Source organism: Streptomyces sp. NBC_01669, from assembly GCF_026339735.1.
Lineage (GTDB): Bacteria > Actinomycetota > Actinomycetes > Streptomycetales > Streptomycetaceae > Streptomyces > Streptomyces yanii.
On record NZ_JAPEQG010000001.1, the window covers coordinates 4821022 to 4878692 of the forward strand.

The following is a 57671-nucleotide window of genomic DNA, read 5'->3' on the forward strand; positions in this document are numbered from 1 at the left end:
GCAGTCCACGGCATGGGTGAGTGATCTGCGTGACGGGCCGTCCTGACGGCCCGTCACCCGTTCGGTCGTACAAGCGGGACATGGCTCCCGCACCGTGATCGGGTGGGAGGGTGGATACCCGGAAACCCCTCCTGCCCGACACCGCCCGGCGCACAGCTGCCTGGTGCGCAGTGCTTCTGCTGGTCACCGGCGTTGCCGCGGTCGCCATCTGGCTGTGCATCATCTTCAAGACGGCCGTCACCCCGGTGCTGCTCGCACTGCTCGGTACAGCGCTGCTCGGTCCCGTCCACCGCTGGCTGGCCGCCCGAGGGGTGAACCGGTCGGTGGCCGCCGGGCTCACCTGCGCGCTGCTCGTCGCGATCGGCGGCGGCGCCGGGTACATCGTCGTCACCGCATTCATCGACACCGGCGACCAGATCATCCATTCACTGAAGGACGCCGGGCAGTGGGTCATCGACCACTTCGGGATCGCCCGGAACACCAATGTGAACGACCTCGTCGACAATGCCCGGAAGCTCGTCGAGAAATTCGGCGCGAGCGCCGCGGGCGGAGTGCTCACCGGGATCAGCCTGATCGGCTCACTCATCGCGACCGGCGTTCTCGCCCTGTTGCTGACCTTCTTCTTCCTGCGCGACTCGGACCGGGCCGCGAACCTCGCGCACTCCGTCGCCCCGCGCGGCACCGGTGATCTGGTCGAGGCGATGGGCCGGCGGGCGTTCGAAGCGGTCGAGGGATTCATGCGCGGCACGACGTTCATCGCGCTGATCGATGCCATCTGCATCACCGTGGGTCTGCTGATCCTGCGGGTGCCCGGGGCGGTGGGGCTGGGGGCGCTGGTCTTCGTCGGCGCGTACATCCCGTACCTCGGGGCGTTCATCTCGGGTGCCGTCGCCGTTCTGGTGGCGCTCGCCGACCGGGGGGTCGTGATCGCGCTCTGGGCGCTCGGGGTGGTGCTCGCGGTCCAGGTGCTGGAGGGGCACGTGCTGCAGCCGTTGATCCAGAGCCGTACGGTCCAGATGCACCCGGCCATGATCATGATCGCGCTGACCGCGGGCGCGAGTGTGGCGGGCGTGCTGGGCATGTTGCTGGCGGTACCGGTGTGCGCGGCGGCGTTCGGCGTCCTCGGCGAACTCCGCACGCGCCACACCCCGGACGAACCGCCATCCACCCCACCGAGCCCCTCCGCCCCGCCGAACCCACCCGACAGGCTCTGAGGACGGAACGGCACCCGGCCGCACCCGGAACCCCTATGCCCCGGCCGTCTCCACCGGCTCGGCCTCGTACAACTCGAACCAGATCGACTTCCCGGCGCCCTGCGGATCCACCCCCCACGCGTCGGCCAGCATCTCCATCAGCACCAGCCCCCGTCCACTGGAGGCCATCTCGCCGGGCCGCCGCTTGTGCGGCAGCTCGTCGCTGCCGTCCGCCACATCCACGCGCAGCCGCCGTTTCCCCCGCTCTCCGGTCGCCTCGGCGACCATCAGCGCGTCCCCGTCCGTGTGGAGGAGCACGTTGGTCGCCATCTCGGAGATCATCAGCACCGCCGCATCGACCTGCTCCGGGTCCACCCAGTCGTGCAGCAGCTCCCGCAGCTGCTGCCGGGCCGCCGCGATCCGCTCGGGCTCGGCCTGCGCGATGGTCAGTGCGGTGCGGCGCGGCGCCGCCTGCCGCGGGGCACCCGACTCGCGCCGCAGCAGCAGCACCGCGATGTCGTCCTCGCGGCGGTCGACGAGCGGACCGGTCGTGTAGTGCGAGCCCGGCCCGTGTACCGCCTGCACCAGCGCGTCGGCGAGCTTCTCCAGGTCGCCGGTCTGCTCCTCCAGGACCGGCCGGAGCCGCACCCAGCCGGTCGCCATGTCGTGGCCACCGGTCTCGATCAGCCCGTCCGTGCACAACATGATCGTCTCGCCGGTCTCCAGGACGATCTGGGTCGTCGGATAGTCGGCGTCCGTCTCGACGCCGAGCGGCAGCCCGCCGCCGGTCTGCCGGATCACCGCGGTCCCGTCGGCGCTGATCACCACCGGGTCGGGGTGTCCGGCCCGGGCGATGTCGAGCGTGCCGGTCTCGGGGTCGGCCTCCGCATACAGACACGTCGCGAAGCGTGGCCCGGTCTCCTCCCCGTCGTCGTACGCGTCGGTGAGCCCGGAAAGGAACCGGGAGGCGCGGGAGAGCACCGCGTCCGGGCGGTGCCCTTCGGAGGCGTACGCGCGCAGAGCGATCCGCAACTGCCCCATCAGCCCGGCCGCCCGCACGTCATGGCCCTGGACGTCGCCGATGACCAGGGCGATACGGCCGTTGGGGAGCGGGATCATGTCGTACCAGTCGCCGCCCACCTGGAGCCCGCCGCCGGTCGGTACGTACCGGGCGGCGACCGTCATGCCGGGGATGTCGGGGCCCAGAGACGGCATCATCGACCGCTGGAGCCCCTGCGAGAGCTCCCGCTCGGTCTCGGCCACCTCGGCCCGCGCCAGGGCCTGGGCGAGCATCCTGGCGACGGTCGTCAGCACCGACCGCTCGTCCGGGGAGAACGACACCGGGTGCCGGAACCCCGCCATCCAGGCGCCCATCGTGCGGCCCGACACGATCAGCGGGAGAAAGGCCCAGGAGTGGCGCCCGAAGCGGCTGGCGAGCGGCCAGGTGGCCGGGAAGCGGCGGTTGTACTCCTCCGGTGAGGGGAGATAGATCGCCCGCCCCGTCCGTACGACCTCCGCGGCCGGATAGTCCGTCTCCAGGGTCATGTCGGTGAACGGGTCCTCGTCGCCCATGGTGTGCCCGTGGTGCCCGATGATCGTCAGGCGGTCGCCCGCGACACCGAAGACGGCGAGCCCGTCCGGCGAGAACCCGGGCATGGAGAGCGACGCGGCGACCCGCAGCACCTCGGCGGTCGACCGGGCCTCGGCCAGCGCCCGCCCCGCGTCCAGGAGGAATGCCTCCCGGGAGCGGCGCCAGTCCCCGGTGATGGGGGTGTGCGCGCCGGTGGTGCCCGGCTGCGGCTCGGCGACCTCCTGGAGCGTGCCGACCAGCAGGTAGTCCTCGCTGCCCGCCGGCAGTGGTTTGGAACGGCTGCGTACCGTACGGAGCACCCGCCCGCGGTCGTCCACGATCCGCAGCCGAGCCTCGGCCAGGGTGCCCTCGAGGACCGCGAGGTTCACCACCCCGTAGATCTCGTTCCAGTCGACCGGATGGAAACGCGCGCGCACCGCCGCCTCCCGGAAGACACCGGCTTCGGCGGGCAGCTCCAGCAGCCGGGCCGCCTCCGCATCGAGCGTGACGGTCCCGGCTCCGCTGTCCCAGCGCCACAGGCCGGTCGCCGTCGCGGCCAGGACGTCCTCGGTGCGCATTGCCCTACTTTAGGAAGATGTGCTCGGCTGACGCCACCGAGGACGGCCGCCGGCGGGCTCCCGCGCAGCGCCCGACCACGCCGGATGATCTTGCCTGGGGTTATGGCAATGAAGTGGTGCGGGCTTGGGCGGTAGCCTGGGGAGGCTGAATCCACCCCAACCGCGAAGACTGGATGAACGACGATGCATCGGTACAGGTCCCACACCTGCGGCGAGCTCCGCGCCTCTGACGTCGGCACCGACGTCCGGCTGAGCGGCTGGCTGCACAATCGCCGAGACCTGGGCGGCATCCTCTTCATCGATCTGCGCGACCACTACGGTCTGGTGCAGCTCGTCGCCCGCCCCGGCACGCCCGGCAACGAAGCCCTGTCGAAGCTCACCAAGGAGACCGTCGTCCGGATCGACGGCAAGGTCTCCGCGCGCGGCGCCGACAACGTCAACCCGGAGCTCCCGACCGGCGAGATCGAGATCGAGGTCGCCGAGGTCGAGGTGCTCGGCGAGGCTGCCCCGCTGCCCTTCACGATCAACACCGAGGACGGGGTCAACGAGGAGCGGCGCCTGGAGTACCGCTTCCTCGACCTGCGCCGCGAGCGCATGCACCGCAACATCATGCTGCGCTCCGCCGTCATCGCCTCGATCCGCTCGAAGATGGTGGCCCTCGGCTTCAACGAGATGGCGACCCCGATCCTCACCGCGACCTCCCCCGAGGGCGCCCGTGACTTCGTCGTCCCGTCCCGGCTGAACCCCGGCAAGTTCTACGCGCTGCCGCAGGCCCCGCAGCAGTTCAAGCAGCTGCTGATGATCTCCGGCTTCGACCGCTACTTCCAGATCGCGCCGTGCTTCCGCGACGAGGACGCCCGCGCCGACCGCTCCCCCGGCGAGTTCTACCAGCTCGACGTCGAGATGTCGTTCGTCGAGCAGGAGGACGTCTTCCAGCCGATCGAGAAGCTGATGACCGAGCTCTTCGAGGAGTTCGGCAACGGCCGCCACGTCACGTCGCCGTTCCCGCGGATCCCGTTCCGCGAGTCGATGCTGAAGTACGGCAACGACAAGCCGGACCTGCGCGCCAAGCTGGAGCTCGTCGACATCTCCGACGTCTTCGCGGACTCGGAGTTCAAGGCGTTCGCCGGCAAGCACGTCCGCGCCCTTCCGGTGCCGGACACCGCGGGCCAGTCCCGCAAGTTCTTCGACGGTCTGGGTGAGTACGCCGTCGAGCACGGTGCCAAGGGTCTCGCCTGGGTCCGCGTCGGCGAGGACGGCACCCTCGCCGGTCCGATCGCCAAGTTCCTCACCGAGGCGGACATCAAGACCCTCACCGAGCGCCTGTCGCTCGTTCCGGGCCACGCCGTCTTCTTCGGCGCCGGTGAGTTCGACGAGGTTTCCAAGATCATGTCGGCCGTCCGCGTCGAGGCCGCCAAGCGCGCCGGCCACTTCGAGGAGGGCGTCTTCCGGTTCTGCTGGATCGTCGACTTCCCGATGTACGAGAAGGACGAGGAGACCGGCAAGATCGACTTCTCGCACAACCCGTTCTCCATGCCCCAGGGCGGCCTGGAGGACCTGGAGGCGAAGGACCCGCTGGACATCCTCGCCTGGCAGTACGACATCGTCTGCAACGGCATCGAGCTGTCCTCCGGCGCCATCCGTAACCACGAGCCCGAGCTGATGCTCAAGGCGTTCGAGATCGCCGGTTACGACCGCGAGACCGTCGAGCACGAGTTCGCGGGCATGCTCCGCGCGTTCCGTCTCGGCGCCCCGCCGCACGGTGGCATCGCCCCCGGCGTCGACCGCATCGTGATGCTGCTGGCCGACGAGCCGAACATCCGCGAGACGATCGCCTTCCCGCTCAACGGCAACGCGCAGGACCTGATGATGGGCGCGCCCACCGAGCTGGACGAGGGTCGTCTGCGTGAGCTGAACATCCAGCTGCGCAAGCCGGTCGCGGCGGCGAAGGACAAGACCGAGAAGTAGACCGGTCCCGGACCACCGAGGACCGCTTCCGTTCCACGTGAAACAGCCCCCGGCCACCGGCCGGGGGCTGTTTCACGTTCTGCCCCTGGTGGACCGTCCTGCACAGCAACGCACAGCTCACACACACGCCCCTGCCAGCTCCCCTGCCTAGCCTCACTCTCCATGACAGAGACTCAGGGACCTGCACACAAGAAGGACATGACGCGTCGCCGGGCGGTCCTCGCCGGTGGTGCGGCCATCATCGCCGCCGGTGTCGGGGCGGGCGTCGTCGCCAGCGCCTCGGCCGACGAGACCACGAGCAGCGGCACCGGGAAGAAGTCCGCCGGCGGGCAGGGCGAGGAGTGCTACCGCCTGACCTCGGAGACCACCGAGGGGCCGTACTACATCGACGCCGACAAGATCAGGAAGGACATCACCGAGGACAAGGAGGGCATCCCGATGACCCTCCGTCTCAAGGTGATCGACTCGGACACCTGTAAGCCGCTGAAGCACGCGGCCGTCGACATCTGGCACTGCGATGCGCTGGGCCTCTACTCCGGTTACGAGTCCATGAGCTCGGGCGGCCCCGGCGGGGGCGGCACCCCGCCGAGCGGCGCTCCGACGGATGCCCCGACCGGCGTTCCCACTGACGCCCCGACCGGCACGCCCCCGTCCGGAGGTCCCGGTGGCGGTGGCGGCGGGCACTCGGAGCCCACCGACGACAAGCGCTACCTGCGGGGCACCCAGCTCACCGACAAGCACGGGTACGTGGAGTTCAAGACGATCTTCCCGGGCTGGTACCAGGGCCGCTGTGTGCACATCCACACCAAGGTCCACGTCGGCGGCAAGATGACCGACGCCGGGTACGAGGGCGGGCGCACCTGTCACACCGGTCAGTTCTTCTTCGCGGAGTCCGCGGTGCTCGACTCGGCGAAGGTCGCGCCGTACTCGACCAGCACGACCACGCGTACGACCCTCACCGAGGACACGATCTACGACCAGAGCGGTGTCACGGGCGGGCTGATGAAGCTCTCGTACCGCAAGAACCACATGGCGCGTGGCGTTGTCGGCTCGATCACGATGGGTGTGGACCCGGACGAGACGCACGACGGCACAGACCTCTGACTCTCCGTTCCTCCGCGGAGTGGAAGGACCCGGAACCGGCTCGACAGGGCACGGTTCCGGACCCTTCCGTGCCTGTGCGGCGGCATCTCAACAGCGGGACACGCCCGCGGCGACAGAGACAACCTGATCGGGTGCGGCCGGATGGCCGCTTTGTCTGATTAATCGGGATCGGAGTCGGCAAAGACTGGCTCGGGGACTTTGGCGCGGGGACTCGCCTCCGCCGCCTTCGATACCGCCCCCTAGGAGAGCCCCCGTGCCCGAACGTGTGTCACGTCCACGCAGGTGCAGACGTCCGCCGTACGCCGTCTGCGCCGCACTGTTCCTCGTGTTGACCGGGTGCGGTGCCTCAGGCACCGCACCCGCCGCTGTCTCCAGCGACGGCTCCCGCGCCCCCGCATCCCCCAGTACCTCCGGTGCGGCGGGCCCGGTTGCCGCCGCCCGTGGACCGGCCGCCCCCACGCGTCCTCGCGAGATCCAGTTGCTGGGGCCGGGGATCAGGTCGGCGATTCCGGCCGATTCCCTGCAGGCGCTGGTCGTCACCGGGGACTCACCCGACTCCAGCCTGGCCACCGCCGTCCTCTACACCCGCGAGGACTCCATGGCGGGCTGGCAGCCGGCCCTGGGCCCGTGGCCCGCCCACAACGCCCTGAAGGGCTGGACCGACGAGCACCGGGCGGGTGACCTCCGGACCCCCATCGGGGTCTACGGGCTGACGGCCGCGGGCGGTCTGCTCGCCGCCCCGGGCACCGCGTTCCCGTACGAGCGGAACCCGCTCTTCAACGTCAGCGGAGAAGGGTTCCAGGGGGACTCCCTGGAGGGGTCCTTCGACTACGTCATCGCCATCGACTACAACCGCATTCCCGGCGCCTCCCCGCTGGACCCGACCCGCCCGCTCGGCGAGGAGCGGGGCGGCGGCATCTGGCTCCATGTCGACCACGGCGGACCGACCCAGGGCTGCATCTCGCTCCCCGCTGACCGGATGAGGGAACTGCTGCGCGCCCTCGACCCGGCCAAGGTGCCGGTGGTCGTGATGGGCGACGCTGCGGCCCTGGCCCGCTGATGACCTCAGGCACCCGAGGAGCCCGCATGCGCGAGGGGCCCGCACCGTCACCGGTCCGGGCCCCTCTGCTGCGTCGCGAGACCTACGCGGGCTTCTCCTCCAGGCGCGGGAACAGCACCGCACCCTTCGTCACCGTCGCGCCCGCCGGCAGCCGGCCCCAGTCGCCCGCGTCCTGCACGAGCTGGTCGGGCAGAGCGCCCAGGGACGCCTCGGCGCCGAGGGACTCCCACAGCTTCTGCGAGGTCTCCGGCATCACCGGGTTCAGCAGGACCGCGACACCGCGCAGTGCCTCGGCGGCCGTGTACAGGATCGTCGCGAGGCGGGCCCGGCCCTCGGGGGACTCGTCCTTGGCGACCTTCCACGGCTCCTGCTCCGTGATGTAGCCGTTGACCTGCTTCACGAAGTCGAAGATCGCCAGGATGCCGGCCTGGAAGTCCAGCTCCTCGCCGATCTTCCGGTCGGCCGTGGCGGCGGCCTTCGCGAGGCCCTCCTGGACGGCCTTCTCGGCCTCACCGGCGGCCGTGGCCTCCGGCAGCGCCCCGCCGAAGTACTTGCCGACCATGGCGGCGACGCGCGAGGCGAGGTTGCCGTAGTCGTTGGCGAGCTCGGAGGTGTAGCGGGCGGTGAAGTCCTCCCAGGAGAACGAGCCGTCGCTGCCGAACGCGATCGCCCGCAGGAAGTACCAGCGGTACGCGTCCACACCGAAGTGCGAGGTCAGGTCCTGCGGCTTGATGCCGGTCAGGTTCGACTTCGACATCTTCTCGCCGCCGACCATCAGCCAGCCGTTTGCCGCGACCCTGCCGGGCAGCGGCAGACCCTGCGCCATCAGCATCGCGGGCCAGATGACGGCGTGGAAGCGGAGGATGTCCTTGCCGACCAGGTGCACATTGGCCGGGAACGTCTCGTCGAACTTCTCCTGGTTGGCGCCGTAGCCGACCGCCGTCGCGTAGTTGAGCAGCGCGTCGACCCACACGTAGATGACGTGCTTCTCGTCCCACGGCACCGGGACGCCCCAGTCGAAGGTCGAGCGCGAGATCGACAGGTCCTGCAGGCCCTGCCTGACGAAGTTCACGACCTCGTTGCGGGCGGACTCGGGCTGGATGAAGCCGGGGTTGTTCGCGTAGAACTCCAGCAGCCTCGGACCGTACTCGCTCAGCTTGAAGAAGTAGTTCTCCTCCTTGAGGATCTCCACCGGCTTCTTGTGGACCGCGCACAGTTTCGTGCCGTCCTCCGCCTCGATGAGGTCGCCGGGGAGCTTGTACTCCTCGCAGCCCACGCAGTACGGGCCTTCGTACCCGCCCTTGTAGATCTCGTCCTTGTCGTACAGGTCCTGCACGAACTCCTGCACCCGGTCGGTGTGCCGCTTCTCCGTCGTCCGGATGAAGTCGTCGTTCGCGATGTTCAGGTGCTCCCAGAGGGGCTTCCAGGCCTCCTCGACGAGCTTGTCGCACCATTCCTGCGGGGTGACGTTGTTCGCCTCGGCAGTGCGCATGATCTTCTGACCGTGCTCGTCCGTGCCGGTGAGGTACCACACCTTCTCGCCGCGCTGGCGGTGCCAGCGGGAGAGCACGTCGCCTGCGACGGTCGTGTAGGCGTGGCCCAGGTGAGGAGCGTCGTTGACGTAGTAAATGGGGGTCGAGACGTAGTACGCCGTCGCCCCCTGCTTCTCGGATCCAGTGGCCGCCATGGTCGAAATCCTAACGGCCCGAGGGTGATCCACTCACACCGATAACGGGCGCCCGGTCGGTGGAGACCTTTGCGAAACATGCCTTCCGGTAGCAATGTCCCATCCTGGGAGGGAGTGGACACGCATGTACGAGGCAGGGGACATCACGATGCGGGTACTGGTCGCCGAGGACGAGGAGATCCTTGCGGAACTCGTCGCCACCGGTCTGCGGCGGGCGGGGTTCGCCGTCGACACCGTCTACAGCGGGGACGCGGCCGTCGCCTACCTGGGGCTCCACGACTACGACGTCGTCGTGCTCGACCGTGATCTGCCCCGGGTGCACGGTGACGACGTGGCGCGCGGACTCGTCGCCTCCGGCTCGCGCACCCGGATCCTGATGCTCACCGCTGCCGGTTCCATGGAGGACCGCGTCTCGGGTCTCGACCTCGGCGCGGACGACTATCTGGGCAAGCCCTTCGAGTTCCCGGAGCTGGTGTCGCGGGTACGGGCGCTGCGGCGGCGCAGTGCCCGGTCCGTGCCGCCGCAGCTGCAGCGGCACGGCGTGCGGCTCGATTCCGTACGGCGCACCGCGTCCCGCGACGGCCGGGACCTGGACCTCTCGCCGAAGGAGTTCACCGTGCTGCAGCTGCTGCTGGAGGCGGACGGCGGGACGGTCAGCGCGGAGGAGCTCCTGGAGCGCGCCTGGGACGCCAACGCCGACCCGTTCACCGGCGCCGTCCGCGTCTGCATGAGCAAGCTGCGCGGGAAGCTCGGGGAGCCCGCCCTGATCCGTACGGTGCAGGGCGTGGGGTACGCCCTGTGAAGCGACCGTGGGCCGTCCGGCACGCCACGATCCGGACGCGGATCGCGCTCGTGTACGGCGGGGTGTTCCTGGTCCTCGGGACCGCGCTGCTCGCCACCGTCAACCTTGCCTCCCGCGCCGGTACGGACTCTCAGGCCCGCGCGATCGCCGCCACCGCCGCCGTCATTCAGCCGGGTTACGCGGTGAACGGTCCGCTCATCACCCGGCGGAGCCTCGGCCCGCCCACCGTCTACGACCTCACCGACCATGTCAGCGACGCGGCCGGCCACCAGCTGCTGATCTGGTCCGCGGCCGCGCTGCTCGTGATGACGGCGTGCGCGGTCGGGGTGGGCTGGTGGACCGCGGGGCGGGTGCTGCGGCCCGTCCACGCGATGACCGCGAAGGCGCGCCGCCTCTCCGAGCACACGCTGCACGAACGGATCGCGTCGAGCGGACCCGACGACGAGCTGAAGGAGCTCGGCGACACGCTGGACGCGCTGCTGGCCCGGCTGCAGAAGGCCTTCGACAGCCAGCGGCGGTTCATCGCCAACGCCTCGCACGAGCTGCGGACACCGCTGGCCACCCAGCGGGCCGCGATCCAGATCGGACTGGACGACCCGACCCCTGAGGATCTTGTACGGACCCGGGAGACGCTCCTCGACAACAACCGGCGCAGCGAGCGGCTCATCGAGGGTCTGCTGGTGCTGGCGCGCAGCGAGCGGGGGCTCGCGGCGGGCGAGCGGGACACGGTCGATCTCGCGCAGGTGGTGGCGGAGGAGGCGGCCCGGTATCCGGGTGTGCGGGTCTCCGCGCAGCCGTGCGGGGTACGGGGGAACCGGCTGCTGCTGGCCCAGCTGGTGGCCAACCTGCTGGCCAACGCGGTGACGTACAACGTGCCGGACGGGACGGTGGAGGTGTCCCTCGCGCGGGGCGGGGCCGGTGAGGGGGTCCTGGAGGTGAGCAACACCGGGCCGGTGGTGGCGGAGGCGGACATCCCGGGGTTCTTCGAGCCGTTCCGGCGGGGCGAGGGCCGCGACCGGATGGGGCCGGGCTCCGGACTCGGTCTTTCGATCGTGCGTTCCATAGCGATGGCGCACGACGGTACGGTCACGGCGGCGCCGCGCCCCGGGGGCGGGCTCGCCGTGACCGTACGTCTGCCGGTCGAACTGCCTGGTCAGCCCTTGTCGGCGGCGGTCTCGCGGGCGGCGAGCCAGGCGGGGAGCGCGGCGATCAGCTCCTGGTAGAGCGTGGCGTCCGGCACCTCGCGCGGGGCGGGGCCCGCGTGGAAGAACGCGGCGTTCGGGGCGTCCAGCTTCCGCAGGAAGTCGAAGCCCTTCGCGTCCTCCTCGCCGAACGCGACGAACTGGAAGAACAGCGGCAGCCGCGCGGCCTCGACGAGCGCCTGCTTGGCGGGCTGCTTGGTGTCCGGCGGGCCGTCCGTCTGGAAGATCACCAGGGCGGGGCCGGTGGCCTCCGACTTCTCGTAGTGCGCGACGACCTCCTCGACGGCGCGGTGGTAGCTGGTACGGCCCAGGCGGCCGAGCCCCGCGTGCAGCTCGTCGATCCGGCCCTCGTGAGCGGTGAGATCGACCGTGCCGGTGCCGTCGATGTCGGTCGAGAAGAAGACGACGGGCACGGTCGCGTTCTCGTCCAGGTGCGCGGCGAGTGCGAGCGTGCGGTCGCCCAGGTGCTGGGCGCTGCCGTCCTTGTAGAACGGCCGCATGGAGCCGGAACGGTCGAGCACCAGATAGACGGTGGCGCGGAGGCCGGTCAGCCCGTGCGCCTCCAGCGCGGCCTGGGCAGCCTTGTACGGCTCGGCGAGCGCGGGCGCACTGGACGAGACCCGGGCGAGGGGGAGGGCGGGGGTGGGCTCGTCGGTGGCGGGTGCGGGGGCCTCGGCGGGCGCGTCGGTGACGGGGGCCTCTGCGACCGGTTCCGGTGCGGGCTCGGGGTCGACCGCGGCGGCAACCGGTGCGGGCTCGGGTACGGAGGCGGGAGCGGTCGGCTCGCTCTCGACCGGCGTCTCCGGCTCGGCCACGGCCGCCACGACGACCGTCTCCGGCTCGGCCGAGGTCTCCGGCGCGGTCGGCTCGGGCTCGGCCGAGGTCTCCGGCGCAGCGGCCACGGCGACCGGCTCGGCCTCGGGCTCAGCCTCGGCTGCGGCAGGCTCGGGCTCAACCTGGGCCTCGGGGGCGACCGGCTCGGCCTCGGCGGCGGCCTGGGTGGCCTCGTCCTCGCCCTTGGCAGCGACCGGCTCAGCCTCGGCGGCGACCTGTGCGGCCTCGTCCTCGACTGCGGCAGGCTCGGCCTCAACCTGGGCCTCGACTGCGGCAGGCTCGGCCTCAACCTGGGCCTCGGCGGCGACCGGCTCGACCTTGGCGGCGACCGGCTCGGCCTCGGGCACCGTAGTGACCGCCTCCGCTTCCGGCTCCACCGCAGCCTCGGCAGCAGCCTCCGGCTCAACTTCGGCGGCGACCGGCTCGACCTCTGCGGCGTCCCCCGGCTCGGCCTCGGCGGCGACCGGCTCGGTCACGGTGGCGACCGGCTCGATTTCGACTTCGACCTCGGCGGCGACCGGCTCGGTCACGGTGGCGACCGGCTCGACTTCGGCCTCGGCCTCGGCGGCGACCGGTTCCGCCTCGGCCTCGGGCACCGCAGTGACCGGCTCCGCTTCCGGCTCCGCAGCGATCGCCTCCGCGACCGGCGCCACCGGGGCCGCGGCCGGCTCAGGGGCCGAGCCCTGGGCCGGGACGGTGGGGGTGGACTTCGGGGTGGGGGCCGATGCCTTATCGAAGGCCTCCGCCACCAGGTCCGCCGCCAGTCCGCTCTCGGTCGAGGTGTGCCGGCGCGAGGCGGGAGCGGGCACCGAGGCCTTGGCGGGCGGGGTGGATGCCGCCACCGTCTCGTCCGCCGTCACCGTCACCGCGACGGGCTCCGACTCCGTCGGCCCGGTGCGCTCCGTCTGGGGCGGGACCGTGGCCGTCGTCGGTTCGTCCTGCTCCGCACGGTCGCGGCCGAACACCTTGCGCAGCAAGCTCCGAATGCCCATGGGCGAGGCCTTTCGCATGAGTTGGGTGCGATGAATGTCCGTACTGCGGGAATTTATCCCTGGCCAGGGCGGATACGTAAGGTTAGCGGCCGGATCCGGCCGTTCGTTGGTGCGGCCCGCGCCCGTGTCAAACGGGCAGCGGTGGCCCTGACTTCACTCCCCGTTCATGCGGAGTCCCTCGTACCGCGTGACTGCGTACCTACCGTCACGCGAGACACGCATTTGGAGGGAAATCACGTGGGCAACCTGCTGCCGCTCATCAGCTCGCACCCGGGCGGGCGCTCTGCGCTGACCTGCCGCTACCGCTGTGGCGACGCCTGCTTCCAGGAGATTCCGAACACCAGCGACAACGAATACGTCGGCGATGTCATCGCCGGTGCCCTTTCGCGCCGTTCGATGATGCGTGCCGCAGCCGTGGTGACCGTTGCCGCGGCCGCCGGGACGACCGTTCTGGCCGGCCCGGCCGCGCCGCAGGCCGAGGCAGCCGCGCTCGCGGGCCACGGGCACACGCCGGACAGGCCGACGACTCCCGCCGCCTCAGGCGCCCGTGGCCTGCGCTTCGCGCCCGTCGCGCCGAACAAGGACGACAAGGTCACCGTCCCGGACGGCTACGGCCAGAACGTCGTGATCCGCTGGGGCGATCCGATTCTGCGCGGTGCGCCCGCCTTCGACCCGGACAAGCAGTCCGCGAAGGCGCAGGCGGGCCAGTTCGGTTATAACAACGACTTCCTCTCCCTGCTCCCGCTCCGCGGTGAGCACGGCCGCCAGGTCCTGGTCGCCAACCATGAGTACACGGACGAGAACCTCATGTTCCATGGCTACGATCCGGCCAACCCGACCCGCGAGCAGGTCGAGATCGCCTGGGCCGCGCACGGACTGTCCGTAGTCGTCGTCCAGGACGAGAGCCGCACCGGCAAGCTGGCGCCGGTCAGCCGCCACCCGCTGAACCGCCGCCTCACCGCGACCAGTGAGTTCAAGGTCACCGGCCCGGCCGCGGGCAGCCCCCTGCTCCGTACGTCCGCCGACAGCACCGGCCGCAAGGTGCTCGGCACGCTCAACAACTGTGCGGGCGGCACGACCCCGTGGGGCACCACGCTGCACGGCGAGGAGAACTTCAACCAGTACTTCGCCAACGGCTCCAGCGACACCGACAAGCGGTACGGCATCGCGGCCGGTGCCACCGAGCGCAAGTGGGAGCGTTTCGACAAGCGGTTCGACCTGGCGCAGGAGCCGAACGAGGCGCACCGCTTCGGCTGGGTCGTCGAGCTCGACCCGTACGACCCGGACGCGACGCCGCGCAAGCGCACCGCGCTCGGCCGCTTCAAGCACGAGGCCGCACAGCCCCGCCTGACCGCCGACGGCCGGCCGGTCGTCTACATGGGCGACGACGAACGCTTCGACTACTTCTACAAGTTCGTATCGTCGAAGAAGATGAAGAAGGGGAACTCGCGGGCCGCCCGCGAGCACAACCTCACCCTCCTGGACGAGGGGACTCTGTACGTCGCCAGGCTGACCGGCGACTCCCCGGCCGCCGAGTTCGACGGCACCGGGAAGCTTCCCTCCGACGGTGAGTTCGACGGCAGTGGCGTCTGGATCCCACTGGCGACGGGCAACACCTCCCACGTGCCCGGGATGACCGCCGAGGAGGTGTACGTCTTCACGCGGCTGGCCGGTGACAAGGTCGGCGCCACGAAGATGGACCGCCCCGAGGACGTCGAGCCGTCGCCGCGCACCGGCCGGGTCTATGTCGTGCTGACGAACAACACCGACCGCGGCAAGCCGGGCAAGGCGGGCGCCGACGAGGCGAACCCGCGCAACCTGAACAAGCACGGCCAGATCCTGGAGCTCGCGGAGTACGGGGACGATCCGGCGGGCGACGGGTTCGCCTGGCGGCTGTTCCTCGTCGCGGGTGACCCGAACGACCCGGCGACGTACTTCTCCGGCTTCCCCAAGGAGAAGGTCAGCCCCATCTCCTGCCCGGACAACGTGGCGTTCGACCCGCACGGCAACCTGTGGATCTCCACGGACGGCAATCAGCTCGGCTCGCACGACGGCCTGTTCGGGGTCGCCACCCAGGGCGAGCGGCGTGGTGAGCTCAAGCAGTTCCTGACCGTGCCGAGCGGCGCCGAGACCTGCGGTCCGGTGGTCCAGGACCGCCGCGTGCTCGTCGCGGTGCAGCACCCGGGCGAGATCGACGGCGCGTCCGTCGAGAAGCCGGCGAGCAGCTGGCCGGACGGTCCGGGCAGGATCGTGCGCCCGTCGGTCGTCGCCGTCTGGCGCAAGGACGGCCGCGACATCGGCGTCTGAGCCCCACCGGCGCAAGCGTTCACGCGGTGGCGACCTGGCGGCGCCACCGCGTGAACTGCGCCTCCGCGTCCCCGGTGTAGGACCACGGCACCCGCACCGCCCGGCCGTCCAGCAGCCGGAACGCGTCCGCGGCCTCCGCGGGCCGCCCCGCGTAACAGGCCGCGTGCGCGAGGTAGTTCAGCTCGCCGACCTCCTCCGGGGGCACCGGCCCCGCCGCGCGCGTCCCGAGCCACCGCTCCCAGGTGCGGCGCACCTCGGTCACCGCAAGCTCGTGGTCCCAGTGCTGCTGCCCGGTGCGCGGCGCCACGACGGGCCGCCCGTGCGTGGCATCGGAGACGTACCGGTACTCCTCGACCCTGGCGATCTGTACCAGCACCGGTAGCGACGAACCGGGCGGCGCCGCGCCCGCCGCGTCGCGCGCGAAGTCGTACATGGTGCCGTGGGTGCCGTGCCAGCGCGCCGAGTAGTAGCGCAGCAGCTGTGTGTGCCCCTCCATGTGGTGGGGGTCGCGGCGCAGCAGTTCGTCCCACCACTGCGTGATCCGGCACCGGGCCCCGTCCTCGTACAGCCGCGCCACGGTCAGCAGTGACGCCCACGGCATCGGGTCGGACGGGCAGGCCTCGGCGGCCCGCAGGCAGCACCGGACGACCCGGTCCACCCGGTCCTGGTCGACGGTGATGCCGCGGCCCGCCATGACGGCCCGCCCGAAGAGCCGGACGACGTCGGTCGCCGCCTTCAGCACGTGCGCGTCGGCGTTCTTCGGTTCGGCGGCGAGCCAGGTCTCCACGGTGGAGCTGCCCGCGGCGGCGTGGGCGAGCAGCCGGGTCCGGTGGGTGCGCAGGGCCCACGCGTTGCCGGTGGCCTGCAGCAGATCGCGTACGCCCTGCCAGCGGCCGATGACGATGTCCTGGCGGGCCGCGGTGAGCGACCGGTCGCCGAAATCCGGGTCGAAGCGCACGGGTGGGGGGGTGCGGCGTCGGCGTACAGCCATGTTCGGAGGGTCGTCTCCTCTCGGGGCTGGTGGGGGGAGGGGCCGGGGGTCAGAAGTCGGTGACGATCGTGGCGGAATCGGTGTAACCGGACGAATCCTCGGCCTGCACGGTCCGTGAGGCATCGAGTTTCGCCGGACGGTAGTACGAGCTGCCGCGCCGCCGGTACCAGAGCATCGGGACGACACCCACGGCGAGACCGCCGAGGCCGAGCGCGAGCGCCGTTCTGCTGAAGTCGCCGAGCGCCTCGAAGAAGATCCAGAACATGAAGAGCGAGCCGGTCAGCGGCCAGAGCCCGCCGAGGACGAAGTCCGGGACCGAGCGGAGGAGCAGTTTGCGGTACGCGACGACGGCGGCCAGCCCCGCGAGCCCGTAGTACACGGCGATCTGCAGCCCGATGGCCTGCACGGCCACCCCCAGGATCCGTTGCACGCGGCCGAGGGCGAGCGAGGCGAGGATCAGGACGAGGGCGACCCCGCCCACGGCTGCGACAGCCACCCACGGCGTGTTCCAGCGGCGGTGCACCCGGCCGAACGCGGCGGGCATCGTGCGGTCGCGGCCCATCGCGAACAGGGAGCGCGTGACCTGGATGAGCGTGGTCTGCAGGGTCGCGACGGTGGACAGCATCACCGCCACCACCAGAAGTTTTCCGCCGACGCCGGGCCACACCTTCTCCCCGAGCACGGTCAGTACGTTGGCGCTGTGCCGCTGGATGTCGTCGACGGAGAGGATCACGTTCACCGCGATCGCGAACACTTCGACGAGCGCGAAGACGGTGAGCACGCCGATGATCCCGGCCAGCCCCGCGGTGCGGCGGCTGTCGCGGGTCTCCTCGCTGAGGTTGCCGGTGACGTCCCAGCCCCAGTAGTAGAACGCGGCGATCAGCGCGCCGGAGGCGAAGCCGGAGACCCCGTCGAAGTGCCCGAAGCCGAGCCAGGACCATTCGAAGGCATGTGCGGCACCGGCCCCGGTGCCCGAGGAGCCGCGGACCAGCGCGACGACCGCGAAGAGCAGCAGGATCGCCAGCTCGACCCCGGAGATGAGCAGCTGCGTTCGGGCACTGAGCCGGGCACCGCCGAGCACGACGAGCAGCATCAGCAGGAACCAGCCCGCCCCGATGAGGGTGGCGAGTGTCGTGTTGTCGGCGAAGCGCGAGTCGATGACGGTCAGCGTCATCGTTCCCGCGGGCAGCGATCCGGCGACCATGAACAGGGTCGCCGCGACGACCAGCGCCCAGCCGCTGAGGAAACCGAGGAACGGGTGCAGGGTCCTGCCGACCCAGGAGTAGCCGGCGCCCGCGTTGACGTCGATCCGGCCGAGCTGCCGGTAGGCGAGGGCGATGCCGAGCATCGGTATCGCGCAGTACAGCAGGGCGGCGGGCGCGCCGAGACCGACCGTACCGACGAGCACGGCACTGGTGGCGGCCAGCGAATAGGCGGGGGCGCTGCCCGCGACCGCCATCACGATCGTGTTGAACGTACCGAGGACATTGGGCTGGAGTCCACGGCCGGGCCGGGCGGGCGTGCTGCGCATCGCTGTTCTCAACTGCTTCCGGAGGTATGGCGTGCCCGGCGGAGTCCCCGTACATCCCTCAGCGGCACGACATGTGGCGGCATGTCAGAAACAGATCTCCGAAACTCCGAACGGATGTGGTCGGTCCGTTCGGGAAGATCGTCCGCATCGTAGTCCCGTGGTTACAGCTGTGTCGGCTTGGGCGGTAGGAGTGTTACGTGGCTCCCGTACGAGGTTCACGGCTCGGGCGGAAGGCCTACAGTCGGAGACATGGTTTCGGGTGAGGCACCGCAGGCGGAGGGAAGCGTCCGCGTCGACAGCTGGATCTGGTCGGTACGGCTGACCAAGACCCGCTCGCAGGCCGCTGCCGCCTGCCGCGCGGGGCACGTCAAGGTCAACGGGGACCGTGCCAAGCCGGCGCAGACCCTGCATGTGGGGGACGAGGTACGGCTCCGGCACGCCGGCCGCGACCGGATCGTCGTCGTGTCCAGGATCGTGAAGAAGCGGGTCGGCCCGCCGGTGGCGGCGGAGTGCTTCGTCGACAACAGCCCACCCCCGCCGCCGCGCGAAGCGGTCATCCAGGTGCCGGTCCGCGACCGGGGCACGGGCCGCCCGACCAAGCGCGACCGCCGCGAGATGGAACGCCTGCAGAGCCGCGGCCACGGGGACCGGTCGGCGTGACGCGTTCATCCGAGCCCGCGTCCGCCTGCGTCTACGGCTGCGGTGAGGCGATCGCCCGCGCCGCCGCGACCTCCTGGCGCAGCGGCGCCAGTACCCCCTCCTCGTCGCCCGGCAGCTCGGTCCGTACGCTCACCAGGTCCTCGCTCGCCCGCAGCCCCTCCGCCAATTCGCGGAGCTGCTGCTGGATCTCGGCCACTTCCTCCGGCGCCGGTTCCGGTGCACCGTGGTCGACCCGGACCCGTGCCGCCGTCGCCGCGTCCACGATCCGCTCGACCGCGACGACCAGGGGCCACCAGGCGGCGGCCCGGGTGCCGACCGGGGGCGGTTCCGTCAGGGCGCGCTGGAACTCGGACCGTACGGAGGACAGATCGCGGTAGATGCGGCGCCGTGCCCGTACCCGTTCCGCCTGGTCGACGGGGGAGATCCGCTCGCCCCCGCGACCATCACTGCCCGGGTCGAAGGCGTACGCCACATAGTCGGCGATGTCCGTGACCGCGTTCGCGAGCCGGTGTCCGATCCGGGTGTGCCAGCTCTCCGGCCACAGCAGATAGCCCGCCACGAGCACGATCGCGCAGCCGAGGAGACTGTCCACCAGGCGCGGCTCGACCAGGGCGACGCCCTGGTGGTTCAGCACGTCGGACAGCAGCAGGATGACCGGCGTGATGGCCGCGGTCTGGAATGCGTACCCCTTGGCCGTGAACGCCGGGATCAGCGCGGCCAGCACCACCATCACGAGTACGTCCCACCACCCGATCGGCACCGCGGTGAGGATCGGTGTGGCGATGACGAGACCGGCCGCCGTGCCCACGGCGCGCAGCACCGCACGCGAGAAGACCGAGCCGAAGTCCGGCTTCAGCACGAACGTGACGGTCAGCGCCACCCAGTAGGAGCGGTCCACGGCGACCAGCGAGGTCAGCGCCTGGGCCAGGCCGATGCAGAGGGCCAGTCGCAGTCCGTACCGCCAGGACGTCCCGGAGAACAGCACGGCCCGGGTCGCCCGCCGCATCCGTACCCCCAGCGCGGCGGGGCGTCCGAGCCGGTCGTCGACGTTGTACGGATCGACGTCGGCGTTGTGCACGACGGCCGCCGCGTGGCGCAGCGCGCTGTCCACGGCCCGGGTGGCGGGCGAGTCGGGCGCGGGCAGCTCCGGTTCGGCGCCGCCGGTGCGGCTCTCCTCGACGGCCGCTGCCAGTTCCCGGACCGCCGCCGGGATCGCGTCGGGCAGCCGGGACCGCCGCACATGCACCGCGGGCGCCGCCTCGACGAGCGGGATGACCACATTGAGCTGGGCGAGCAGCCGCACCATCGCGCCGCTGCGCCCGTGGTAGCGGGCCCGGCGGGCGAGGATCAGGTCGTACGAGGTGTCCAGCGCCTGGGTGACCGCCTGCCGCCGCTTCTCGTACGCGTCGGTGCCCGCGGCGGCCAGCAGATCGGCGACGGCGAGGTACGTGTCCGCGACCGCGACCCGCTCCGGCAGTTTCCGCCGCATCGGCCAGGCCAGCAGTGTCAGGGCGAGCACGAACAGTCCGCCGAGCGTCAGCAGCAGCGGCGCCACCCACCAGGGGGCCGGCAGGGGCAGTCCGGCTCCGACGACCGAGTTGAGCAGGAGCAGCAGCCCGGACACGGAGGCGACCGCGCCGATCGTCGACATCATCCCGGAGAGCAGCCCGACGGCGGTCAGCACGGCGACGGCCGCCCAGCCGGTCCCGTACACCAGCGTGCCGAGCATGATGCCGACCGCGCCGAACAGTTGTGGCACGGCGATGTTCAGGACCCGCATCCGGTACGCGTCGGCGGTGTCGCCGATGACACCGGAGAGCGCGCCCATGGAGACGAGCGCGCCGTAGGCCGGCCGGTCGAGCGCGAAGCCGACGGCCAGCGGTCCGGCCATGGCGATGGAGGCGCGCACGGCGGCGGCCCACGGGATGGGAGCGGAAACCGGACGGAGCCCGCTCAGCAGCCAGCTCGGTGGTGCGGCACGCTTCCGTTCCGCCTCGGCCTCTGCCAACGGGCTCCCCCTACGACGACGTGCGGTCAGCTCTGGTAGCCCTCTGCTTCGTCGGCGGGACGGACCCTCGCCGCGTTCGGGTCGTCACCGAACTCGCTGAGGGCGCGACGCTGCCGCAGCAGGTCCCAGCACTGATCGAGTTGGACCTCCACCGTACGCAGGCACGACTTCTCGTCGGCCCGGAGGCCCATGTTCCGGGTGGAGCGGTCGCGAAGGGTCCGCTCCTCGGAGATCGGCCCGCCGATGTTGTCGATGATCTCCTGCTCGTCCATGTCGTCTCCCCCGGAATTTCTGAACGCGGGTCAGAGCGCGAACAGGGTCTTGCCACGGGCGCCGCCCGTGCGGTTCCGGTCGAGCGCCTGCGGGGCCTTCTCCAGCGGGAGTTCGATGTCGATGGGCACCTTGAGTACGCCCTCCAGGGCCCCCGTCGCCAGGACGTCGAGCAGTACGGGTGTCGGCTCCAGGCGGAAGTCGATACCGCTGACACCGGCGGGAAGGGCGGCCCGCCAGGCGACGCCCCGCGTGGAGACGGCCACACCCCCGGCCCGTACCAGTGCCGCATGCGCCACGAAGCCGTCCGGGGTGGTGGACACCAGGTCGACGAGCGCATCGATGCCTTCCGGGCACGCCTCCCGTACCGCCGCTTCGAGCGGAAGGGCCGTCGTGTCGATCGTGACCGCGGCGCCGAGCGCCCTCATCCGCCCGCGCTCGTCGCCGCGCACGGCGGCGAGGACGCGCAGGTCCCGGGCGGACGCGAGCTGGGTCAGATAGCTGCCGACGCCGCCCGCCGCCCCGATGACGAGCAGACTCTCGTGGCCACGGAGCACCACGGTCTCCAGGAGCTGCGCCGCGGCCATCCCGGCGGACGGCAGCGCCGCGGCGGTCCGGAGCGGGAGACCGTCCGGGACCAGGGTGATCGTGGAGTCCTGCGGGACGGACACGTAGTCGCAGTACGTGCCCGCGCCGGCCGACGATCCGCTCACCCGGCCGAAGACCTGGTCGCCGACCCGGAAGCGGTTCTCGCCGCCGCCGATCATGTCCACCCGGCCCGCGTAGTCCACGCCGACGACCAGCGGGAACACCGGCTCCGCAGCCCCTTCCGGGGCGTTGTCCGCGATCTGCCAGTCGCACGGGTTGAGCGCGGCGTACACGATCTTCACCCGCACCTCGCCGGCCCGGGGATCCGGCTTGGGAAGCTCGATCAGTGAAGGATCGGCCCGGAACGCGCTGACGGCTATGGCTCGCATACGGAAGACCTCTCAGTCGACCCCGACGGTCACGCAGTCCTGCACTCCACTCTTGCCCGGCCCGCTCGCCGCCGCACGTCGAACCGGGCGCGGCGCCCGGCGCTCAGCCGGCGTGCAGGTCGAGCCCGACGAGGAGCGCCCGGTGGTCGGTGCCGTCGAGGCGCAGGAAGCGGGCCGACCGTACCGAGAAGTCGTCGCTGACCAGCACATGGTCGATCTGGGTGCGCAATGGACTGGAGCGGTCCGCGGGCCAGGAGTACGTACGGGAGGCGCCGGCGATTCGGGCGCTGTCGTGGAGACCGCCCGCGTCGAGGACGGCGCGGAACGCGGCATGGTCCTGGGAGGCGTTGAAGTCACCCGCCACGATGGTGCGGCTCCCCTTCGAGCCTGCCGCGAAGTCCCGGACCCGGCCGAGCTCCGTGCGCCACTTGCCGACCATGCCGGGGATCGGCGGCATCGGATGTGCGAGCTGCAGCCGGACGTCCTTGCCCGCCACGACGGCCACCGAACCCGGCATCGCCATCGCCCCGTCGATCCCGCCCGTCGGGCGCAGCGGATGACGGCTGAGGATCGCCGAACCGAGCGAGCCGTCGAGCCGGACGACGTTGCGGTACGGGTACGCGGTGTGCGGGACCCGGGCGGCGAGGGCGTCCGCACAGCGGAAGTCGCACTCCTCGACGAAGACGATGTCGGGCCGCGCACGGCGGACCGCGGTGATCAGTGCGTCGGTGGCGCCACCGAACTCCACATTGGAGGTGAGCACGCTCAGCCGGGCGAGGACCGGACCGTGCGCGCCCGTGGAACCGGGCCCGTACGGGCGCAGGAACCACACGGTCAGGGCGAGCACGACGGCCGCCCACACCATTCCCGTACGCCACCGGGCCAGTGCGGCGAGCCCCAGGCCGACCCCGCCCGGCACCAGCAGCCAGGGCAGGAAGGCGAGGGCCTGCGGCACGGGCGTCATACCGTCGGTGCCGACTGCCCGGAACCCGACGACGACGCTCGCCACCACCAGCGTGAGAGCCGCAACCCAGAGCGCGGGTCGCCTGCGCGTACCCGTACAGGCGGGCTCGGTGCTGTTCACAGGGGGACCTTTCGCAAGGACCGGGCAGAGGGCCGCCCGCATCCTCTCCCGGGCGGGGCGGGCCGGATCAAGCCCGTGCGGCGGATCCCCGCCCCGCCCACACCCGCGCGACCACCGCACACAGCGCCACCGCCAGCCCCGCACCGAGGACGATCCACACCGTCGTACGGAGCGAAGCCGTCAGCGCGTCGTAGACCGCCGCCGCCGCGTCGTGGTCGCTGCCCGGCACCCCGGCCAGCACCCGGTTCCGGGCGATCGCGATCAGTGCGCGCAGCACCAGCGCACCGAGGGCGAATCCGAGCCCGACGAGCGCCGTGGCCGTCAGTGCGGAAAGGGCGGCGCCCCGGCGTCCCGGCAGGCCACGCACCGCCGCGACGGCCACGGCCGCGAGAGCGAACAGCACGGTCCCGACCGCGGGCCAGATGCTGCCGGTCCGGAGCAGGCGGAAGGTGTGGCGCAGCTGGTCGGCGCGGTCGGCGGAGATCAGCGTGATCTCGGTGTGCTGGACCGGGATCCGGTCGGCGAGCGGCACCCCGCTGTCCAGCAGATTATGTTTGACCTGCTCCGACACCGGCGCAAGATCGATGGTCACTGCCTCGCCGGTGTTTCCGTTCAGCGCGGCGGTGACCGCCTGGTGGGCGGTGCGGTTGGCGGCGTCCCAAGCGGTACGGAAGGCATCGGTGGTGGTGAACGACTGCACCGCCTCGTACAGGAAGCCCCGCACGGTGTCCTGGAGCGGCCCGGCGTCGATCTGCTTCATCGCCTCGTCGGTGATCAGACCGGCCACGATGGCCTGCACATCGGGGTCGGAGGCGAGCGGTTCCACCGCGGCGACGTACCGGTCCGTGTTGTCGATCTCCAGATCGACCCAGGCGGCCAGCGCACTCAGCGGGACGAGGACGGCGAGCAGCACAAGCAGCACCGTCGACAACGCCACCGAGAGAGAGGTCCGCACCCCTCAAGGGAATCCCGGACGGCAGCGGTGCGCTCCGGGCGGTGCGCCATTCGAGTTGCCGGGCCCCACGACGGGGTGTGCCCTGGAGTGAACGGGGTGATGGAAGGAGCTTTCGGCCATGACGACACACGCTTCGATGCCGACGCGGCGGCGCACGCGGGCGCGCCCCCACCGCCCCAGCACACTCAGCTGGGCCATGCCCGTCGCTCTCGGCGTGATCGGGGGCTGGTGGGCGACGTCCATCGTGCGCGGCGGCGGTGTGCTCACCGGCACGCAGCTCGCGCTCGGTCTGATCACCGGCGCCGTGCTGGCGGCGCTCTGCTACGGCCTCGGCCGGGTACAGAAGGGACTGCCGACGGGAACCAAGGCCACCGCGTACGGCGTGCTGTTCGGCGGTACGGTCGGCTTCCTGTACAGCCTGTCCGACAAGAGCGTGCTCGCGTCCTCCGTCCTGGCCCTGGTGACCGGAGCCGCGATGTGGGTGTGCGCCTTCTACGCGTTCCACGTGACGGAGGACTGACTCCGCGCCCCGTCTCGTCCTTCATCCTTGACTTTCTCCGCGGGGGAAGCCCCAGCATCGGCGGGGCCGGGCGGGACCGTCCGGTACGAGGAGGTCTGCGGTGGAACGCGAGGCGCGCACGAATGACGCCGCGGGTCTGGTGACGATCGGGGAGTTCGCCCGGTCGTCCCGGCTGTCCGCGAAGGCTCTGCGCCGCTACGACGAACTGGGACTGCTCAGGCCGGCCCTGGTCGACCCGGCGAACGGCTACCGGTACTACGACGGTTCGCAGCTCCGGACGGCCAGGCTGGTGGCGTGGCTTCGCCGGGTCGGCATGCCACTGGCCGGGATCAAGGAGGTGGTCGCGCTCGATGAGGGCGCGGCCGCCGCGGCGATCCGGGCGTACTGGGCACGGGTGGAGGCCGAGACGGCGGCCCGGCGGGACCTGGTGACCTTCCTCGTCGACCAGCTGTCAGCGGAGGAAGTCACCATGACGCAGGAGTACACAGCCCAGGAAGTCCTGGGGACGCTCGGAATCCGGTATGCGGCCCTGTCCGACCGGGGTGCGGTGCGCGGGACCAACCAGGACGCGGCGTTCGCCGGGGCCCGGCTGCTCGCGGTCGCCGACGGGTTCGGGGAACGCGGCGCCGGGGCGAGCACGGCAGCGATCGACGCGCTGAAGGGGGCGACACGGGATGCGGGATCGGCCGGGGAGCTCCTGAACGCCCTGGGGGACGCGGCGGACCTGGCCGCACAGGCGGTACGGGACGCGGTCGGAACGGGCGGTGCGCCGGAAGAGTCGGGGACGACGCTGACCGCGATGGTCTGGACGGGTTCGCAGCTGGGCCTGGTGCACATCGGGGACTCGCGGGCGTATCTGCTGCGCGGTGGCGAACTGTTCCGGATCACGCACGACCACAGCCTGGTCCAGTCGATGATCGACGACGGTTCGCTCACCGAGGAGGAGGCCGCCTCGCATCCGCAGCGCGCCCTGCTGCTGGGCGCCCTGATGGGCGGCGCCGCGCAGGACCATGCCCCGGTGCGCCCGGATGTACACCTGCGGGAAGTCCGGTCCGGCGACCGCTATCTGCTCTGCTCGGACGGTCTGTCGGCGGTGGTCGACGGTGCGGAACTGGCCGGGGCACTCGGTGCGGCGGACGGCCCCGACACGGCCGTACGGGAGCTGGTCGCCCTGGCGGGTGTGGCGGGCGCCCCGGACAACGTGACGTGTGTCGTCGCGGACGTGGTGGAGCTGTAGGAAGGATTCAAGGAGGGGCGGCCCCGAACGGGACCGCCCCTTCCTTTTCGTTCTTCGAGTTCACCCGGTCAGTCGCGGACGACCGTCACCGGGCACGGCGCGTGCTGGGTGACATGGAGGCTGACCGACCCGAGCAGGGTCGCCTTGAAGCCGCTGTATCCGCGTGCCCCGACGACCAGCAGGTTCGCGCCCTTCGCGCGGTCCAGCAGGGCCTGTGCCGGGTTGCCGATCAGCACGATCTTGCTGACCGCGGCCGCGCCCTCAGCGCCGAGGGCCTCCTCCAGCGCCTCGGTGAGCGAGACGATCGCCAGAGCCTGCGGATCGAAGTCCTCCGGCATACCCGGCATCATGGACGCCCAGCTGGTCGCGGGGTACTCCCAGCTGTTGACGGCCTCCACCGAGTCACCGGTCAGCTCGGCCTGGCGTACGGCCCAGTGCAGCGCCTTGATCGACGACTCGGAGCCGTCCACGCCCACCACGATCCTGCCCATCTCTGCCTCCAGCTCGGTTCAGCTCACATCTGCGTGATACACCTCACGGTGCACCTTTACGGGTAACTGTAATCAAACCGGACAGAGGCTCTCCGGGTGGGTCCACCTCGCTCGGGCGGCGGCAGGTCAGTCCAGCCTCAGGTCGGCGAGTTGCTGCTCGAACGGCACCACCTCGTCGTCGAGCCCCGGTGCCCTGGACGCCCCGGAGACCGCCCGGCCGCCCGCGATCATCCCCGCGAGTTCGCCGCCCGCGCGCCGGATCCGGGACGGCAGCCCCTCGGTGTACTCGTCGCCGGACGAGCCCCAGTCCTCCGACGCCGCGTACACGGACGTCGGTACGACGGTGGCTCGCAGGTAGGCGAAGAGCGGCCGCATCGCGTGCTCCAGGACGAGCGAGTGCCGGCCGGTGCCGCCGGTCGCCGCGATGAGGACGGGCTTGCCGGTCAGCGCCGTGTTGTCGATCAGGTCGAAGAACGACTTGAACAGCCCGCTGTACGAGGCGGTGAAGACCGGCGACACGGCTATCAGGCCGTCCGCCGCCGTCACCGCGTCGATCGCCTCGCTCAGCGCCCGCGGCGGGAACCCCGTCACCAGGTGGTTCGCGATGTCGACGGCCAGATCGCGCAGGTCGATCACCCGGACCTCCACCGGCCGGTCCTGCTCGGCGGCCAGCCGCTCCCGGGCGGCGGCCGCCAGCCGGTCGGCCAGCAGCCGGGTCGACGACGGCTGGCTCAGCCCTGCGGACACCGCGACGATCTTCAGAGCCTCGTTCTGCATGGTGGGTCAGATCTCCTTCGTGCGGGCGGCGACGGCCGGGTGGACGGGGGCGGATTCCGGCACTCCGGCCGGCCGCATGTTGGCGAACTCCTTGCGCAGCACCGGGACGACCTCCTCGCCGAGGATGTCGAGCTGCTCCAGGACCGTCTTCAGGGGGAGTCCCGCGTGGTCCATCAGGAACAGCTGGCGCTGATAGTCGCCGACGGCGTCACGGAACGACAGGGTCCGTTCGATGACCTCCTGCGGGGAGCCGACGGTCAGCGGCGTCTGCTGCGAGAAGTCCTCCAGGGAGGGCCCGTGCCCGTAGACCGGCGCGTTGTCGAAGTACGGGCGGAACTCCCGTACCGCGTCCTGCGAGTTCTTCCGCATGAACACCTGGCCGCCGAGGCCGACGATGGCCTGCTCGGCGGTGCCGTGCCCGTAGTGCGCGTACCGCTGCCGGTAGAGGTCCACCATCTTCTTGGTGTGCTCGATGGGCCAGAAGATGTTGTTGTGGAAGAACCCGTCGCCGTAGTACGCGGCCTGCTCCGCGATCTCCGGGGAGCGGATGGAACCGTGCCAGACGAACGGCGGGACGCCGTCCAGCGGGCGCGGGGTCGCGGTGAAGGACTGCAGGGGTGTGCGGAACTTGCCCTCCCAGTCGACGACGTCCTCCCGCCACAGCTTGTGCAGCAGGGCGTAGTTCTCGATGGCGAGCGGGATGCCCTGGCGGATGTCCTTGCCGAACCACGGGTAGACGGGTCCGGTGTTGCCGCGCCCCATCATCAGGTCGACCCGGCCGTCCGCGAGGTGCTGCAGCGTCGCGTAGTCCTCGGCGATCTTCACCGGGTCATTGGTGGTGATCAGCGTCGTGGACGTCGAGAGGATCAGGTTCTCGGTGCGGGCGGCGATGTAGCCGAGCGTGGTCGTCGGCGAGGACGGGACGAACGGCGGGTTGTGGTGCTCGCCGGTCGCGAAGACGTCCAGGCCCACTTCCTCGGCCTTCAGGGCTATCGCGAGGGTCGCCTTGATCCGCTCGTGCTCGGTCGGTGTCCTGCCGGTGGTGGGGTCGGTGGTGACGTCTCCGACGGTGAAGATCCCGAACTCCATGGCGCCCGCCTCCGTGGGTGATGGTTGAACCTTGAACTACTTCGTCACACCCTACAACGGGACGCCCCTTCTCCCTATTCCGCCGCCCGGAGCGGGGATCCCGGCGGTGCGTACTCTGGACGGGGAGACAGGCCAGGAACGCGCCGGCACGAAGGAGGCAGGGCCCGTGAGCGAGAGCGAGAGCTGGAAGGAGCGCGGTGTCGCGCTGCGCGTCTTCGTCTACGTCTTCGCCACGCATCTCTTCGCGGGCTTCGTCTACCTGCTGTTCTACGTGGGCGAGCACGCCCACAAGTGAGCCGCCCGCCGGGCGGAACGCCGACGGCCGCGAGGGCCCTCGCCGTGATGGCGGCAGGAACCCCCGCCGCGCCCGCCAAGGCCGGGTGGGTGGAGCCTGACCGCGTTACACTCGGCGCATGACCTCCGTACCGTGCCGAAACTGGTGGCGCTCCACTTAGGAGCGGCCGCCTCATCTGCACGGAACCAGGGCCGTTCGATATGGACGGCCCTCTTCTCTGCCCTCGTACGGGTACGGATGCCGCTCCCGGCGGGCCGTCCTCCACGCAACCAGCACCCGCGAGGAGAGACCATGACCACCGTCGCCGCCACCGCCGCCGCACCCGTCACCGCCCCTGCCCAGCGCCGCAGTGCCGAGCTGGAGCAGCAGATCCAGCAGGATCCCGGGCGGTTCCGGGTGATGACCGGGGACCGGCCCACCGGGGCCCTGCACCTCGGGCACTACTTCGGGACCCTCCACAACCGTGTCCGGCTCCAGGACCTCGGCGTGGACGTCTTCGTGATCATCGCCGACTACCAGGTGCTCACCGACCGGGACGTCGCCGACCGGCTCACCGAGCACATGGAGGGGATGCTGCTGGACTACCTGGCCATCGGCATCGACCCGGCCCGCACCACGATCTTCAACCACAGCGCCGTGCCCGCGCTGAACCAGCTGATGCTGCCGTTCCTCAGCCTCGTCTCCGTTGCCGAGCTGAACCGCAATCCCACGGTCAAGGACGAGATCGCGCACTCCCGGCAGTCCGCCGTCAGCGGGCTGATGTTCACGTATCCCGTGCATCAGGCCGCCGACATCCTGTTCTGCAAGGGCAACCTCGTCCCCGTCGGACAGGACCAGCTGCCGCACCTCGAAGTGACCCGGAGCGTCGCCCGCCGCTTCAACGAGCGGTACGGGACGGTCTTCCCGGAGCCGGACGCCCTGCTCTCCGCCGCGCCCCTCCTGCTCGGCACCGACGGCGGCAAGATGAGCAAGAGCCGGGGCAATTCCATCGCGCTCGGCGCCACCGCCGACGAGACCGCGCGGCTGATCCGCGGGGCGAAGACGGACACCGACCGGCACATCACGTACGAACCGGAGACCCGGCCCGAAGTGTCAGGGCTCGTACTCCTCGCCGCGCTCTGCCTCGACCGCGACCCGTACGAGGTCGCCGAGGAGATCGGAGACGGCGGTGGCGCCGTGCTCAAGCGGACCGTGACGGACGCCGTCAACGAGCGGCTGGCGCCGGTGCGTGCGCGGCGGGTGGAGTACGCGCAGGACATGGCGTACGTACGGTCGGTCCTGCGGGCCGGCAACGAGCGAGCCAATACCGTCGCCGAGGCCACGCTGGCGGAGGTGCGGGGGGTGATGGGGGGCCTGCTGTAGCGGATTCCGGCCAGGTCGGGGCAGCCAGGTCGGGCCGGACCGGGTCGGCTTCGGGCCAGGCGCGGTGCGGGCGCTGGGCTGGGTGGTGCTCATCGACGCCATCCTCCCGCTCGGTGACGCGCTCGCCGTCCTCACCCACGGCGGCTCGCTCACCACGGCGCTGAGCGTGCACATATCCGCGGCCTCGGTCGTCCTGCTGACGGCGGTCATGCTGCTCACCGAGCGCCCCGCCGAGAGCCCGGCGGATGCGGCCCAGGTTCTGGCGTCCGACAGCCGCCCCTCACTTCCGTCACCCGCGAGCGGAGGCCGGCTGCGTCGACCTCCGCCGCATGAAGGGCGTCCACGCTCCCGGTGGAAGGCATCACACCAGCAGGAGACCGCCGCACCGCTCGGCGCCGTCCTTCATCGCGATCAGATTGGCCTGCACGTAAGAGATGTTGTTCCTGGAGTGCCAGTCAGTAGGGACGTAGGTGACCAACCGTGAACGCTGGAACCGGGCCCCGGATCGAGGAAAACCTCGCGCCGATGGTTCGACATCCGGGCATACCGTTGTCTGCGGCGATATGGCTCCGAGGATTGTTCCGGGCAGCACCGTGTTGGCACATACTCCGCGCGGCCCGAGTTCGTGGGCGAGGCCCCGACAGCCTCTCAGGCCCAGAACCGTCCACCCCGGTCCGGGACGAGCTTGCCGTCCCGCTCACGTCGGAGGCCGGCGCGATCTGATGCCGGGCCCCGTCGGCCGCGCTTTCGTTACGTCACTCGGTTCGCTTCACCACGCAACGCGGCGAACCTCACGATTCACGCGTCAGGCATCAGACCGGCGTCCCGGGCGGCCAGTGCCGCCTGGACGCGATTTCCGACTTCCAGTGTCGTCAGGATGCGGCTGACATGGGCTTTCACCGTGCTCTCGCTCATCCGCAGCCCCCCGGCGATCTCCGAGTTGGTTGCCCCCTCCGCGAGCAATGCCAGGACATCGCGCTCGCGTGGTGTCAGCCGGCCCACCCGTCCGCGCACAGCTGAGGCCCCCGGCCGGGCGCCGCGATGGTAGCGGTCGATCAGCCGACGTGCGGCGGACGGATGCAGCATCGCCGAACCGGCGGCCACGACATGTACGGCCCGCAGGATCTCCGCAGGGTCCGAGTCCTTGAGCAGAAACCCGTCGGCGCCCGCTGCCAAGGCCTCGTACACATACTCGTCCAGGTCGAAGGTGGTCAGAGTGATGATGCGAGGGGCATGCGGCAGTGTCCGCAGTCGCGCGATGGCCGCGATGCCGTCCAGCCTCGGCATCCGCACATCCATCAGGGCGACGTCCACCCGATGGGCGGCAGCCTCCTCCACGGCCTGGAGGCCGTCCGACGCCTGGGCGACGACCTCGATGCCGGCGTCGGTCGCCAGTAGGTCGGTCAGGGCCAATCGGACCAACGCGTCGTCGTCCACCACCATCGTGCTGATGATCCGAGCCTCGCTCATGTCTGCCCGATCCGATTCACGGACCGCTTCCCGATCCTCTTCACCACACCCTTGCACGTGGCCTTGGCCAGGCCTTTGCCGACGGTTCTGCCCGCTCGTCCGCCGACAGGTCCGGCCGTGCGGGGCGCGCCGTTTTCCTCGAAGGCTCTTCGGGTCGGCTCACCGTCCGGGGCACTCATTGGCAGACGGGCCGCGAGCCGCCATCCCCCATCCGGCTCCGGACCGTGGGCGAGAGAGCCGTGCAGCCCGGCCACCCGTTCGGCGAGCCCGATCAGGCCGAAGCCCCGGCCGACGACTCCATCGGCCCGTGAAGCGGTCACTGCGGGAGGCGAGTTGACCAACTCCACCTCCGTGGCCGGTGCGCCGTAGTGCACCCGCAGTCGCACCGCCGTGCCCGGTGCGTGTTTACGGGCGTTGGTGAGGCCTTCCTGAACGAGCCGGTGCACCGCGAGGAGGTGAGTCGCGGGTGCGGCACCGGGTTCCCCCGTCAGGTCGGCCGCGACATTCTGACCGATGGTCCTTACCTCGTCGAGCAGTTCGGACAGGTTCCGTAACGCAGGTGCAGGCACCTTTCTCTGCACGGGATCCCTCCCGTCCTCCCGCGCCGCATCGTCCTCCGCGCGCAAGGCGCCCAGCACGTCCCGCAGATCGTCCAACGCCTGGGCAGAGGTGGTGCGCAGCAGTGCGATCCGCTCGCCGATCTGCGGCGGCAGCGATTCCGCACGCAGTGCGAGTACCCCGGTGTGCAGCGCCAACAGGCTCAGCCGATGGGCCAGCACATCGTGCATCTCGGCCGAGATCCGGGCCCGCTCCGCCAACCTGGCCTGCTCTGCACGAAGTTCGACCTGTTCGCTCAGTGAATCGATGAGCCGCCGACGGCTGTGCCACCACAACCCGGCCGTCAACGCCAAAGCGAACAGCAGCCCGGCGCCGTACGACGGCGTCACGCCTCCGCTGAGCGGCGGCGCGCACACCCAGGGCAGCGCACCGGCGATCACACCCGCCGCCACCGCCACCCGCACCCGGCCCTGTGCCGCCAGGTGGAAAACCATCACCGTCATGGGTTCGTACGCGCCCTGCGCGCCCAGCGCCGCCCCGGCGAGAAGGACCACAGCGAGCGGACTGCGCCAGCGAAGCGGCAGCGCCAGTGCGGCGGCGACAGCCACGATCGGTCCTACGGAAAGCAGTTGCATCTCGAATCGGGCTTTGGTCAGCCCCTGCGCGACGAGGAGCAGCACTCCGCCGGCCAGCAACCACTCCGTCCACACCGGACCCCTGTGGGGGTATTTGTGTTCCACCGACCGATTGTAGGTAGTTGTGGGGGTCGGGGCCCATCGGTCTTGGGTCGCTGCCACCCCCTACTTTCGTCGGGGTCGCGTACGCCTCGGTGATGACGTCCGTACCGGTTCACCCGAACACAACGGCCGATTCCCGAAGAGCGCCCGCTACCTAGCGTCACTGGCATGACTTCATGGCCCCGTTTCACCGACACCCGGCTCTTCGTCGCCGAAGCCGCGCGTGGCTTCCGTATCACCGGCGCGGTCGCACCCAGCAGCCGCCGACTCGCCGCCGCCCTTGCCGCACCGGTCACCGAGCGGGCCGGACAACCCCTGGATGTACTGGAGGTGGGCGCAGGAACCGGCCCCGTCACCCGCTGTCTGCTGTCGCTGCTCGCCCCGGGAAGCACTCTGGACGTGGTCGAGGCGAACCCGCGCTTCGCCGCCGTCCTGCGGAACGTCGTCCGTGAATACCGACCGGGCCGGGACGGACACGCGGCGCACGCACAGATGCGGGACTGCCGCACGACGCATACGAAGGTGCGGGACGATCGCCCCGGCGAGGCGTTCGTGCCAGTGCCGAGCGAGGACGGTGTCCGGGTCAGGATCCACGAAACGCGGATCGAGTACCTGAACACAGGGCAGTCCTACGACGTCATCGTCTCCGGCCTGCCCTTCACCAATTTCGTCCCGGACACGGTGACTTCACTGATGGACAGATACATCGAACTGCTGCGTCCTGGCGGGGCGTTGACGTACTTCGCGTACGTGGGTACCGCCCCGGCCCGCAGACTCGTCGCCTCTGCGGGCGAAGCGGCCCGTCACCGAGCCGTCGAGACCGTGCTCGCCGGGTACCGGCAGCGCGGCAGGGCGGTCGGACGCACCGTCTGGGCCAATGTCCCCCCGGCCCGCGTCTGGCGGGTTCACCCGACGCCTTCTCCTGGTGGCGAAGCAGGTCAGGCGCACTCCTCTCTCTTCCGGTCACGCCTCGGACAACGCACCTCGTGAAAGTGCGGGGCTCACCAGGCCCCGCCCGCTTCCCGGTCGAAGGTGGACCGACAGCCTCTAACGCGGTGTCACTGCCCGTCGTCTGCGGAGCAGTTCCGCGAGTCCGCGCCGGGTCGCCGCGATCACCACACGGTCCTCGGCGCGCAGCACATACCCCGGGTGCAGGTTCCAGATCAGGCCCGACGGACGGTCCGGGGAGGCGGGTGCGACGGTCGTCAGGTCGGGCCGGCGGTCCTCGTGCGGCGTCGCGTCCAGGGCCAGCACCCTCCATGCCCCCGCCCGGAAGGCCTGCTCGACCGTCCGGCCCTCCAGCTGCGGGTGGCCCGCCACCTCGATCGCGGCGAACAGCATCACCTTCCGCTCGACCGGGATCGCGCCCAGGATCTGCCGTCCCATCATCGCGACGGCGAAGGACGGGGCGGCCAGATGGGAGACGGACCGGGAGCGGGTCAGGGCCTGCGGGTGGGCGGTGCGCAGGGTGCGGTAGACGGCGGTGGCGAACTCGTCGTCGAAGAGGCGCAGCGCCACCCGCAGATCGGGCTTGACCGAGCGGGCGTAGAGCGCCGCCTCCAGGTTGGTGGTGTCGATACTGGTCAGGGCGAGAAGGGCGCGGGACCGCTGGATCTTCGCGGCTTCCAGGACGCCCTCCTGGGTGACATCCCCGAGGACGACGGGTACGTGCAGCCGCCGGGCCACCGGGATACCGCGCGCGTCCGGGTCGTCCTCCACGCACACCACTGGGATGTCGAGCTCGCGGAGCCGGACCAGCACCCTCGTACCGATCTTGCCGAGCCCCAGCAGCACCACATGGCCGGAGAGTCCGCGCGGTGGGCGGCGCAGGGACGACGCCGTACGCAGGGAGCCGAACGCTTCGAGGACGCCCGCCACCAGCAGCGGCAGCAGCATCAGGCCGGCGATTCCGGACAGCAGTTGGATGATCTGCCGCGCGGTGGGGTCGCCGATCGCCGGGTCACCCATCCCGAAGAGGTCGAGCAGGGTCAGGTACGCGGCGTGCAGGGGGTGGTCGCCTGTGGTGAGGGTGGAGGCGACGGCGAGGGCCAGGACCGCCGAGCCGACCCCCAGCGCCGACCAGCGCAGACGGCGCGAGAAGATCTGGCTCAGCGGGGCGCTGCGGCCCCCCATGCGCAGTTTCGGACCATCCGGTGCGGCCTCGCGGATGGCTTCCAGGACCACCGTGCCGCGCCCGGTCGCCGCAGCCACCTGTTCGTGATCGGGCAGGAGTCGGGGTCCTTCGGCGCCGCTGCTGTCGGATCCTTCGGCGCCCGCCGGGTCGTGGGTGGTGGAGGAGAGCAGGGCGAGCGTGCAGAGTCCGGGGTCGGCGACCTCGCCCTGCCGGGGCGGGGTGCGTTCGACGGCCCGCAGGAGCAGGCCCTCCGCCTGGACGACCTTGCTGGAACCGGTGAGCGCGGTCGCGGCGAGTGCCGGGGCGGCGGTGTCGGCGTCGGAGAGGACGGTGGTGGACGCGTCCAGCGCCGTCGGGTCGAGTCCGGGGACGGCGACCGCGGCGGCCTGGTCGAGAAGGGTCTCCAGGTACTGCCCGAGCTTGCGGTTGTAGAGCCGGATGACCAGCCGGACGCGGGGGTTGAGGCGGCGGGCGGTCAGCGCGGCGCGGATGTTGCGCTCGTCGTCGTCGTAGACGAGTGCGAGTGCGGCGGCGGTGTCCACACCCGCTTCCTCGAAGGCCTCGTCGGACGGCTCCGCAGCCTCCAGGATGCGGACCGCCTCGACGCCGCCGTTGGTGTCGTTGTCGGAGTTTCCGGTGGTCCCGTTGCCGCCGTTGCCGCCGTTGACCAGGTTGCGGTTCATCGCTGCCGACATCCGGCCGAACAGCGTTGCCGCGCGGCCGCGTTGGGTCAGCGGCAGCTCAGGTCTGCGCGGATCGCGCCCCGGCGGGAGCAGCAGTGTGACCCGCTCCCCGTAGACGTACCGCAGCTCCACCGCCAGCCGCCGGGCCAGTGCGTCGTCGCCACAGATGACCATGTGGCCGCTGAGGGGGGAGCGTTGGGGCTGCTGGGGAAGTGTGGACACGAATCCCAGCATGCCTTGCCCACCTCCCGGTGTTCGACTCATTCCGGCCGGTCAGTGATCTTTGTGTGTCGTCGGGGTGCGTGGAGCCGCGTGCCGGGCGGACTGCTCCGGGCCCGCGAGCAGGTGACGTGGGTCCGATGCGCGGACGATCGCGGCCTCGACCGCCGCGATCCGGTCGGAGAGCAGGCCCAGTGCCGCGACCGCCCGCGAGGCGGTGTCTGCGCTGCTCGGGTGGGGTCGAGGGTTCGGGGAAGCGGTGCCGTCCGGGCCGCCGAGTGCCTGGGTGCGTACGTACGAGGCGGTGATCGCCGCCCATCGGTCCGCCTGTTCGGCGGTGAGGGTGCCGCGCAGAGCCGCCAATTTCAGCAGGTTGGACTCGGCGCCGGTGGTGAGCGTCTGGGCCTCGCCCGCGTAGTGGTCGTCGATGACGGCGGCCAGTTCGGCGTCGTTCATCACGGGCACGATCCGCTCGGCGATCTTGTTCATGTTGCGGTACGAGCCCTGCAGCCGGAAGGGCGGCTCGGTACGCGTCGCGTCGGTCTGCGCGGCCGAGGCGATGTACGCGGCGTTCACGGCGAGAACGGTCTCGCGGGCGGTCACGAGGTGGCGCAGGACCGCGGTGATCCTGTCCAGCTCGGCGGGGGTGTACGGGTGGTCGAGACGGTCCGCATGGGCGAGGGGGCCTCCCTCGCTCGGACGGAGTCGGGAGCTTGGGGAAGGGTCCGTTCCGGAGGCCAGGCGGACGAGCAGCGCGAGGTCCTCGCGGGAGCGGCCGGCGAGGGGGGCCAGCACCGGGTTGGCGGTCAACGCGTTCTCGATGAAGCTCAGCGCGAAGACGTCGTCGCGGCCGCTCAGCACCTCGCCCAGGTTCCACACGTCGGCGCGGTTCGCGAGCATGTCCGGGATCCGGAACTGTTCGCCGGACTCGGTGTACGGGTTGCCCGCCATGCACACCGCGAACCGCTTGCCCCGCAGGTCGTAGCTGCGCGGCTCGCCGTCCCGGACGCCCTCGATACGGCGGGTGGCGTCACAGAGGGGGATGAACTTCTGGAGCAGTTCGGGTGACGTGTGCTGGATGTCGTCCAGGTAGAGGAGTGTGTTGTTGCCCGCCTCCAGTGCGAAGTTGATCTTTTCGATCTCCCGGCGGGCGGTCGCGCTGCGTGCCTGCGCGGGGTCGAGGGAGGTCACGTCGCGGCCGAGCGACGGGCCGCTGATCTTGACGAGTACCAGGCCGAGCCGGTCGGCGACGTACTCCATGAGTGTCGTCTTGCCGTAGCCGGGCGGCGAGACGAGCAGCAGGAGGCCCTGCGAGTCGGTGCGCCGGTCGGCGTCGGCCGTGCCGAGCTGCTTGGCGAGGCTGTCGCCGATCAGCGGCAGGTACACCTCGTCGAGGAGCTGATTGCGGACGAACGCGGACATCACGCGCGGCCGGTGGTCGTCGAGCCGCAGCCGGGCGCGTTCGGCGGTGATGAGGGCGGTGCGGGTTCGCTGGTAGGCACGGAAGCCCGGGACGGTATCCGCACGGAACTGCTGCGTGCGGGCGAGGAGTTCATCGAGGCGGACGGTCAGGCGGCCACGGTCGATGCGCGGATGGGTGCCCAGCAGGCCGTCCACGGTCGCCGAGAGCGGTGCCTCGCAGTCGTAGCGGGTGAGCTCCGGCTCCGGACAGAGCTCGACGGCGACCGCCTCGGCGAGATCACCGCTCGGGAGGTCCGTTCCGCTCGCGGATGCGTACGAGGTCAGCCAGCCCTCGACGAGCTGGCGGCGCGCGGGGAGGTCGTCGCGGAGGACCTCCAGATCCTCGTCGTACGCCGAAGTGCCGGTGGTGCGGCGGAACTTGTCCAGGAAGGTGCGGGCGGTCGCGCTCGTGACGAACCCGGCGGGGCCCGAGGTCAGCTCCTCGAAGAGGTACGCGGCGACGGCATGCGCGTCATCGGTCCCGATCCTGGTTGCCCACTCCTCCTGGAGTGCGGTGATCGCGGGCGCCAGGCCGAACGTCTCGCGGGCCCGGGCCAGGGAGGCGGCCCGGCGCGTCCAGGAGGCGCGGAGGGTGTCGTCCGTGTCGTACGTCCAGAAGAGCTGCGCCGTCGCCCGTACCGAGGGCGGGACACGCAGCAGGCCGGCATCGGCCCGCAGTCGCAGCAGCGTGGTCAGGATGGCGGCGGCGTCCTCGTCGTGGACGCCCCGCTGATATCCCTCGTCGTACGCGGCCGCAGCCGACTCCCTTACGAGCAGGGTGAGGTCGGCCGGTTCGCGGGCGGCCAGTGCATCCGCGCCGTGCTCGTCCAGGAGGCGGGCTGCGAGGTGTTCGGCGCGGTAGACGGACGGGGATTCCGAAGGCAGCAGTTGGTCCCAGTACGGGCGGGTCGCCTCGAACGCCGGGTCGGTGACCGGAGCCCGGTAGTCGGTTCCGGTGACGGCGAACGCGAGCCGGTCCCCGGAGGGAACGAGCGTCAGGTCGAACGGCTGGGTGTTCACGGCGAACCGGTGCCGGCCGAGCCGGATCGTCGCCCCGCCGTCCGCGTACAGCTCGCTGCGATCGCGCAGGGCCCGCCCCGCCTCCTGGCGGGCCGCCTTCAGCCGTCCGTCGAGCTCCTCGGCCCGCACGGGGTCGCCGAGCCCGCGCAGTTCGTCCGCCGTGCGCCGGACCTTGGCGACCATCGGGTCGGAGGCGAAGTACGTGTGGACGGCGTCCAGGTCCGGGAGGGCGGACAGGCGCCGGGAGACGGTCTCCAGGACCCGGGCCGCCGAGTCCGCCAGGCGTTCGGCGCGGCGGGCGCGGTCATCCTGCAACGTCTGCTTACGGGCCGAGAACGCCTCGTACACCTCGGTCCGCCGCTCGGCCAGCTCGGCGAGGAATCCGTCGTACTCGGCGAACCGGGACTCCAGGTTCTCCAGCTGAAGCAGGAGCCGGGCCAGTTGTTCGTCGCACGCGTCGGGGGAGTCCGTGACGGCCAGCGCACCCGTGACCGCCTGGCCGAGCAGGGCGAACTCGGCGGCGAACTCTGCCCGCCCCTCGTGATCGAGGAGCTCACGGCGGCGCGCGTCGAGCGTGGCCCGGGTCCGGTTCACACCGCCGAGGACCTCGGCGATCCGTTCCAGGATCGATGTGCGGACGGTCGCGTCCCCGATGTCGAGCCCGGCGACGACATCGGTGACCGTCGCGAGCCCGTCCGTCATCTCGGTCAGCCGGTCGCCGAGCGCGGTCGAGTCGGCGACGGTGGCGAGTGCGGACGCGTCGGCGGTGAGCTGCTCGATGTCGTGGTGGTAGCCCGTGAACGCGTCGTCCCGGCTCAGGAACGCGACCGCGCGCTGGGCGGCGGAGGTGAGATCGGTGGCGGTGGCCGCCGTCAGCTCGGCGATCCGGTCGGTGTCCGCGTACCGCATCTCGCCGAGCGTCGCCAAGTGGCCGTGCGCGCTGCGCAGTTCGGTGAGCTGGGAGACCCAGGCGGCGGCCGAGCGCGGGGCTTCGCCGCGGATGCGGCGGACGAGCGCGGTCAGGTGGTCCGCCGCGCCGTTGAGTGCCTCGGCGGCCTGCCGCGTCAGCTCCTGCACCGTCTCGAACTCGGCGAGGACCTGCTGCGCGGTGTCGTGAAGGGCGGTCAACGGGCCGCTGAGCGAGCCGAGTTCCGGGTCGGTGAGCCAGTGGTAGCGGTCGGTGGTGCGGATGCAGTCGGCGACCAGCCGGGCGTACATGGCCGTCGTCGGCGTGGTCCGCGTCGCGCTGTTCGCCAGCGCGAGACAGTCGGAGATGCCGCGTACCAGATCGGCGTTGCCGACCCGGGCGAGCGGACCCGTCCCGGCCGGGCGGGAGGCGGCATGGGTGTCGGAGACGTACGGGGTCTGCCAGCGCTGCACCGCGTGCACACGGGCAGGTTCGGTCGACGCGGTGTCCTTGAGGAGGACGAGGGTGCCGTCGTCGAGCAGCGCGTGGCCGCGGCAGAGCAGCGGGGTGGCGACCTCCTGGCGGATCAGGTTGTAGGGGAGAAGAAGGCCGCGGCCGTCGTCCCGGGAGCGGAAGAGGTAGAGGACGTCCTCGCCGTTGGGGGAGCGGACGGCCCCCTCGAAGACCGGGTCGGCGAGCGGCTCGGCGAGGTCGAAGGTCTTGGCGGCGCCGGTGGTGAGATACGTGCCGCCGGGGAAGATGATCCCCTGGTCCTCCGGCAGCCGGTGGCAGGCGGGCCCGATGGCGTCGAGGCGCTGCACGGTGGAGAGCAGCGTGTTGAAGACCAGGTGGCGCCAGGCGTCCTCGTTGTACGGGCGGATCCGCAGCAGGATCAGGGGGCCGACCTCGGCGTACTCGACGTCGGCGTCGGCGAGGGATTGGAGGGGTTCGGTGACCGGCTCCTCGTAGATCCCGTGCGGTGTGTCGGTGTCGTCGGCCGTCTTGACGGTCAGGGTGCCGCCGAGGGTGTCGACGAAGAGCGCGCCGTTGCCGCCGATCGCGATGTGCGGGTGACGGCCGGGGATGTGCGACTCGCGGCCCGCCACGGTCCAGGTGAAGTCGTGCGAGGGCGGGAAGACGTGGTCGCGGTCGCCGCGCGCGTCGAGGAACGCGCCGGGGGAACCGTCCGGGGCGAGTGCCCAGCGCAGGACGCGGATGTCGTCGGCGGTCTCGCCGGTACGGAACACGGCGAGGAGCCGCCCGTCGACGCGGCGGAGACGGAGCAGGCGGGCGTCGCGGTAGTAGCGGTGCAGGGTGGTGAATTCACGTACGAAGGCTTCGTCGGCGAGGAGAGCGTCCCGGCCCGGTGACAGATCGGGCCCGTGGAGGGTGAGTACGTCCCCGACCTCGGCGTCGCCGCGTGCGCCCGGTCCTCGCTCGAAGCCGAACAGCAACTGCCCGCCCACGGAGACGAGATCGCGGGGCACGGAGGGGCGCTCCGTACGGATCCGCTCGGTGGCCAGGAGACGGAGGCGCGTCGAACCGAACTCCTCGGTTCGGCGGGTGTTGAGTGCTTCGGCGCGGTGGGTGAGCTCGGTGGCCTGTGCGGTGAGGCGGCGCCGCAGTACGTCGTAGGTGCCGGCGTCCACGGTGGAGGTGGGGTCGGTGTCCATGCGTACGGCTCCCTGCGAGATGTGGGTCGGGTGGCGCGGCCGCCGGCCGCGCTTTGTCCTCGAACGCCGGACGGGCTCGAAGTGGCCGCCCTTTCGGGCCCGTCCGGCGTTCGAGGGCGGAACCTCACCGGTCGGGCCCGAGGCGCGGGTGGGCGCTCGGGAGGTGGCCGTCCCATCAAGCCCGTCCGGCCTCCGAGGTCAGAGCGGCCACCCCGGCGCCCGGGCTCGACGTGCCGCGCCTACGCCACCGGCGTCCCATTGCGCGACACGGGTACATCAGGGGCATCCGCCAGCGCCCCGACCGGCAGGTCCGCCAGACCGAGCCTTCGCGCCGAGTCCAGCAGTTGGCGGATCTGTCCGGCATCCGCACCCACTCCCGGCGCCGCCAGCATCCGCATCAGCAGCGCCGACACCGTCAGGTTCTGCACATCGCCCGTAGAGACCGACCCGAGCACCCGCGTCAGGTCGTCCGTGAACGACGACGACCCGTTCAGCCACGGGCCTGCGAGTGCCTTCGCGGTGTCCGAGTTCTCCACGAACCCGTCCACGCTCTTGCCGAGCGAGATCGACGAGACGAGCCGGTCGAAGAAGACCGAATCCCCGCCGACGATGTCGATGTCCGCGTTCTCCAGACCGGTGGCCAGGACCGTCGCCTGCGCCTGCGCGACCTGCCGCTGCACATCGAGCCCGGCCAGCCGGATCTCCTTCTCGGCGGCGAGCCGCAGCCGGTACTCCTCGTGCCCGCGCGACGCGTCGTCCAGCGCCGCCATCGCGGCCGCCTTCTCCGTGAGCCCGGCCGCCTCCGCCTTCAGCTTCTCGCCGATCATCGCCGCGTCCGCCGTGGCCTGCGCCTGCGTGCCCTCGGCCGTGGCGAGAGCCTTCAGCCGCGCACCCTCGGCCTCGGCCTTGAGCCGGGCGGACGTGGCCCCGGCCTCGGCGAGACCGGTCTTCTCGATGACATCGGCCGCCGCCTCCCGTACCTGCACCTCGGCAAGTCCGGGCGCCGCGGACTCCGCCTGGACGCCTTCGGCGAGCCGCAGCTTGGCCCGGGCGTCGAGGTCCGCGCTCTTCAGCCGGGCCTCGGCGAGTGTCAACTGCTCCGCCGCCCGGTGCGTGGCCGCCGCCTCGGCCGCCTCCGCCGCCTTGATGTCCTTGACCAGCTTCTCCTGGGCCTCCGCCTCGGCCGCGATGATCACCGACTTGCGGGTGCGCTCCGACTCCTCGACCGCCCGCAGCGTCTTGATGGACTCCTCCTGCTCGGCGACCGTACGGTCCACCGCGATCCGCTCCCGGATCACATCGGCGACCTCGCGGCGCTCGGCCTCGACCTCCTTCGTCGCGGCGATCCGGTTCAGCTCGGTCTGCCGTTCGCGACCGATGACCTCGATCAGCCGGTCCTTCTCGATGCGCTCGTTCTCCACGGCGATGACCCGCTCGCGGTTCTTCTGCGCAACGGCGATCTCCCGCGCCTGGTTCTCGCGCTGGATGCCGAGCTGCTCCTCGGTACGGATGAACGCGGCCTGCGCGCCGAGCCGTTCCTCCTCCTGGACCCGGGCTGTCGCCGCCTCCTCGCGCGCCCGTAGCGTCTCGACCTCGCGCCGCTGCTTGATCTCGGCCTCGGCCTGCCGGCGCTCCAGCTCCAGGATGGTCTCGCGGGCGTCGACGTTCTGCCGGGTGATCTCCTTCTGCTCGGTGCGCTGGTACTCGTTGGTGCGCACGTGCTCGATCGCCGTCAGCTCGGTGATCTTACGAATGCCTTGCGCGTCGAGGATGTTGGCGCCGTCGAGCTGCGCCATCGGCGTCTGCTCCAGGTGGTCGATCGCCGCGTCGTCGAGGTGGTAGCCGTTCAGGTCGGTGCCGATGACCCGGATGATGCGGTCCCGGAACTCCTCGCGCTTGGTGTAGAGATCGACGAAGTCCAGCTGCTTGCCGACCGTCTTGAGTGCCTCGGCGAACTTCGCGGCGAAGAACTCCTGGATGGCGGCCTTGTCGCTGGCCCGCTCGGTGCCGATGGACTGGGCGACCTTGATGACGTCCTCGACGGTCTTGTTCACCCGTACGAAGAAGTTGATGTGGATGTCGGCGCGGATGTTGTCCTGGCAGATCAGGCCTTCGCGCCCGGTGCGGCGCAGCTCGATCGTCTTCACCGAGATGTCCATGTACTCGGCCTTGTGCAGGACGGGCAGGACGACGGCTCCGGTGAAGGTCACGTCGACCTTCTTGGTCTTGGAGATGATCAGGGCCTTGCCCTGTTCGACCTTGCGGAAGAGCCGGCCGATGACGAGGAGCAGGGCGATCGCGATGAGCAGGACCACGGCGACGAGCACACCGAAGCCCAGGGAGATGGCATCCATGACAGTCCTTGGCGGCTGGTGAGGAAGGTGAGAAGTGCGGGGCGCCCGGCGGAGCGGGCGGTCGTGTGCCGTGCGCCCGGCGGAGCGGGCGGCTCAGCGGGTACGGCGTCGGGAGCGCGGCAGCGGCCGTGGGGGCTTCGGCGGGCCCGGGTCGAGCGTCACGTCGTACGGCGAGACCCAGAAGAACTCACCCTCGTCGTCGTACGCGTACAGGAGCCCCGCACTGCCCGCGGTGAACGCCGCCTCATCGGTCTGCCGCAACAGCCTGACCTGCACGATCGCGGTCGAACCGTCGGCTGCCGCGACCTCGGCCTGGCCGAAGTCGGAGCTGACGGAGCCGGTACGGACGGTGCAGACCCGGCCGAGGAAGTCCTTCCGGGACGGCGGGAGTTCGGCCGGGAAATGGCGCCGGTAGCGGTGGACGAGGATCCGGACCACGGCCCAGGAGATCAGCAGCGCCCCGGCGAGCACGGCGCAGGCGAGTGCGGCCCGGGCGGTGCCGGTGACCGCGCTGCGGTGCAGCAGGACGGACCCGGCCAGGCCGGTGAACCAGGCGACGACGACCATCACGGACACCGAGACGGCGACCGGCACACCGCCGATCCCGGCCAGGTCGGTGTCGAGGTCGGTGTCGAAGGAGTGATGGTCGGCCGCGCCCGTCAGGACCAGCAGCCAGAAGCAGATGACGACGATCAGAGCGGCGCCGAAGAGGACGGCGGGAAAGGAGGATGCGGCTCTCAGGAACTCCTGCATCGGTCCACTCCCCCTGCCTGTCGGAGGGGGTGCGGTGGATGGGGCGTCCGGCGGTGACTCCGGTGGCCGCGGCGCCGCCGATATGCGGCGTCGCGGCTGCCGGGTCGTCCCCCCGTCCCCGTATCCCCCGTATTCCCCCGTGTTCCCCCGGTTGGGGCTGGGCCTGATCATGACAGCCGACGTCGTCGTCTCGCACTGCCGGAATCCGGCAATCTTTGTACGTTTTTGATGCCGGGCACCGACACCTGCTCATACGCGTTGAGTGGGTGTCAGTGACGCATCAAAACTGGAGGCATGGGCGTGCCGGAGCCGGAGATTCCCGACGAGTATCTGGGGGAGTACGCCCACATCCTGGAGGAGGTCGCGGAGACCGGCCGCCGACTGACCCGTGATGAGCTGGACGCCCGCCGCGCCCTGGGCCGCCAGGCGGCCGAGGCGGGATTCCAGCTGCGCGCCCTGGTCGGTCTCCATCTGGCGGCGACCCGCACCGCCTGGCCGCGCGCCACAGCCGCGCACCCCGCGTCCACCGACTGCGTGCTGGCCGCGGTCGAACAGGCCGTCGATGCGATCGCCGAGGGGTTCGAGCGCGCCCAGCGGCTCACCGTGCGGCGGGAAGAGGCGGCGCGCCGCGAGTTCATCGACGATCTGCTGTACGGGCGCAGCGATTTGGGCCGGCTCGCCGAGCGGGCCACCCGCTTCGGGCTGCGGCTGTCGCGCGCCCACGCGGTCGCGGTGGCGACGGGCCCGGCGGCGTACACCGAGTCGGATGCGGTGCCCCGCATGGTGGAGGCGGCGCTGCTCGCCCGCTTCGACGGCCGGAAGATCCTCCTCACGACCAAGGACGGGCGTCTGGTCTGCATTGCCCCGAGCGCCCAGCCGGACGTCCTGCGCTATTTCGCCAAGCAGGCGCATGCGGCGACGGAGGGCGGCACGGTCGCGGTCGGCCGCCCGCACCGGGGCCCGGGCGGCGTCGTCCAGTCGTACGACGAGGCGCTCGACGCGCTCGACCTGGCGGACCGGATGGACCTGGAGGATCCGGTGCTGTACGCCGCCGACCTGCTGGTCTATCCGGTGCTGACCCGGGACCGGCAGGCGATGGCCGATCTGGTACGCAGTGAACTCGGCCCGCTCCAGAAGGCGCGAGGCGGCGCGGAGCCTTTGCTGAAGACGCTCGCCGCGTACTTCGACGCGGGCTGTGTCGCCGCAGAGACGGCCCGCCGGCTGGCGTTGAGCGTGCGGGCGCTCACCTACCGGCTGGAGCGCATCCATCAGCTGACCGGCTCCGACCCGTCCGATCCGATGCACCGCTACACGTTGCAGACCGCGGTGATCGGTGCCCGGCTGCTGGACTGGCCCGCCAAGGAACTCTGACGGCCCAGCCGGGACCAGGCGGCTTCTCAGAGCCTGTCGGGTGACCTCTGATCGGGCGGCCACGCCCTGGCACGCACGCTTCCCGCGTTGCCGAAATATCCTCGTAGCTCCTTCCCCAAGCTCTCAGCTTCGTTCGAGCAGGGGAGACCCCATCCGAGGACATCCCGCCGCCTTGGAATCGCACGCACCAGACCGCGTCCGCTATCCGATCGAAGGTCACCCGACAGGCTCTCAGAGCTTTTCCTGCCATCCCTGGCGGGCGCACGACGACAGTTGCGGCACCTCGCCGCGTTGTCGGAGCGCCCGGATACGCCCCGTATGAGGGCGCCCCTCCGCCCTGCGATGCACCGATCCGACGCCGCGCGCTGATCCACCAGGGATGACGGGACAGCCCCTGGCCCCGGCAACCCTCCCCACATGCGGGGATGCGGACCTGCCTTTAGCGTGGGTGCGGGGGATTTCGGGGGTGCGCACCGAGGGAGACCCGGACCATGGCTCGTCACTCACGTCATGCGCGGGAGCCTGTCGAGGGGGAGCCCTCCGTGAGTGGCACGAGAGAGACCGCCACCTCCCCGCCGTCCCGCCCCGCATTCGACCGTGAGCGCGGTCCGTCGCGCCGGTGGTGGGTGCTGGCGGTGATCGGTCTGGCCCAGCTGATGGTGGTGCTGGACGCCACCATCGTGAACATCGCCCTGCCGTCCGCCCAGCAGGACCTCGGCTTCTCCGACGGCAACCGCCAGTGGATCGTGACCGCGTATGCCCTGGCCTTCGGCTCACTGCTGCTGCTCGGCGGCCGGATGGCCGACCTGGTGGGCCGCAAGATCGCCTTCCTGACCGGTCTGGTCGGCTTCGCGGTCGCGTCGTCGATCGGTGGCGCCGCCCCGAGTTTCGAGGTCCTGGTCTTCGCCCGGGCACTCCAGGGCATGTTCGGCGCCCTCCTCGCCCCGGCTGCGCTCTCCCTCCTCACCACGACGTTCACCGTCCCGAAGGAGCGCGCCAAGGCGTTCGGGATCTACGGCGCGATCGCGGGGACGGGCGGCGCGGTGGGGCTGCTGCTCGGCGGGATCCTCACCCAGTACCTGAACTGGCGCTGGTGCCTGTACGTGAATCTGCTGTTCGCCCTGGTCGCCTTCCTCGGCGGCATCCGGCTGCTCGCCGCCGGTGCCCCCGCCGACCGCCGCAAGCTCGACGTCCCGGGCACCGTCCTGGTCTCGGCGGGGCTCTTCTGCATCGTGTACGGCTTCTCCAACGCCGAGTCGCACCCCTGGGGTTCACCGGAGACCTGGGGCTTCCTGCTGGCGGGCGGTGTGCTCCTGGTGGCGTTCGCCTGGTGGCTGAAGCGGGCCGCGCATCCACTGCTGCCACTGCGGGTGGTGCTGAACAGGAACCGCGGGGCGTCGTACCTGGCGATGTTCATCGCCGGCGGCGGCATGTTCGGCGTCTTCCTGTTCCTCACGTACTACCTGCAGAGGACTCTGCACTACTCGCCGGTGACCACCGGTCTCGCTTTCATCCCGATGGTCTGCTTGATGATTGTGACGTCGATGACGACGACCAATGTGCTGGTGCCGCGCTTCGGCGCGAAACCGATCGTGCCGCTCGGCATGGGCATCGCTGCGGCCGCCCTGGTGTGGATGACCAGCCTGGACCTGACGAGCAGATACCTCACCCATGTGCTGCCCGCCCTGCTCGTCCTCGGCCTGGGCCTCGGCGCGATCTTCGCCACGGTGATGAACCTGGCCACGTACGGGGTGGCCGCCCGCGACGCGGGTGTGGCCTCGGCGATGGTCAGCACCAGCCAGCAGGTGGGCGGTTCGATCGGCACGGCGCTGCTGAACACCCTCGCCACCAGCGCCGCCATGAACTATCTGTCCGACCGCATGGTGACCCCCGCCAGTGTCGCCCGGGCCCAGCTGCAGAGCTACTCCACGGCGTACTGGTGGTCGGCGGGCTTCTTCCTCATCGGGCTGGTGGTGACGGCGGTCCTGTACCCCAGGGGCGCACCCCGGACCCAGGTGGTGGAGGAGTCGGCACCGGTCCGCGTCTGACGACCGGGCCGGCTCCCCCCGGACCTCGCCCTGCATCCCGACGTCCCGCCGCGGCATGTCGTCCGGTCACACTCCGCCGACGGTCACAACGTCTCTCCTTCCCGTGCTCGTCAACACGGGCGCGCGAGCACGGCAGTTGGACCGGTCGGTGGATACGCGTCGTGCCGGCACAGCTCACGGGAACCGGGCAGGGACGGCTGGGCGGTCAGCTGTGGATCGATGGTGAGGGCGGTAATGCCGAGCGGAGCCCCCAGGGCGCGCAGGGCCGGTTCGGAGAGCCTGATCCAGGACTGACCGGCGCCGAGAGTGGCGGTGAGCTGTCGCACGGAGGTGAAGCCGACGGCGGTGCGGCCGCCGAGCGGCGTACGGAAGAACCGTGCCGTACATCGGGCGGCAACGCCGGTGGGACCCGGCCGGACGGGGACGAAGAGCAGTCCGGCCGGGACGGGTTCAAGAGGTTCGGGGTCGTCCGTTTCGGCGCAGTCGGACATGGTTGTTCCTCCTCGATGTGCCTGCGTGCTGTGGCACTGATGACGTTATGCCCGCAGTTGAGGGGAACGGATACGCCCCTGACGTCGGCTTGACGCAAGACCCCGCCTCCGTGACGCGATGCATACGCGGCATGGAGGCGGGGTCCTGGGGGTGGGCGGCCGGGGATTCGCTCGGGGGAGTCGCGAGTCCCCGGCCTGGCCGGGCGCTGTCCGATGGTCAGTCGGACCGCGGTGTGTTCCCGGCGGTTCGGGGGGCCGTCCGGCCGGCCCGGAGAGGGCGTTCGAAGCTGGTGTCCAGTGCCCCTCCCGGCAAGCTTTGCCCCGTGGCACCGTCCGGCACGCCCTCCCCCAAGGCCTTGAGGGCCAGGGGGGACCCCCTTCCGCGCCGGCCAAAAGCCCTGGTGGCTCCTTCCCCCAAGCTCTCGACTTCGTTCGAGCAGGGGGGACCCCATCCAAGGACGTCCGGCCGCCTTGCGATCGCACGCACCGGACGACGCTCCTCATGGGGCAAACATGGCCGGTCACGGTACTGGTGCCGGGAGGGGTACTAGAGGTCGAACTCGTGCGGCGGGAGGTCGAGTGCGAAGCACGCCTCCCGGACGACGGCCTGCTCCGACTTGTCGAAGTCGCCGTCGGCGCCGCCGATGACGATGCCGATCTGGATGACGGCACGTGCCTCGGCCGGCTTCTTCTTCGCCTTGCCGATCTCCTGGAGCACGCTGACCTTGCCGAAGGCGAAGTCGGCGGTGAGCTTGTTCACATACTCGTTGAAGCGCCGCTGCAGATCGTCCGCCGGGAAGTTCTGCAGCACCTCGTTGGACGCGATGAGCGAGGCGACGCGCTGGCGCTCGGACGGGTCGATGGAACCGTCTGCGGCGGCGACCAGGGCGCACATGGCCATGCTCGCGTCGCGGAACGCACCGCTCTTCAGGTCGTTCTTCTTCGCCTCGAGCTGCGACTGCATCGTCGTCGCGGATTCCTTGATCCGATCCCACAGTGCCATGACGTCTCCATACGTTGCGTTGCGTTGCCGGAACGAGATCCAACTCTACAGACGTGTAGAAGTTAGCAGGATGATCGCCCGCTGTGTCCGGGAGCCGGCCTTCAGTACGATGCTGCGACGCCGTGGCCGACGCGGCATCGCACGAAGGGCAGTCACCACGATGGACACGGCCGGGGCCAGCCACCACCCGCTCAACGAACTGCCCGACGACAACGTGCCCCCGGCGGGCCCCGCCTCCGACGGCCGGCGCCCCCGCAAACGCGGACAGGGCGAGCTGGAGGCCCAGGTCCTGGCCGTTCTGCGCTCGGCGAACGGCCCCGCGACGGCGGGCTGGGTGCAGGAACACCTCGACGGCGACCTCGCGTACACCACCGTCATCACGATCCTGTCCCGTCTGTACGCGAAGAAGTGCGTGACCCGTGCCCGCCAGGGACGCTCCTACACCTGGACGTCCGCCTCCGACGAGGCCGGTCTCGCCGCGCTGCGGATGCGTCGGGTCCTGGACGGCGAACGGGACCGCGAGGCCGTACTCGCCCGGTTCGTCTCGGCGCTGTCCCCGGGTGACGAGGAACGCCTGCGCGCGCTGCTGGCGCAGACGACGGAGAAGGACGAGGACTGACCGATGGGCGTTTTTGTCTACCTGCCCCTCGTACTGCCGCTGACCGCGCTGCCGATCGCGCGCCTCGCCGAACAGCATCTGCATCCACGCAGCGCCACCCGCCTGCTCGCGGCCGTCGGCACGACGCTCGCCCTGTGCAGCACGGTGTGCCTGGCGCTGCTGATGGTGGTGGGTACGGCCCAACTGCCGGGCAATCCGCTGCCGGACGGCTGGGCGGACCCGGAGGTGCGGGCGGCGGTGCCGTACGAGGAACGGGCGGGCGTCGTCGCCATCGGAGTGCTGGTCGCGGTCTTCGTGGCATGCGGGGCGACGGTCCACCGACATGTACGCCAACGCATCCGGGCGACCCGGGCCCTGCAGTCCCTCCCGTCGCAGCCGTCCCCGGTCGCCGTGTTCCCGGACCCGGAGCCGTACGCGTACGCACTGCCCGGCGCCCCCGGCCGGGTGGTCGTGTCGACGGCGATGATGGAGTGCCTGACAGCGCGTGAACGCCGGGCGCTTGTCGCCCACGAGCAGGCCCACCTGACCGCCCGCCACCACCGCTACCTCCTGGCCACCCAACTGGCCGCGCGGGCCAACCCGTTCCTGCTGCCGCTGCGTACGGCGGTGGCGTACAGCACGGAACGGTGGGCGGACGAGGAGGCGGCGCAGGCGATCGGTGACCGGCGGGCGGTGGCGGGCGCGGTCGGCAAGGCCGCGCTCTTCGCTCACCGTTCGCCGATCGCAGCGCCCGCGTTCGCCGCGTTCGCGGCGGTGGGCCCGATCCCGCGCCGGGTCGCAGCGCTCCTGGAGCCGGTCCCGCCGACCCGGCTGTGGCCCCCGTCGTCCGCGCATGTCGCCTTCGCGGGACTGGTGGCCACCGTCGGAACCACGGTGTCCGCGCTGTCGTCGCTGAACGCGACGGTGACGCTGGTGCGGATCCTGCACGAGGCGACCCCGCTCTGAGCTTTTTGTTTAACCTCGCCGGGTCACCTGACCTGCTGATCTTGCCTTGTTTCTGAGACAGCAGGACGGCCGTTCTTCACGCTTCGAGGTGTCGAGCAACGTCGCGTGAAGGAACGGCCGCTGTGAAGAGTCTGGCCCCTGCAGGTCCCGCTGACGCAGCACTGAGCGTGCTGTCCCACTTTCGTGTCGAGTTCTACGACTGCCTCTACTCCCGTGCGGATGCGCTCTTCGAGCTGACCGACGCAGTGCTGTGCGCGGACGGTCCGGTGACGTCGCTGGCCGAGCTGACGCTGACGGCCGAGCACCGGCGCGGGCACGGGGCGATGTACGACGCGGTCAACCACGGCTGGCTGGAACCACGCCGCCTGCGCAGGCTCCTCGCCTCCACACCGCTGCCGCGTGCCGCCGACGGGCGGATCGTCCTCGCGGTCGATGTGAGCAACTGGCTGCGTCCCGACGCCCCGACCAGCCCGGACCTGCTGTTCTGCCATGTCTACGGGCGAGGCCGCAGCGCCGACCAGTTCATCCCCGGCTGGCCCTACTCCTTCGTCGCCGCCCTGGAAACAGGACGCACATCGTGGACCGCTGTGCTGGACGCGATCCGCCTGGGCCCTGCCGACGACGCCACGGCGGTGACTGCCGCCCAACTCCGCGACGTCTTCACCCGGCTCCTGCGAGCCGGCCAGTGGAAGCCCGGTGACCAGGACATTCTCATCGTCATGGACTCCGGCTACGACGTCACCCGCCTCGCCTACGTCCTGGCGGACCTGCCCGTCGAGCTGGTCGGCCGGCTGCGCTCGGACCGGGTGATGCTCCGTGACGCCGGACCGCGCCGTTCCACTCCGCGCGGCGGGCAGCCCCGCAAGCACGGCGGTGTCCTCACCTTCTCCAAGCCGGACTCCTGGCACACCCCCGACCAGGCCACCACCTGCACCACCACCCGCTACGGCACGGCCGAAACCCTCGCCTGGGACCGGATGCATCCCCGCCTGACCACCCGCGGCCCCTGGCTCGACCACTGCGGTGAACTCCCCCTGATCCACGGCACGTTGATCCGGCTGAAGGTCGAGCACCTGCCCGGCGACCGCGACCCGAAACCGGTCTGGCTGTGGTCCTCACGCACCGCGATGACCAGCACGGACGTCGACCTGCGCTGGCAGGCATTCCTGCGGCGCTTCGACCTGGAGCACACCTTCCGGCTGTTCAAGCAGACCCTCGGCTGGACCGTCCCCAAGGTCCGCGACCCACACACCGCCGACCTGTGGACCTGGCTGATCATCGCCGCCCACACCCAACTCCGCCTCGCCCGACCGCTCGCCGAGGACCTCCGCCGCCCCTGGGAACGGCCAGCCGAACCCCGCCGTCTCACCCCCGCCCGCGTCCGCCGGGGGTTCCGCCACCTCCGCGCGAAGACCGCCCGTCCCGCAGGAGTGCCCAAACCCTCCCGGCCCGGCCCCGGACGCCCACCCGGCTCCAAGAACCGCAGGCCAGCCCCACGGCACGAACCCGGGAAGACCGTGAAACGAGCCGAAACCCTCACCGAACACGTCCGCCTGAAACAGCAGCGAGGTTAAAGATCAAGCTGAGAGCGGTTCGGAGGAACTCTCAGTCGGCGGCCGAGGCGCGCTCGACGACAGGCATCTCCTCGCGGGCGACAGGCACACCGCCCCCGGAGGCGCCGCCCCCGCCGTCCCGCCACGCCTGGATCCTGGCCACGACGGGCTGCGTCCAACGGGCGGTGAGCGGACCGATGATGACGAGAATCAGGACGTACGCGGTGGCGATGGGTCCGATACGGGGCTCGGTCGCCACGGCCAGACCGGCGATGACGATGGAGAACTCGCCGCGCGCGACCAGCGTCCCACCCGCCCGCCACCGTCCACGTGAGCCGATCCCGGCGCGCCGGGCGGCATACCACCCGGTGCCGATCTTGGTGAAGACGGTGACGACGGCCAGCAGCAGCGCGGGCAGCAGCACGGGCGGAATGTCGGACGGATCGGTGGAGAGACCGAAGAAGACGAAGAAGACGGCGGCGAACAGATCGCGCAACGGCGTCAGCAGCTTACGGGCCCCTTCCGCGACCTCCCCCGAGAGGGCGATCCCGACGAGAAACGCCCCTACCGCCGCGGACACCTGCAGCTGCTGTGCCACACCGGCCACCAGGACGGTCAGCCCGAGCACGACGAGGAGCAGCATCTCCGGATTGTCGGAGGACACGGCCCGGCTGATGAGCCGGCCGTGCCGCAGCGCCACGTACAGAACCAGGCCGACGGTGCCGAGGGCGACCAGCAGGGCGATGCTGCCCCCGGCCAGACCGGCACCGGCGACCATCGCGGTGAGCAGCGGCAGATAGACGGCCATCGACAGGTCCTCGATGACGAGAACCCCGAGAACGACAGGCGTCTCCCGGTTCCCGAGCCGCCCCAGATCGGTGAGCACCTTCGCGATGACCCCCGACGAGGAGATCCAGGTGACCCCGGCCAGCGCGACGGCCCCCACGGGCCCCCACCCGAGCAGCAGCGCGGCCACCGCGCCGGGCGTCGCGTTGAGTACGAAGTCGACGGCCCCGGACGGGTATTGCGTCTTCAGGCTGGTCACCAGCTCGGACGCGCTGTACTCCAGCCCCAGCAGGAGCAGCAGCAGAATGACGCCGATCTCGGCGCCGACGGCGGTGAACTCCTCACTGGCACCGAGGGGCAGCAGCCCCCCGTCCCCGAACGCCAGCCCGGCCAGCAGATAGAGCGGAATCGGCGAAAGCCCTATCCGCCCGGCGAACCGTCCGATGATCCCGAGCCCCAATATGACGGAGCCGAGCTCCACCAGCAGTGCGGTCGTGTCGTGCACGGTCAGCCCTCCGCAATGATCTCGGAGAGCGCGTCGACGCCCTCACGCGTACCGACGACGACCAGCGTGTCCCCGATGGCCAGCCGGAAGTCCGGCCCGGGCGACGGATGCGCGCTGTGCGTCCGCAGCACGGCCACGATCGACGCCCCGGTCCGCGTCCGGGCCCGGGTGTCCCCGAGCAGCCGGCCCCCGTACGGGGAGCGCGACCCGAGCGGTATGTGTTCGGTGACGAGATCGATGCCCTCGGTCCGTACGGCGTCGATGGGCGCGGAGTCGATGAGGTGGGCAAGTCCGGTCGCCTCCTGTGGAGTCAGGGCCACGGAGAGCTGACATGAATCGGGATCGTCGCGCTCGTAGAACCCGATGAACCGGCGCCCGTCGTGGTGGACGACGACGGAGATGTGCTGTCCCGACTCGGTGATGTAGTCGTACCGCACACCGACTCCGGGCAGCGTGGTCCGGTGGGTTCCCATGGCTTCCTCCCGAGGCGCGCGGCGACATGGCGACGCACTTGGTGATCTCTTTAACCTTCCATTACCTTAACCGGAGGCTTCCGCCGCCTGGCGATCGCGCGCACGGAGACCCTGCTCACCTGCGGATACGGCGTGATCGGTGCGCGGCCGCCGGGACGCGGCCGAGGTCCGGACGCAGCCGTGCCCGGCGGTCCGCTGCTCACCGCCGGGCACGTGGGGTCGGGAACGGCGTCAGTCGGTGATCTCGATCTTGCCGTTGGCCGATGCCGATGCCGATGCCGTGGCCGGTGCCTGCGCCGGGATCTCCGCTGCGGTGTCCGAAGTCGACCCGCCCTTCAGGTTCTTCAGCAGTGCCGCCAGGTCGACGCCCGTCGTGGCGGTGAGGAGTTCCATGCCCTGCGCGACGTTGTCCGCGACCGTGCGTGACAGCTGGCTCGCGCCGTCGGTCGAGATGACCGTCATCTTGTCGATGGCGCTGAGCGGTTCCGCGGCCTTGGCGACGACGTGCGGGAGCACCTCGACCAGCATCTGGAGCACCGCCGCGTCGCCGTACTGGGCGAACGCGTCCGCCTTCTTCCGCATGGCCTCGGCCTCGGCCGCGCCCTTCGCGGCGATGGCGGCGGCTTCCGCCTCGCCCTCGATGCGGACGGCGTCGGCGAGCGCCGAGCGGTGGAGCTTCTCGCCCTGACCGGTGAGGCGGGAGCGCTCCGCGTCCGCCTCGGCTTCCTTGACCTGGGCGATGCGGCGGGCCTCGGCCTCCTGCTCGGCCTGGTAGCGGGCCGCGTCGGCGGGCTTGCGGACCTTGGTGTCGAGTTCGCGGTCGGTCAGGGCTGCCTGGCGCTGGGCGACCTTCTCCTGCTCCTCCAGGACTTCCTGCTGGCGGGCGGCCTCGGCGAGCGGGCCGGCGGCGTTGGCCTTGGCCGCCGCCGCTTCCGTCTCGGCCTTGATCTCGGCCTGCTTGAGGTAGAACGTCCGCTCGGCGATGGCGATTTCCTCGGCGGCCTTCAGACGGGCCTGCTCGGACGCGCGCTTGGCGATCGCCTCGGCGATGTCCGCCTCCTGCTTGGCGCGGGCGGCTTCGGGGCGGCCGAGGTCTTCGAGGTAGGAGCCCTCGGTGGTGATGTCCTGGATCTGGAAGGCGTCCAGGATCAGGCCCTGGCCGGAGAGGCTGGCCTCGGCCTCCTCCGCGACCTGGCCGGCGAACGCGGCGCGGTCGCGGATGATGTCCTCGACCGACATCCGGCCGACGATGGCGCGCAGGGCGCCCGAGAGCACCTCCTGGGTGAAGCCGACGATGCCGTCCTGCTGCTGCAGGAACCGCTGGGCGGCGGCCCGGATCGCGTCCTCGTTGCCCCCGACCTTGACGATCGCGACGCCTTCGAGGTGGGACTTCACACCGCGCAGGGTGACGGCCCCGCGCACGGCGACCGGGATGTGCCGGCTGGAGAGGTCCAGGGTGAACTTCTGCTGCACGAACGGGACGACGAAGACGCCGCCGCCGACGACGACCTTCTGCCCGCTGTTGTCGATGCTGGTGCGTCCGGTCACCGGGTCGGTCGACTTCTTGCCGCGCCGTCCCGTGATGATGAAGGCCTCGCTGGGCCCGGCGACCTTGTAGCGGGTGATCACCACGAGGCCGAGGAGTACGAGGAGTACGACGACTCCGACGACGGCGGTCACAACTGGGCTCATAAGGGGTCCCCCCTGCCTCCCGATCGGGGACGGCAGCTTGGTTCAGTAGGTGGTCAGCGCTCGACGGGGCGGACCGCGACCGAGGTGGTCGAGAGTGCGGCCTCCACCCAGATCTCGGTGCCGCGCTCGACCGGCACCGGGCTCTTCGCCGCGAGTTTCACGGGCTGGCCCGCGAGCCGCAGCAGGACCTCGCCGTACCCGTCGGCCGGGATGGCCGTGACGACGGACCCGGACGTGCCGACGAGATCGTCGCCCCGTGGCGTTGCGGCGGTCTGGTCGCGCATCAGGGCGCGGCTGAACTTCCAGGTCAGCCATGCCGCGACCAGTCCGGCGAACAGTCCGGCCGCGGTCGCCGCGACCGTACCGGCACCCGTGGTGCCGAGCACGATCGCGCCGCCGAAGCCGAGCATCGAGAGGAACCCGGCAATGACGGGGAGGGACAGGAGGCCGTCGAAGAGCCCGTCGAGTACGCCCCCGAAGAGCCCTTCGAGGATTCCGTCGAAGATCAGGGAGAGGGCGAGGAGTGCGACCCCCGCAATGCCCAGACCGAGAAACAAGGTCATGTGATCCCCTTTCCCGATCTGGGAAATCCCCCGGATATGTCCGTCGAGCTGGCTGGATGATGCCATACACGCTCGGGCCGTGACATTGCCGGGGTCCGGCAATCTTTTACTCGTTCTTGATGCCGGAGATGTGGTCGGCGAGCGTGTCCAGCGACTGGAAGGTGGCCCCGAGGACCGCGACGTGCTTCCACCGCAGCACGCCGTCCGGCCCGATCAGGAACACGGCTCGGCGCACCCCGATCCCGGGCGCCGTGATCCCGTATGCCCGGGCGATCTCCCGCCCGGTGTCCGCGAGCAGCGGCATCCGCAGGCCGTAGGTGCGGGCGAACGACTCGTGACTGTCCACACCCTGTGGACTGATTCCCCAGACCTCCGCGTCGAGACCGGTGAAGGTCTCCATGCCGGAGGAGTACGAGCAGAGCTGCTTGGTGCAGACGGCCGTGTTGTCGCCGGGGTAGAAGGCGAGGACGACGGTACGGCCGCGGGCGTCCGAGAGCGTGTAGTCGCGGCGTTCGAACGTGTCTCCGGCGAGCGCTCCGCCCGGCAGTGTGAAGTCCTGGACGGGCTGGCCGACTTGTGGTGACGATCCCATGGCGGTCCCCTTGTGTGCGACGGATGTGCGGCGTTCGGCGATGTTCCGGTACAGCATGCTCGGTACGGTGGTGGCTTCCGCGACCAGGAGGTGGGTATGGCGGATCGGCGACCACCTGTGGCGGCTGCGGTACTCCTCCTGCACGGCGGGCGCGAGACGGGTCTGGGGCCGCCCCCGCCCGGGCCGTTGAACCTCCCGGCCCTGCGCATGCGGCCGTTCGCACGGGCCGTGATCCGGGCGACCCGGGACGGGCCCGTCGATGTGGTGGTACGGGACGTGCGGTACGGACACCTCGGGTGGAACGGGTCCCGGGAGGACGCCCTGCACGATGCCGTACGGGCGCTGGACGGCGTGCGGCGCGAGTTCGGCGAGGTGCCGGTCGTGCTCGTCGGGCACTCGATGGGCGCCCGAGCCGCCCTTCGCGCGGCCGGGCATCCCCTGGTACGAGGAGTGGTCGGCCTCGCGCCGTGGTGTCCGCCCGGTGATCCGGTCACCCAACTCGCCGACCGGGACGTCGTGCTGCTGCACAGCACCCGCGACCGCGTGACGAGCCCCCAGGCCTCCCAGTCCCTCGCCACCCGCGCCCGCCGGGCCGGCGCCCGCTCCTGTCTGGTGACGATCCGCGCCAGCGACCATGCGATGCTCCGCCGGGCATCGGCATGGCACACGATGACGGCCGGCCTGGTGAGGGGACTGCTGGGGCTGTCCGCGCTCCCGGCGCCGGTCGACACCGCCCTCCATCTCCCGCTGGGCGCACCGGCGTCGGACGGCACGCTGGACTACGACGGGCTGCTCGGCAGGGGTGACGCCACGGCCGGGCGCCGGTCGTGACGTACTGCGTGGACCGCACCCCGTACACGTACGGCCGCGGGCCCGGGCTGCTGGAGCCCGGCAGGTGGGAGGGGCTGCCCGAGGTCGACGTGGGCCGGGTGGAAGGAGGATGGGACCACCCCTCGTACGGAGCGGACCATCCGCCGGACGCACTTGGAGGAGCTCACCACATGGGCGCCCGGCTCGCGGCGTCCGGTACGCACGCTCGCTGCGTCGCGCGGCCGGCGAACGGGGTCGCGCCGCGTGTCCACGTGGAAGTGCGGAGATTCAGCCGGTGGGCCCCGCCGGGGCGTAGTGGCCCAGGAACATGTCGACGCCGCTGGTGATGAGGCGGTCAGTGACCTGGTCGTCGATGGCCGTGCCGTACGAGCTGAAGACCAGGTGCGGGAAGACCAGCAGCGCGTACAGCTGGATGATCGCCGTCTCCAGGTCCGGGATGGTCAGGCGGCCCCGGTCGGCGAGGGCGCGCAGGGCGTCGGCCACAGCGGGGTGGTGGCCCTCGGGACCGTGGCCCTGCCAGGCGTCCGCCAGCTCCGGGAAGCGGTGCAGTTCGGCGGCGACGAGGTTGCGCAGGGCGATGACGTCGGTGTTGTCGCGGACGGCGGCCACCCAGGTGCGGGCCGCCTCGACGAAGGCGGTGCGCAGGTCGTCGGCATCGGCGAGTCCGGCCAGTGCGGCGGCTGAAG

Annotated in this window: 47 protein-coding genes and 1 pseudogene (2 of these 48 only partly in view); 21 read left to right on the top strand and 27 right to left on the bottom strand. The window is 71.0% G+C overall.

Annotated elements, in window-relative coordinates; translation table 11 throughout:
• Both OG972_RS21605 and OG972_RS21610 read left to right on the top strand, forming a co-directional pair.
• A protein-coding gene (locus tag OG972_RS21605) for a pirin family protein (RefSeq protein WP_266983884.1) crosses the window boundary here: on the top strand, positions 1 to 24 show its 3' portion. Its footprint begins 939 nt before the window's first position; 24 of the gene's 963 nt are visible here — the last part of the coding sequence; its start codon lies off the left edge, out of view; its stop codon occupies positions 22 to 24.
• Between the two features lie 86 nt (positions 25 to 110).
• Entirely contained in the window at positions 111 to 1214 is a 1104-nt protein-coding gene (locus tag OG972_RS21610) for an AI-2E family transporter (protein ID WP_266983885.1), read from the top strand.
• Positions 1215 to 1247: 33 nt separating this feature from the next.
• Here OG972_RS21610 and OG972_RS21615 read toward each other — a convergent pair whose 3' ends face one another.
• Complete coding sequence (locus tag OG972_RS21615; protein WP_266983886.1) at positions 1248 to 3341, bottom strand: SpoIIE family protein phosphatase; 2094 nt, start codon at positions 3339 to 3341, stop codon at positions 1248 to 1250.
• A gap of 183 nt (positions 3342 to 3524) precedes the next feature.
• On the opposite strand from OG972_RS21615, the gene aspS reads away from it, so the two are divergent.
• From aspS to OG972_RS21630, 3 genes are all read left to right on the top strand, one after another.
• On the top strand, positions 3525 to 5309 hold the full coding sequence (aspS, locus tag OG972_RS21620) for an aspartate--tRNA ligase (protein WP_266983887.1): 1785 nt from the start codon (positions 3525 to 3527) through the stop codon (positions 5307 to 5309).
• Between the two features lie 162 nt (positions 5310 to 5471).
• Complete coding sequence (locus tag OG972_RS21625; RefSeq protein ID WP_266983889.1) at positions 5472 to 6413, top strand: intradiol ring-cleavage dioxygenase; 942 nt, start codon at positions 5472 to 5474, stop codon at positions 6411 to 6413.
• Positions 6414 to 6738: 325 nt separating this feature from the next.
• Complete coding sequence (locus tag OG972_RS21630) at positions 6739 to 7473, top strand: L,D-transpeptidase family protein (protein WP_266990640.1); 735 nt, start codon at positions 6739 to 6741, stop codon at positions 7471 to 7473.
• An 82-nt stretch (positions 7474 to 7555) separates the two neighbouring features.
• Here OG972_RS21630 and metG read toward each other — a convergent pair whose 3' ends face one another.
• The gene (gene metG / locus OG972_RS21635) at positions 7556 to 9160 is read right to left on the bottom strand and encodes a methionine--tRNA ligase (RefSeq protein ID WP_266983890.1); all 1605 of its coding nucleotides are present in this window, start codon (positions 9158 to 9160) and stop codon (positions 7556 to 7558) included.
• Between the two features lie 148 nt (positions 9161 to 9308).
• On the opposite strand from metG, the gene OG972_RS21640 reads away from it, so the two are divergent.
• Positions 9309 to 9962: a response regulator transcription factor gene (locus tag OG972_RS21640; protein ID WP_266990642.1), complete on the top strand. Its 654-nt coding sequence runs from the start codon at positions 9309 to 9311 to the stop codon at positions 9960 to 9962.
• Positions 9959 to 11185, top strand: a complete 1227-nt coding sequence (locus OG972_RS21645; RefSeq protein WP_266983892.1) for a cell wall metabolism sensor histidine kinase WalK — start codon at positions 9959 to 9961, stop codon at positions 11183 to 11185. Before OG972_RS21640 ends, OG972_RS21645 begins: the two co-directional genes overlap by 4 nt.
• Here the strand turns inward: OG972_RS21645 and OG972_RS21650 are convergent.
• Positions 11116 to 12990 (bottom strand): VWA domain-containing protein, encoded by a 1875-nt coding sequence (locus OG972_RS21650; protein WP_266983894.1) that lies wholly within the window; start codon positions 12988 to 12990, stop codon positions 11116 to 11118. The two genes, OG972_RS21645 and OG972_RS21650, sit on opposite strands and share 70 nt — an antisense overlap.
• Positions 12991 to 13227: 237 nt before the next feature.
• Here OG972_RS21650 and OG972_RS21655 point away from each other — a divergent pair, with 237 nt between their 5' ends.
• The gene (locus OG972_RS21655; protein WP_266983896.1) at positions 13228 to 15297 is read left to right on the top strand and encodes a PhoX family phosphatase; all 2070 of its coding nucleotides are present in this window, start codon (positions 13228 to 13230) and stop codon (positions 15295 to 15297) included.
• A gap of 19 nt (positions 15298 to 15316) precedes the next feature.
• Here the strand turns inward: OG972_RS21655 and OG972_RS21660 are convergent, their stop codons facing one another.
• A complete protein-coding gene (locus OG972_RS21660; RefSeq protein WP_266983898.1) occupies positions 15317 to 16288 on the bottom strand; it encodes a hypothetical protein in 972 nt (323 codons plus the stop codon).
• 49 nt (positions 16289 to 16337) lie between these two features.
• Complete coding sequence (locus tag OG972_RS21665) at positions 16338 to 17819, bottom strand: APC family permease (protein WP_266983900.1); 1482 nt, start codon at positions 17817 to 17819, stop codon at positions 16338 to 16340.
• A 249-nt stretch (positions 17820 to 18068) separates the two neighbouring features.
• Between OG972_RS21665 and OG972_RS21670 the strand changes: the two genes are divergently transcribed.
• Complete coding sequence (locus OG972_RS21670; RefSeq protein ID WP_266983901.1) at positions 18069 to 18479, top strand: RNA-binding S4 domain-containing protein; 411 nt, start codon at positions 18069 to 18071, stop codon at positions 18477 to 18479.
• Between the two features lie 31 nt (positions 18480 to 18510).
• Here OG972_RS21670 and OG972_RS21675 read toward each other — a convergent pair whose 3' ends face one another.
• The 5 genes from OG972_RS21675 to OG972_RS21695 form a co-directional block, all read right to left on the bottom strand.
• Entirely contained in the window at positions 18511 to 20487 is a 1977-nt protein-coding gene (locus OG972_RS21675; protein WP_266983902.1) for an FUSC family protein, read from the bottom strand.
• 26 nt (positions 20488 to 20513) lie between these two features.
• Entirely contained in the window at positions 20514 to 20759 is a 246-nt protein-coding gene (locus OG972_RS21680; RefSeq protein WP_266983903.1) for a DUF2630 family protein, read from the bottom strand.
• A 30-nt stretch (positions 20760 to 20789) separates the two neighbouring features.
• Positions 20790 to 21734, bottom strand: a complete 945-nt coding sequence (locus OG972_RS21685; RefSeq protein ID WP_266983905.1) for an NADP-dependent oxidoreductase — start codon at positions 21732 to 21734, stop codon at positions 20790 to 20792.
• A 103-nt stretch (positions 21735 to 21837) separates the two neighbouring features.
• Positions 21838 to 22818: an endonuclease/exonuclease/phosphatase family protein gene (locus OG972_RS21690; RefSeq protein WP_266983907.1), complete on the bottom strand. Its 981-nt coding sequence runs from the start codon at positions 22816 to 22818 to the stop codon at positions 21838 to 21840.
• Positions 22819 to 22885: 67 nt separating this feature from the next.
• Entirely contained in the window at positions 22886 to 23773 is an 888-nt protein-coding gene (locus OG972_RS21695; protein ID WP_266983908.1) for a hypothetical protein, read from the bottom strand.
• 118 nt (positions 23774 to 23891) lie between these two features.
• Here OG972_RS21695 and OG972_RS21700 point away from each other — a divergent pair, with 118 nt between their 5' ends.
• Complete coding sequence (locus tag OG972_RS21700) at positions 23892 to 24293, top strand: hypothetical protein (RefSeq protein ID WP_266983909.1); 402 nt, start codon at positions 23892 to 23894, stop codon at positions 24291 to 24293.
• A 100-nt stretch (positions 24294 to 24393) separates the two neighbouring features.
• Positions 24394 to 25530, top strand: coding sequence for a MerR family transcriptional regulator (locus OG972_RS21705; RefSeq protein ID WP_266983911.1), 1137 nt, complete (start codon positions 24394 to 24396; stop codon positions 25528 to 25530).
• A 68-nt stretch (positions 25531 to 25598) separates the two neighbouring features.
• On the opposite strand, the gene OG972_RS21710 is transcribed toward OG972_RS21705, so the two are convergent.
• From OG972_RS21710 to OG972_RS21720, 3 genes are all read right to left on the bottom strand, one after another.
• Positions 25599 to 26021, bottom strand: coding sequence for a universal stress protein (locus OG972_RS21710; protein ID WP_266983913.1), 423 nt, complete (start codon positions 26019 to 26021; stop codon positions 25599 to 25601).
• Positions 26022 to 26147: 126 nt separating this feature from the next.
• Complete coding sequence (locus OG972_RS21715; RefSeq protein ID WP_266983915.1) at positions 26148 to 26798, bottom strand: FMN reductase; 651 nt, start codon at positions 26796 to 26798, stop codon at positions 26148 to 26150.
• Between the two features lie 6 nt (positions 26799 to 26804).
• Entirely contained in the window at positions 26805 to 27887 is a 1083-nt protein-coding gene (locus tag OG972_RS21720) for an LLM class flavin-dependent oxidoreductase (protein WP_266983917.1), read from the bottom strand.
• Positions 27888 to 28053: 166 nt separating this feature from the next.
• On the opposite strand from OG972_RS21720, the gene OG972_RS21725 reads away from it, so the two are divergent.
• The 3 genes and pseudogenes from OG972_RS21725 to OG972_RS49605 all read left to right on the top strand — a co-directional run.
• Positions 28054 to 28182, top strand: coding sequence for a DUF6126 family protein (locus tag OG972_RS21725; protein WP_234432866.1), 129 nt, complete (start codon positions 28054 to 28056; stop codon positions 28180 to 28182).
• Between the two features lie 291 nt (positions 28183 to 28473).
• Positions 28474 to 29544 carry a tryptophan--tRNA ligase gene (gene trpS, locus OG972_RS21730; protein ID WP_266983921.1) on the top strand — a complete coding sequence of 357 codons (1071 nt, stop codon included), beginning with the start codon at positions 28474 to 28476 and terminating at the stop codon, positions 29542 to 29544.
• Between the two features lie 64 nt (positions 29545 to 29608).
• Positions 29609 to 29746, top strand: a pseudogene (locus OG972_RS49605) (DUF4267 domain-containing protein); the annotation flags it as partial.
• A gap of 596 nt (positions 29747 to 30342) precedes the next feature.
• On the opposite strand, the gene OG972_RS21735 reads toward OG972_RS49605, so the two are convergent.
• Complete coding sequence (locus OG972_RS21735) at positions 30343 to 30999, bottom strand: response regulator transcription factor (protein ID WP_266990644.1); 657 nt, start codon at positions 30997 to 30999, stop codon at positions 30343 to 30345.
• A gap of 11 nt (positions 31000 to 31010) precedes the next feature.
• On the bottom strand, positions 31011 to 32312 hold the full coding sequence (locus OG972_RS21740; protein WP_266983923.1) for a sensor histidine kinase: 1302 nt from the start codon (positions 32310 to 32312) through the stop codon (positions 31011 to 31013).
• A 165-nt stretch (positions 32313 to 32477) separates the two neighbouring features.
• On the opposite strand from OG972_RS21740, the gene OG972_RS21745 reads away from it, so the two are divergent.
• Entirely contained in the window at positions 32478 to 33299 is an 822-nt protein-coding gene (locus OG972_RS21745) for a translation initiation factor IF-2 (protein ID WP_266983925.1), read from the top strand.
• Positions 33300 to 33356: 57 nt separating this feature from the next.
• Here OG972_RS21745 and OG972_RS21750 read toward each other — a convergent pair whose 3' ends face one another.
• From OG972_RS21750 to OG972_RS21765, 4 genes are all read right to left on the bottom strand, one after another.
• Positions 33357 to 35360, bottom strand: a complete 2004-nt coding sequence (locus tag OG972_RS21750) for an NAD(P)-binding protein (RefSeq protein ID WP_266983927.1) — start codon at positions 35358 to 35360, stop codon at positions 33357 to 33359.
• A 39-nt stretch (positions 35361 to 35399) separates the two neighbouring features.
• Entirely contained in the window at positions 35400 to 40406 is a 5007-nt protein-coding gene (locus OG972_RS21755; protein WP_266983928.1) for a DNA repair ATPase, read from the bottom strand.
• Positions 40407 to 40645: 239 nt separating this feature from the next.
• Entirely contained in the window at positions 40646 to 42760 is a 2115-nt protein-coding gene (locus OG972_RS21760; protein ID WP_266983929.1) for a flotillin family protein, read from the bottom strand.
• Positions 42761 to 42853: 93 nt separating this feature from the next.
• Positions 42854 to 43513, bottom strand: a complete 660-nt coding sequence (locus OG972_RS21765; RefSeq protein ID WP_266983931.1) for a hypothetical protein — start codon at positions 43511 to 43513, stop codon at positions 42854 to 42856.
• A 300-nt stretch (positions 43514 to 43813) separates the two neighbouring features.
• Between OG972_RS21765 and OG972_RS21770 the strand changes: the two genes are divergently transcribed.
• Positions 43814 to 44884 carry a CdaR family transcriptional regulator gene (locus tag OG972_RS21770; protein WP_266990646.1) on the top strand — a complete coding sequence of 357 codons (1071 nt, stop codon included), beginning with the start codon at positions 43814 to 43816 and terminating at the stop codon, positions 44882 to 44884.
• A 626-nt stretch (positions 44885 to 45510) separates the two neighbouring features.
• Entirely contained in the window at positions 45511 to 46932 is a 1422-nt protein-coding gene (locus OG972_RS21775; protein WP_266990648.1) for an MFS transporter, read from the top strand.
• A gap of 110 nt (positions 46933 to 47042) precedes the next feature.
• Here the strand turns inward: OG972_RS21775 and OG972_RS21780 are convergent, their stop codons facing one another.
• Together OG972_RS21780 and OG972_RS21785 are read right to left on the bottom strand one after the other, a co-directional pair.
• Positions 47043 to 47423: an SAV_915 family protein gene (locus OG972_RS21780; RefSeq protein WP_266983933.1), complete on the bottom strand. Its 381-nt coding sequence runs from the start codon at positions 47421 to 47423 to the stop codon at positions 47043 to 47045.
• A gap of 547 nt (positions 47424 to 47970) precedes the next feature.
• Positions 47971 to 48426, bottom strand: coding sequence for a tellurite resistance TerB family protein (locus OG972_RS21785; protein WP_030931413.1), 456 nt, complete (start codon positions 48424 to 48426; stop codon positions 47971 to 47973).
• Between the two features lie 160 nt (positions 48427 to 48586).
• Between OG972_RS21785 and OG972_RS21790 the strand changes: the two genes are divergently transcribed.
• The 3 genes from OG972_RS21790 to OG972_RS21800 all read left to right on the top strand — a co-directional run bounded on the left by OG972_RS21790 (position 48587) and on the right by OG972_RS21800 (position 51564).
• On the top strand, positions 48587 to 49045 hold the full coding sequence (locus tag OG972_RS21790; protein ID WP_266983935.1) for a BlaI/MecI/CopY family transcriptional regulator: 459 nt from the start codon (positions 48587 to 48589) through the stop codon (positions 49043 to 49045).
• Positions 49046 to 49048: 3 nt separating this feature from the next.
• On the top strand, positions 49049 to 49990 hold the full coding sequence (locus OG972_RS21795) for a M56 family metallopeptidase (protein WP_266983937.1): 942 nt from the start codon (positions 49049 to 49051) through the stop codon (positions 49988 to 49990).
• 161 nt (positions 49991 to 50151) lie between these two features.
• Positions 50152 to 51564, top strand: coding sequence for an NF041680 family putative transposase (locus OG972_RS21800; protein WP_323135952.1), 1413 nt, complete (start codon positions 50152 to 50154; stop codon positions 51562 to 51564).
• Between the two features lie 31 nt (positions 51565 to 51595).
• Here the strand turns inward: OG972_RS21800 and OG972_RS21805 are convergent, their stop codons facing one another.
• The 5 genes from OG972_RS21805 to OG972_RS21825 form a co-directional block, all read right to left on the bottom strand.
• Positions 51596 to 52834 carry a cation:proton antiporter gene (locus tag OG972_RS21805; protein ID WP_266983941.1) on the bottom strand — a complete coding sequence of 413 codons (1239 nt, stop codon included), beginning with the start codon at positions 52832 to 52834 and terminating at the stop codon, positions 51596 to 51598.
• A 2-nt stretch (positions 52835 to 52836) separates the two neighbouring features.
• Positions 52837 to 53307, bottom strand: coding sequence for a cation:proton antiporter regulatory subunit (locus OG972_RS21810; RefSeq protein ID WP_266983943.1), 471 nt, complete (start codon positions 53305 to 53307; stop codon positions 52837 to 52839).
• A gap of 231 nt (positions 53308 to 53538) precedes the next feature.
• Positions 53539 to 54999, bottom strand: coding sequence for a flotillin family protein (locus OG972_RS21815; RefSeq protein ID WP_266983945.1), 1461 nt, complete (start codon positions 54997 to 54999; stop codon positions 53539 to 53541).
• Positions 55000 to 55052: 53 nt separating this feature from the next.
• Positions 55053 to 55562 carry a hypothetical protein gene (locus OG972_RS21820; RefSeq protein ID WP_266983947.1) on the bottom strand — a complete coding sequence of 170 codons (510 nt, stop codon included), beginning with the start codon at positions 55560 to 55562 and terminating at the stop codon, positions 55053 to 55055.
• A 106-nt stretch (positions 55563 to 55668) separates the two neighbouring features.
• Positions 55669 to 56154 carry a peroxiredoxin gene (locus OG972_RS21825; protein WP_266990650.1) on the bottom strand — a complete coding sequence of 162 codons (486 nt, stop codon included), beginning with the start codon at positions 56152 to 56154 and terminating at the stop codon, positions 55669 to 55671.
• Positions 56155 to 56250: 96 nt separating this feature from the next.
• Between OG972_RS21825 and OG972_RS21830 the strand changes: the two genes are divergently transcribed.
• Positions 56251 to 56985 (top strand): alpha/beta hydrolase, encoded by a 735-nt coding sequence (locus OG972_RS21830; RefSeq protein ID WP_266983949.1) that lies wholly within the window; start codon positions 56251 to 56253, stop codon positions 56983 to 56985.
• A gap of 267 nt (positions 56986 to 57252) precedes the next feature.
• Here OG972_RS21830 and OG972_RS21835 read toward each other — a convergent pair whose 3' ends face one another.
• Positions 57253 to 57671 carry the 3' portion of a TetR/AcrR family transcriptional regulator gene (locus OG972_RS21835; RefSeq protein ID WP_266983951.1) on the bottom strand. It continues 250 nt past the right edge of the window, so 419 of the gene's 669 nt are visible here — the last part of the coding sequence; its start codon lies off the right edge, out of view; it ends in the stop codon at positions 57253 to 57255.

Bases quoted from the DNA above. Each gene is read 5' to 3' on its own strand.
- OG972_RS21750 (WP_266983927.1), bottom strand. From the start codon at position 35,360: ATGCTGGGATTCGTGTCCACACTTCCCCAGCAGCCCCAACGCTCCCCC.
- OG972_RS21625 (WP_266983889.1), top strand. From the start codon at position 5,472: ATGACAGAGACTCAGGGACCTGCACACAAGAAGGACATGACGCGTCGC.
- OG972_RS21820 (WP_266983947.1), bottom strand. From the start codon at position 55,562: ATGACCTTGTTTCTCGGTCTGGGCATTGCGGGGGTCGCACTCCTCGCC.
- OG972_RS21700 (WP_266983909.1), top strand. From the start codon at position 23,892: ATGACGACACACGCTTCGATGCCGACGCGGCGGCGCACGCGGGCGCGC.
- OG972_RS21790 (WP_266983935.1), top strand. From the start codon at position 48,587: ATGGACACGGCCGGGGCCAGCCACCACCCGCTCAACGAACTGCCCGAC.
- OG972_RS21640 (WP_266990642.1), top strand. From the start codon at position 9,309: ATGCGGGTACTGGTCGCCGAGGACGAGGAGATCCTTGCGGAACTCGTC.
- OG972_RS21650 (WP_266983894.1), bottom strand. From the start codon at position 12,990: ATGGGCATTCGGAGCTTGCTGCGCAAGGTGTTCGGCCGCGACCGTGCG.
- OG972_RS21795 (WP_266983937.1), top strand. From the start codon at position 49,049: ATGGGCGTTTTTGTCTACCTGCCCCTCGTACTGCCGCTGACCGCGCTG.
- OG972_RS21670 (WP_266983901.1), top strand. From the start codon at position 18,069: ATGGTTTCGGGTGAGGCACCGCAGGCGGAGGGAAGCGTCCGCGTCGAC.
- metG (WP_266983890.1), bottom strand. From the start codon at position 9,160: ATGGCGGCCACTGGATCCGAGAAGCAGGGGGCGACGGCGTACTACGTC.
- OG972_RS21780 (WP_266983933.1), bottom strand. From the start codon at position 47,423: ATGTCCGACTGCGCCGAAACGGACGACCCCGAACCTCTTGAACCCGTC.
- OG972_RS21665 (WP_266983900.1), bottom strand. From the start codon at position 17,819: ATGCGCAGCACGCCCGCCCGGCCCGGCCGTGGACTCCAGCCCAATGTC.
- OG972_RS21755 (WP_266983928.1), bottom strand. From the start codon at position 40,406: ATGGACACCGACCCCACCTCCACCGTGGACGCCGGCACCTACGACGTA.
- OG972_RS21825 (WP_266990650.1), bottom strand. From the start codon at position 56,154: ATGGGATCGTCACCACAAGTCGGCCAGCCCGTCCAGGACTTCACACTG.
- OG972_RS21615 (WP_266983886.1), bottom strand. From the start codon at position 3,341: ATGCGCACCGAGGACGTCCTGGCCGCGACGGCGACCGGCCTGTGGCGC.
- OG972_RS21710 (WP_266983913.1), bottom strand. From the start codon at position 26,021: ATGGGCAGGATCGTGGTGGGCGTGGACGGCTCCGAGTCGTCGATCAAG.
- OG972_RS21680 (WP_266983903.1), bottom strand. From the start codon at position 20,759: ATGGACGAGCAGGAGATCATCGACAACATCGGCGGGCCGATCTCCGAG.
- aspS (WP_266983887.1), top strand. From the start codon at position 3,525: ATGCATCGGTACAGGTCCCACACCTGCGGCGAGCTCCGCGCCTCTGAC.
- OG972_RS21720 (WP_266983917.1), bottom strand. From the start codon at position 27,887: ATGGAGTTCGGGATCTTCACCGTCGGAGACGTCACCACCGACCCCACC.
- OG972_RS21715 (WP_266983915.1), bottom strand. From the start codon at position 26,798: ATGCAGAACGAGGCTCTGAAGATCGTCGCGGTGTCCGCAGGGCTGAGC.
- OG972_RS21685 (WP_266983905.1), bottom strand. From the start codon at position 21,734: ATGCGAGCCATAGCCGTCAGCGCGTTCCGGGCCGATCCTTCACTGATC.
- OG972_RS21760 (WP_266983929.1), bottom strand. From the start codon at position 42,760: ATGGATGCCATCTCCCTGGGCTTCGGTGTGCTCGTCGCCGTGGTCCTG.
- OG972_RS21765 (WP_266983931.1), bottom strand. From the start codon at position 43,513: ATGCAGGAGTTCCTGAGAGCCGCATCCTCCTTTCCCGCCGTCCTCTTC.
- OG972_RS21810 (WP_266983943.1), bottom strand. From the start codon at position 53,307: ATGGGAACCCACCGGACCACGCTGCCCGGAGTCGGTGTGCGGTACGAC.
- OG972_RS21745 (WP_266983925.1), top strand. From the start codon at position 32,478: ATGACTTCATGGCCCCGTTTCACCGACACCCGGCTCTTCGTCGCCGAA.
- OG972_RS21830 (WP_266983949.1), top strand. From the start codon at position 56,251: ATGGCGGATCGGCGACCACCTGTGGCGGCTGCGGTACTCCTCCTGCAC.
- OG972_RS21785 (WP_030931413.1), bottom strand. From the start codon at position 48,426: ATGGCACTGTGGGATCGGATCAAGGAATCCGCGACGACGATGCAGTCG.
- OG972_RS21815 (WP_266983945.1), bottom strand. From the start codon at position 54,999: ATGAGCCCAGTTGTGACCGCCGTCGTCGGAGTCGTCGTACTCCTCGTA.
- trpS (WP_266983921.1), top strand. From the start codon at position 28,474: ATGACCACCGTCGCCGCCACCGCCGCCGCACCCGTCACCGCCCCTGCC.
- OG972_RS21660 (WP_266983898.1), bottom strand. From the start codon at position 16,288: ATGGCTGTACGCCGACGCCGCACCCCCCCACCCGTGCGCTTCGACCCG.